46 protein-coding genes (1 of these 46 cut by a window edge) are annotated in these 50501 nt (G+C 68.4%); 22 read left to right on the top strand and 24 right to left on the bottom strand.

Annotation, left to right across the window (positions count from 1 at the left end):
* Positions 1–154: 154 nt before the first annotated feature.
* Both EV653_RS02400 and EV653_RS02395 read right to left on the bottom strand, forming a co-directional pair.
* On the bottom strand, positions 155–1381 hold the full coding sequence (locus EV653_RS02400) for a deoxyguanosinetriphosphate triphosphohydrolase (protein ID WP_134097511.1): 1227 nt from the start codon (positions 1379–1381) through the stop codon (positions 155–157).
* A gap of 42 nt (positions 1382–1423) precedes the next feature.
* Entirely contained in the window at positions 1424–2023 is a 600-nt protein-coding gene (locus tag EV653_RS02395) for a dihydrofolate reductase family protein (protein WP_134097509.1), read from the bottom strand.
* 72 nt (positions 2024–2095) lie between these two features.
* Here EV653_RS02395 and EV653_RS02390 point away from each other — a divergent pair, with 72 nt between their 5' ends.
* Together EV653_RS02390 and EV653_RS02385 are read left to right on the top strand one after the other, a co-directional pair.
* Positions 2096–2671 carry a winged helix-turn-helix domain-containing protein gene (locus EV653_RS02390; protein WP_238159514.1) on the top strand — a complete coding sequence of 192 codons (576 nt, stop codon included), beginning with the start codon at positions 2096–2098 and terminating at the stop codon, positions 2669–2671.
* The gene (locus tag EV653_RS02385) at positions 2668–3921 is read left to right on the top strand and encodes an MFS transporter (protein WP_134097507.1); all 1254 of its coding nucleotides are present in this window, start codon (positions 2668–2670) and stop codon (positions 3919–3921) included. Before EV653_RS02390 ends, EV653_RS02385 begins: the two co-directional genes overlap by 4 nt.
* Here EV653_RS02385 and EV653_RS02380 read toward each other — a convergent pair.
* Entirely contained in the window at positions 3861–4487 is a 627-nt protein-coding gene (locus EV653_RS02380; protein WP_134097505.1) for a TetR/AcrR family transcriptional regulator, read from the bottom strand. The genes EV653_RS02385 and EV653_RS02380 overlap by 61 nt on opposite strands.
* An 83-nt stretch (positions 4488–4570) precedes the next feature.
* Between EV653_RS02380 and EV653_RS02375 the strand changes: the two genes are divergently transcribed.
* On the top strand, positions 4571–5416 hold the full coding sequence (locus tag EV653_RS02375; RefSeq protein WP_134097503.1) for an alpha/beta hydrolase: 846 nt from the start codon (positions 4571–4573) through the stop codon (positions 5414–5416).
* On the opposite strand, the gene EV653_RS02370 is transcribed toward EV653_RS02375, so the two are convergent.
* The gene (locus EV653_RS02370; protein WP_134097501.1) at positions 5381–6907 is read right to left on the bottom strand and encodes a helix-turn-helix domain-containing protein; all 1527 of its coding nucleotides are present in this window, start codon (positions 6905–6907) and stop codon (positions 5381–5383) included. The two genes, EV653_RS02375 and EV653_RS02370, sit on opposite strands and share 36 nt — an antisense overlap.
* A gap of 174 nt (positions 6908–7081) precedes the next feature.
* Here EV653_RS02370 and EV653_RS02365 point away from each other — a divergent pair, with 174 nt between their 5' ends.
* Entirely contained in the window at positions 7082–8311 is a 1230-nt protein-coding gene (locus tag EV653_RS02365) for a hypothetical protein (RefSeq protein ID WP_134097499.1), read from the top strand.
* 39 nt (positions 8312–8350) lie between these two features.
* On the opposite strand, the gene EV653_RS02360 is transcribed toward EV653_RS02365, so the two are convergent.
* The 3 genes from EV653_RS02360 to ppdK all read right to left on the bottom strand — a co-directional run bounded on the left by EV653_RS02360 (position 8351) and on the right by ppdK (position 12221).
* Positions 8351–8629, bottom strand: a complete 279-nt coding sequence (locus EV653_RS02360; protein ID WP_134097497.1) for a YciI family protein — start codon at positions 8627–8629, stop codon at positions 8351–8353.
* A gap of 147 nt (positions 8630–8776) precedes the next feature.
* Positions 8777–9556 (bottom strand): class I SAM-dependent methyltransferase, encoded by a 780-nt coding sequence (locus tag EV653_RS02355; RefSeq protein WP_134097495.1) that lies wholly within the window; start codon positions 9554–9556, stop codon positions 8777–8779.
* On the bottom strand, positions 9549–12221 hold the full coding sequence (gene ppdK / locus EV653_RS02350; RefSeq protein ID WP_134097493.1) for a pyruvate, phosphate dikinase: 2673 nt from the start codon (positions 12219–12221) through the stop codon (positions 9549–9551). The genes EV653_RS02355 and ppdK overlap by 8 nt, the downstream gene beginning before the upstream one ends.
* Positions 12222–12541: 320 nt before the next feature.
* Here ppdK and EV653_RS02345 point away from each other — a divergent pair, with 320 nt between their 5' ends.
* Positions 12542–13393 carry a cobalamin-binding protein gene (locus EV653_RS02345; RefSeq protein ID WP_134097491.1) on the top strand — a complete coding sequence of 284 codons (852 nt, stop codon included), beginning with the start codon at positions 12542–12544 and terminating at the stop codon, positions 13391–13393.
* Here the strand turns inward: EV653_RS02345 and EV653_RS02340 are convergent.
* The 4 genes from EV653_RS02340 to EV653_RS02325 are packed head-to-tail and all read right to left on the bottom strand — an operon-like array spanning position 13390 to position 18830.
* Positions 13390–15348, bottom strand: coding sequence for a vWA domain-containing protein (locus EV653_RS02340; RefSeq protein WP_134097489.1), 1959 nt, complete (start codon positions 15346–15348; stop codon positions 13390–13392). The two genes, EV653_RS02345 and EV653_RS02340, sit on opposite strands and share 4 nt — an antisense overlap.
* Positions 15349–15350: 2 nt before the next feature.
* Positions 15351–16748, bottom strand: coding sequence for a sigma 54-interacting transcriptional regulator (locus EV653_RS02335; protein WP_134097487.1), 1398 nt, complete (start codon positions 16746–16748; stop codon positions 15351–15353).
* Between the two features lie 45 nt (positions 16749–16793).
* On the bottom strand, positions 16794–18083 hold the full coding sequence (locus tag EV653_RS02330; RefSeq protein ID WP_134097485.1) for a serine hydrolase domain-containing protein: 1290 nt from the start codon (positions 18081–18083) through the stop codon (positions 16794–16796).
* 9 nt (positions 18084–18092) lie between these two features.
* Complete coding sequence (locus EV653_RS02325) at positions 18093–18830, bottom strand: Clp protease N-terminal domain-containing protein (protein ID WP_134097483.1); 738 nt, start codon at positions 18828–18830, stop codon at positions 18093–18095.
* A 168-nt stretch (positions 18831–18998) separates the two neighbouring features.
* Between EV653_RS02325 and mug the strand changes: the two genes are divergently transcribed.
* Together mug and EV653_RS02315 are read left to right on the top strand one after the other, a co-directional pair.
* Positions 18999–19499 carry a G/U mismatch-specific DNA glycosylase gene (gene mug / locus EV653_RS02320; RefSeq protein ID WP_134097481.1) on the top strand — a complete coding sequence of 167 codons (501 nt, stop codon included), beginning with the start codon at positions 18999–19001 and terminating at the stop codon, positions 19497–19499.
* Positions 19500–19523: 24 nt separating this feature from the next.
* Complete coding sequence (locus tag EV653_RS02315; RefSeq protein WP_134097479.1) at positions 19524–22847, top strand: hypothetical protein; 3324 nt, start codon at positions 19524–19526, stop codon at positions 22845–22847.
* On the opposite strand, the gene ligD is transcribed toward EV653_RS02315, so the two are convergent.
* Positions 22848–23822, bottom strand: a complete 975-nt coding sequence (gene ligD / locus EV653_RS02310; protein WP_134097478.1) for a non-homologous end-joining DNA ligase — start codon at positions 23820–23822, stop codon at positions 22848–22850.
* Between the two features lie 52 nt (positions 23823–23874).
* Entirely contained in the window at positions 23875–24999 is a 1125-nt protein-coding gene (locus EV653_RS02305; protein WP_134097476.1) for a hypothetical protein, read from the bottom strand.
* A 112-nt stretch (positions 25000–25111) separates the two neighbouring features.
* Between EV653_RS02305 and EV653_RS02300 the strand changes: the two genes are divergently transcribed.
* Entirely contained in the window at positions 25112–25993 is an 882-nt protein-coding gene (locus tag EV653_RS02300) for an NAD-dependent epimerase/dehydratase family protein (RefSeq protein ID WP_134097474.1), read from the top strand.
* 72 nt (positions 25994–26065) lie between these two features.
* Entirely contained in the window at positions 26066–26863 is a 798-nt protein-coding gene (locus tag EV653_RS02295; protein ID WP_134097472.1) for a COG4705 family protein, read from the top strand.
* Here the strand turns inward: EV653_RS02295 and EV653_RS02290 are convergent.
* Together EV653_RS02290 and EV653_RS02285 are read right to left on the bottom strand one after the other, a co-directional pair.
* Positions 26836–27510 (bottom strand): maleate cis-trans isomerase family protein, encoded by a 675-nt coding sequence (locus tag EV653_RS02290; protein WP_134097470.1) that lies wholly within the window; start codon positions 27508–27510, stop codon positions 26836–26838. The genes EV653_RS02295 and EV653_RS02290 overlap by 28 nt on opposite strands.
* Positions 27511–27628: 118 nt before the next feature.
* Positions 27629–28183, bottom strand: a complete 555-nt coding sequence (locus EV653_RS02285; RefSeq protein WP_134097468.1) for a dihydrofolate reductase family protein — start codon at positions 28181–28183, stop codon at positions 27629–27631.
* Positions 28184–28300: 117 nt separating this feature from the next.
* On the opposite strand from EV653_RS02285, the gene EV653_RS02280 reads away from it, so the two are divergent.
* Entirely contained in the window at positions 28301–29224 is a 924-nt protein-coding gene (locus EV653_RS02280) for a LysR family transcriptional regulator (RefSeq protein ID WP_134097466.1), read from the top strand.
* Between the two features lie 18 nt (positions 29225–29242).
* On the opposite strand, the gene dusB is transcribed toward EV653_RS02280, so the two are convergent.
* Genes dusB through EV653_RS41535 form a run of 4 tightly spaced genes read right to left on the bottom strand, consistent with a single transcriptional unit; the run spans position 29243 to position 32815 of the window.
* Entirely contained in the window at positions 29243–30364 is a 1122-nt protein-coding gene (dusB, locus tag EV653_RS02275) for a tRNA dihydrouridine synthase DusB (protein ID WP_134097464.1), read from the bottom strand.
* Positions 30364–31053, bottom strand: a complete 690-nt coding sequence (locus EV653_RS02270; RefSeq protein WP_238159513.1) for a hypothetical protein — start codon at positions 31051–31053, stop codon at positions 30364–30366. Before EV653_RS02270 ends, dusB begins: the two co-directional genes overlap by 1 nt.
* Positions 31054–31055: 2 nt before the next feature.
* Positions 31056–32441, bottom strand: a complete 1386-nt coding sequence (locus EV653_RS02265) for a glycine--tRNA ligase (protein WP_134097462.1) — start codon at positions 32439–32441, stop codon at positions 31056–31058.
* 47 nt (positions 32442–32488) lie between these two features.
* Positions 32489–32815: an antibiotic biosynthesis monooxygenase family protein gene (locus EV653_RS41535; protein ID WP_202871458.1), complete on the bottom strand. Its 327-nt coding sequence runs from the start codon at positions 32813–32815 to the stop codon at positions 32489–32491.
* A gap of 76 nt (positions 32816–32891) precedes the next feature.
* Here EV653_RS41535 and EV653_RS02255 point away from each other — a divergent pair, with 76 nt between their 5' ends.
* From EV653_RS02255 to EV653_RS02245, 3 genes are read left to right on the top strand one after another with little or no spacing between them, the layout of a single operon-like run.
* Entirely contained in the window at positions 32892–35945 is a 3054-nt protein-coding gene (locus tag EV653_RS02255; RefSeq protein ID WP_134097458.1) for an ATP-binding protein, read from the top strand.
* Entirely contained in the window at positions 35902–36996 is a 1095-nt protein-coding gene (locus tag EV653_RS02250) for a class I SAM-dependent methyltransferase (RefSeq protein ID WP_134097457.1), read from the top strand. The genes EV653_RS02255 and EV653_RS02250 overlap by 44 nt, the downstream gene beginning before the upstream one ends.
* Positions 36997–37026: 30 nt before the next feature.
* Positions 37027–37338 carry a DUF6703 family protein gene (locus EV653_RS02245; protein WP_134097455.1) on the top strand — a complete coding sequence of 104 codons (312 nt, stop codon included), beginning with the start codon at positions 37027–37029 and terminating at the stop codon, positions 37336–37338.
* 9 nt (positions 37339–37347) lie between these two features.
* Here the strand turns inward: EV653_RS02245 and EV653_RS02240 are convergent, their stop codons facing one another.
* Positions 37348–37890 carry a TetR/AcrR family transcriptional regulator gene (locus EV653_RS02240; RefSeq protein WP_134097453.1) on the bottom strand — a complete coding sequence of 181 codons (543 nt, stop codon included), beginning with the start codon at positions 37888–37890 and terminating at the stop codon, positions 37348–37350.
* Between the two features lie 97 nt (positions 37891–37987).
* Between EV653_RS02240 and EV653_RS02235 the strand changes: the two genes are divergently transcribed.
* A complete protein-coding gene (locus EV653_RS02235; RefSeq protein WP_134097451.1) occupies positions 37988–39208 on the top strand; it encodes an FAD-dependent monooxygenase in 1221 nt (406 codons plus the stop codon).
* Here EV653_RS02235 and eboE read toward each other — a convergent pair.
* Together eboE and EV653_RS02225 are read right to left on the bottom strand one after the other, a co-directional pair.
* On the bottom strand, positions 39164–40306 hold the full coding sequence (gene eboE, locus EV653_RS02230; RefSeq protein WP_134097449.1) for a metabolite traffic protein EboE: 1143 nt from the start codon (positions 40304–40306) through the stop codon (positions 39164–39166). The two genes, EV653_RS02235 and eboE, sit on opposite strands and share 45 nt — an antisense overlap.
* A 104-nt stretch (positions 40307–40410) precedes the next feature.
* Positions 40411–41724, bottom strand: coding sequence for a YibE/F family protein (locus EV653_RS02225; RefSeq protein ID WP_134097447.1), 1314 nt, complete (start codon positions 41722–41724; stop codon positions 40411–40413).
* Between the two features lie 51 nt (positions 41725–41775).
* On the opposite strand from EV653_RS02225, the gene EV653_RS02220 reads away from it, so the two are divergent.
* The 7 genes from EV653_RS02220 to EV653_RS02190 all read left to right on the top strand — a co-directional run bounded on the left by EV653_RS02220 (position 41776) and on the right by EV653_RS02190 (position 47050).
* On the top strand, positions 41776–42714 hold the full coding sequence (locus EV653_RS02220; protein WP_134097445.1) for a metal ABC transporter substrate-binding protein: 939 nt from the start codon (positions 41776–41778) through the stop codon (positions 42712–42714).
* Positions 42711–43466, top strand: a complete 756-nt coding sequence (locus tag EV653_RS02215) for a metal ABC transporter ATP-binding protein (RefSeq protein WP_134097443.1) — start codon at positions 42711–42713, stop codon at positions 43464–43466. The genes EV653_RS02220 and EV653_RS02215 overlap by 4 nt, the downstream gene beginning before the upstream one ends.
* On the top strand, positions 43463–44467 hold the full coding sequence (locus EV653_RS02210; RefSeq protein ID WP_134097441.1) for a metal ABC transporter permease: 1005 nt from the start codon (positions 43463–43465) through the stop codon (positions 44465–44467). The genes EV653_RS02215 and EV653_RS02210 overlap by 4 nt, the downstream gene beginning before the upstream one ends.
* 54 nt (positions 44468–44521) lie before the next feature.
* Positions 44522–44914 carry a Fur family transcriptional regulator gene (locus EV653_RS02205; protein ID WP_238159512.1) on the top strand — a complete coding sequence of 131 codons (393 nt, stop codon included), beginning with the start codon at positions 44522–44524 and terminating at the stop codon, positions 44912–44914.
* 48 nt (positions 44915–44962) lie between these two features.
* A complete protein-coding gene (locus EV653_RS02200) occupies positions 44963–45439 on the top strand; it encodes a MerR family transcriptional regulator (RefSeq protein ID WP_134097437.1) in 477 nt (158 codons plus the stop codon).
* Between the two features lie 60 nt (positions 45440–45499).
* Entirely contained in the window at positions 45500–46474 is a 975-nt protein-coding gene (locus EV653_RS02195) for an aldo/keto reductase (protein ID WP_134097435.1), read from the top strand.
* A gap of 81 nt (positions 46475–46555) precedes the next feature.
* Positions 46556–47050, top strand: coding sequence for a GNAT family N-acetyltransferase (locus EV653_RS02190; protein ID WP_134097433.1), 495 nt, complete (start codon positions 46556–46558; stop codon positions 47048–47050).
* On the opposite strand, the gene EV653_RS02185 is transcribed toward EV653_RS02190, so the two are convergent.
* Positions 47036–47983 (bottom strand): sigma-70 family RNA polymerase sigma factor, encoded by a 948-nt coding sequence (locus EV653_RS02185; protein WP_134097431.1) that lies wholly within the window; start codon positions 47981–47983, stop codon positions 47036–47038. The two genes, EV653_RS02190 and EV653_RS02185, sit on opposite strands and share 15 nt — an antisense overlap.
* Before the next feature lie 139 nt (positions 47984–48122).
* Here EV653_RS02185 and EV653_RS02180 point away from each other — a divergent pair, with 139 nt between their 5' ends.
* A complete protein-coding gene (locus EV653_RS02180) occupies positions 48123–49496 on the top strand; it encodes an MFS transporter (protein WP_134097429.1) in 1374 nt (457 codons plus the stop codon).
* Here EV653_RS02180 and EV653_RS02175 read toward each other — a convergent pair.
* On the bottom strand, positions 49493–50501 hold the 3' portion of the coding sequence (locus EV653_RS02175) for an S-(hydroxymethyl)mycothiol dehydrogenase (protein WP_134097427.1). The gene runs 86 nt beyond the window's last position; 1009 of the gene's 1095 nt are visible here — the last part of the coding sequence; the start codon falls outside the window, past its right edge; the stop codon is at positions 49493–49495. The two genes, EV653_RS02180 and EV653_RS02175, sit on opposite strands and share 4 nt — an antisense overlap.

Raw genomic sequence — 50501 nt, 5'->3', positions numbered from 1 at the left:
GGGCGCAGGCGAGTGGGGCGCAGGCGAGTGGGGCGCAGGCGAGTGGGGCGCAGGCGAGTGGGGCGCAGGCGAGTGGGGCGCAGGCGAGTGGGGCGCAGGCGAGTGGGGCGCGGGCGGGCGCGGCGCGGTGACCGGACGGAAGCGAGCGGGGGTGTCAGGGGGTGAGTTGGGTGTGCCAGGCCAGAGCTGAGGGGTCGGTGAGGGACGCGACCTGGTCGACGACAACGCGCAGCCGGGCGTTGTCGTCGGTCGCGTCCGCGAAGTCGGACTGGAACGGCAGGTCCAGGTTGCGTGGGGCCGTCTTCCACAGCGCCTCGACCAGCTCGGTGAGCAGCTCGCGCTGAGTCGCGCGGCGAGCCTGGCGCTCGGGTGAGTTGAGGACGTGGAACATGCCCACCCCCTTGAGCAGACCGATCTCGGTGCGGATGCCGTCGGGGACGATCAGGTCGGCCTCGTAGCGGATCAGCCGCGAGCGACCGAACACGGCATGCGTGGCCTGCTCGGCCGCGGTGGCGAAGCGGCCGATGAGCTGGCTGGTGAGGTCCTTGAGGCCGCCGAGCGCACGCCGGCTGTCGTCGAAGGGCGAGCCGGGCCAGTAGTTCAGCGAGGTCAGCCGGGCCCAGCCCTCGTCCAGCTCCGCATCGGTTGCCTCCGGCAAGTACATCTGCCGGACGGTCTGCCAGTACGGCGCCCTGTCCGCGTCGACCGCGGCGAGGTCGAGATGGTGGGCGACGATCGCGTCCTCGACGTCGTGCACGGAGTACGCCACGTCGTCGGCGAAGTCCATCACCTGGGCCTCCAGGCAGCGCCGCTCCCCCACACCCGGACGCAGCCAGGTGAAGACGGCGAGATCGTCGTCGTACACGCCGAATTTCCGCTCGCCGGGGCGGCGCGGCCACGGGTACTTCGTCGCGGCGTCGAGCGTCGCGCGGCTCAGATTCAGACCGACACTGCGGCCTTCGGCGTCGAAGGTCTTCGACTCGAGCCTGGTAAGCAATCGCAGCGTCTGCGCGTTGCCCTCGAACCCACCGATGTCCGTCGCGACCTGGTCGAGCGCGCGCTCGCCGTTGTGGCCGAACGGAGGATGTCCGAGATCGTGTGACAGGCAGGCCGCGTCAACGATGTCCGGATCGCAGCCGAGCGTCGCCGCGAGCTCGCGCCCGATCTGGGCGACCTCGAGACTGTGGGTCAGCCGGTTGCGGACGAAGTCGTCGCTGCCGGCCGTCACGACCTGCGTCTTGGCGGCCAGCCGTCGCAACGCCGCGCTGTGCAGCACCCGCGCGCGATCACGCGCGAAGGCGGTCCGGCCCGGTCGCTTGACCGGCTCGGCAACCCAGCGCTCCGCGTCGTGCTCGTCGTACCCATCATGCTGCTTCCTCATTACTGCACACAGTAGCCGCGAGCACGGACAGTTTCGCGACGTTCAGATGGCCACGCAGTAACGCATCCAGAGCACGCCGTCCTTGAAGACCTCGGTGCCGACGTGGTGAAGGTTGAGTTGGCGGGTGTCGCACCACCGCTCGCCGGTGCCGACCAGGACGGGGTGGACGAGGAGCGCCAGCTCGTCGATCAGATCCAGTTCGAGGCAGGCTCGGAGGAGGGCGCCGGACGAATCCACGCGGACGGTCTGGACACCCCGTCGGCCCAGGACCGTAAGGATTTCGGCGAGGTCCACCTGGTCGTAGCCGGTGACGAGTTCGCGGGTCGTCGCGTCTGCGGGACGGGGAGGGGTCTGGTCGGCGTACAAGGCGAGCACGTCGGACCAGTAGCCGAGGTCGCGGAGTGCGTTCCAGCTGTGGACGCGGGCTCGGCTGTCGACGACGGCGAGCAGCGGGCCCTCCGGTCGCGGGCCACGCCGGGGAGCCGCCAGTACGGCGGACTCCTGGGCGAGGATCGTGTCCGCGCCGACGAGCGTCACGTCCTCCTGCCAGAGCGAGGCCAGCGCATAGAACCGGGCGAGGTCGACGTCGAACCCCGACGCCACCCCGTCCAGCGAAACCGCCAGCTGAGCCACCACGTGCATATCCCCAAACCTAGGGACAGCCACCGACAAACCCTGTTGCAGAGACCTCTCTGCAGAGATTACTCTGCAACTGTGCGACGAATCGATGCCCGGAGTCTGCGCGGACTCGCCCACCCGCTCCGGATGCGCCTTCTGGAGGCGATCGAGCTCGACGGGCCGGCGACGTCGAGCACGCTGGCGACGCGGCTCGGCGAGAACACCGGAACGATCAGCTGGCATCTGCGCTTGCTCGCCGAGCACGGGTACCTCGAGGAGGATCCCGCTCGCGGAACGAAGCGCGAGCGCTGGTGGCGCATCCCCGAGCGCACCGTCCTGGACCCGTCCGAGTTCCTCGACGATCCGGAGACCCGGCGCGCGCTCGACGTCTACCTCCGCGACCTGGTCGAGCGGTACTACAACCGCGTCCGCGCGTACGTCGACGAGGACTGGCCGGGCGAATGGCAACAGGCGGCCGCACTGTCGGACTGGCGCGACCTCCACCTCACGCCGGAGCAGCTGCACCACCTCAACGAGGAGATCGCCGCCGTCATCGACCGCTACACCGACGCCGAACCTACTGACGGCGCCGAACCTACTGACGGCGCCGAACCTACTGACGGCGCCGAGCGGGTGATCGTCCAGCTGCAGTCGTTCCCCCGCCGCTCATGAGCCTGCTCCGGACTCATCGCGATTTCCGTCTCTTCTGGACCGGCGAGACGATCAACCGCTTCGGTAGCGCGACCTCGTCGGTGGCGCTACCGCTGGTTGCGATTTCGATGCTCGATGCAACGACCTTCGAGGTCGGTCTGCTCACCGCGGCCGCCTGGGCGCCGTGGCTGCTCATCGGTCTACCGACCGGGGCCTGGATCGACCGCGTACGCCGCCGGCCCGTCATGCTCGCGTCATCGGCCGTCTCAGCCGCCCTGTTCGCCGCGGTTCCGTTGGCCGGCGATCTCCTGAGCATCCGACTGCTGCTCGTCGTTGCGATGCTCGCCGGTGCCGCATCGGTCGTCTTCCAGACGGCGTACACCGCCTATCTGCCGACGCTTCTGGACCCGAGTGATCACGCCGAAGGCAACGCGAAGCTGCACGGCAGCGCATCGGCCGCGCAGATCGCCGGGCTGGGGTGCGGCGGCCTGCTGGTCCAACTCGTTGGCGCGGCCAACACTCTCCTCGTCGACACGGCGAGCTTCCTGGTCGCGCTCGGCTGTCTCGCCGCGATCCGCTACCGGGAGCGCCGTACGACGAACCCTCGACGACCCGGCGCGATCCGAGCCGGTGTCAGGCTGGTCGCGCAGGACGTCTGGCTGCGTACGTTGACGATCTTCGGCGCCGTCTCGAACCTCGCGCTGATGGGTTATCAGGCGATCATCGTCGTCTTCCTCGTCCGCGAGGCCGGCCTCGGCGCGGGCACAGTCGGCACGTTGATCGCGGCGGCATCCAGCGGCGGAGCCGTCGGCGCGTTCGTCGGACGGCATACCATACGGTTTGGTATGGCGAGGGCGCTGCTGCTGTGCGAACTCGGCCTGCCGACGCTGGCGCTGCTGATCCCGTTGAGCGGTACGAGCCCGGTGTTCTACCTGATCGGCGCGTTCGGCGTCAGCCTGGGCGTGGTCGGCGGAAACGTCGTGAAGGCGACCTTCCTCCAGTCCTACTGCCCGCCCGACCTGTTCGGCCGCCTCACCGCGACGACAGCGTTCGTCAACTACGGCACGATCCCGCTCGGCGCACTCCTCGGCGGCGTACTCGGGCAAACCCTCGGCCTCACACCAGCCCTATGGATCACCACGGCGGGCGTGCCGCTGGCCGGGCTCATCCTGCTCGCGTCACCGATCCGTCGGCGCCGCGATCTCCCGACTCACCAGGGCAGCGGCGTACCAGGAACTGCGGCCGATTCGAGCCGGGTCCGCACTGCCTGACGGGCATGCTCGTACGTCGTGTCGTCGTTGTGCAGGATCGAGGCCAGGTTCGCGGCCTCGTAGTACGCGTTGAGGTCGAACGCGAGCTGCTTCGGGTCACCGACGAGCTCACCTCGTGAGATCGCCTCGCCGATCGTGGCCTCGATCAGGTCCATCCACTCGTAGTGCACCGCCGCGAGCATCTCCGTCACAGCGCCGTCGCGCGCGGAGAACTCGTGCGAGACCTTCTGGAAAAAGCAGCCACCCGGAAATACGCGGCTCTGTGAGTAGTCGAGCCAGTGCTTACTCAACGCCCACACACGTCCGAGACCGGGCTCGACCTCGAAGGCCGGGAGCACCACGTTGTCGGCATAAATCCGCCGCGCGGCCCGGATCGTCGACAGCTGCAGCTCTTCCTTCGAGCCGAAGTGCGCGAACAGGCCGCTCTTGCTGATCCCGAGCTCGGTCGCGAGCCGCCCGATCGACAGCCCCTCGAGCCCGTCGACCGAGGCGATGTCGACCGACCGGCGCAGCACGGCGCGGCGGGTCTGGTCACCCCGCACCAACCGTCCGTCGACCTTCTCCATGGCTCCAGATCCTAGTTGCCCTTGACGATGACCTCGTGCAAAAGTAATAGTACGACCGTTCGTACAGTTAGGGGAGGACGTTCATGCGGAAGCTGATCGGCACGGGACTGCAGGCCATCGGAGCGGTATCGCCACGACTTGGCGGCCGGCTCGCGTTCGGGCTCTGGCGCCGCCCGCTCGCCCGCGGCCGGGTCCGCGACAGCGAGCTGGACGTCCACACGGCTGCGCGGGTCGAGGACATGGACGGCGTACTCACCTACGCCTGGGGTGACGGCGCCCGGCCCGTGCTGCTCGTCCACGGCTGGCGGTCACGCGCTTCGCGGTACGCCGGGTTCATCTCGCGGCTGCTCGAGCTCGGGTACAGCCCGGTGTCGTACGACGCTCCCGGGCATGGCGACTCCCCCGGTCCGATCGTGTCGATCCTCGGGCACCAGCGAATCATTCGCGCGCTCGAGGAGCGGCACGGGCCGTTCGAGGCCGTGATCGCCCACTCGCTCGGCGTCCCCTTCGCGCTGTACGCAGTGAAAGAAGGGGTCGCCACGAAGCGGCTGGTGATGGTGAGCGGCGTGGCGGATTTCGGCTACCTGGCCGACTCGTTCTGCCGAGCGCTCGGACTAGGGCCGAAGGTCAACCAGCGGCTGCGGCGTCAGATCGAGCGCGGGTACTTCGACGGCGACCACACCATCTGGGACCGATTCTCGGTCGCGCCCGGTAAGACGCCGTTGCTGGTGGTCCACAACGACGAGGACGACGTCGTGGACCCCGAGCAGGCGCGCGTACTCCTGCTCAACTACGGCGAGCAGGCGCACTTCCATCCGACGACGGGCCTCGGCCACAGCCGGATCCTGCAGGACCCGGCTGTGATCGCCGAAGCGGTCGCCTTCCTGCAGGACTCAGATGTCTCTGAAGGTCTCGATCTGAGCGCCTAGCGAGTTGAGCCGGGTCGCGAGGTCCTCGTAGCCCCGGTTGATCACGTAGACGCTGCGCAGGACCGACGTACCCTTCGCGGCCATCATCGCGATCAGCGTGACGACGGCCGGGCGGAGCGCCGGCGGACACATCATCTCGGTGCCGGAGAAGTGCGTCGGGCCTTCGACCATGACGCGGTGCGGGTCGAGCAGCTTGACCCGGCCGCCGAGCTTGTTCAGATCGGTCAGATAGATCGCGCGGTTCTCGTAGACCCAGTCGTGGATCAGCGTCTGCCCGGTAGCGATGGCCGCGATCACCGCGAAGAACGGCAGGTTGTCGATGTTCAGCCCCGGGAACGGCATCGGGTGGATCTTGTCGATCGGCGCGTGCAGCTTCGACGGCCGGGTGGTGAGGTCGACCAGCCGGGTCCGGCCGTTCTCCGCCAGGTACTCCGTACTGCGGTCATAGTCGAGCCCCATCTCCTCGAGCAGCGCGAGCTCGATCTCGAGGAACTCCACCGGCGCCCGCCGGATGGTGATCTCGGACTTGGTCACGATCGCCGCGGTGAGCAGGCTCATCGCCTCGATCGGGTCCTCGGACGGCGCGTAGTCGACGTCCACGTCGATGTCGGCGCGGCCGTGGACGGTGAGCGTCGTCGTACCGATGCCGTCGATCTTCACGCCGAGCAGGTCGAGGTAGAAGCACAGGTCCTGGACCATGTAGTTCGGGCTCGCGTTGCGGATCACGGTGACGCCGTCGTACCGCGCGGCGGCCATGATCGCGTTCTCGGTCACGGTGTCGCCGCGCTCGGTCAGCACGATCGGCTTGCCCGGCGTGATCGCGCGGTTGACCAGTGCGTGGTACTGCCCGCCGGTCGCCTTCACCTCGAGGCCGAACGGGCGCAGCGCGGTCAGGTGCGGCTCGACGGTCCGCGTGCCGAGGTCGCAGCCACCGGCGTACGGCAGTTCGAACGCGTCCTCGCGGTGCAGCAGCGGGCCGAGGAACATGATGATGGAGCGGGTACGACGGGCCGCCTCGGCGTCCATCGAGCTCAGGTCGAGGTGGGCCGGCGGGACGATCTCCAGGTCGCCGGCGTCGTTCAGCCAGGTGGTGCGGACGCCGATCGAGTTCAGCACCTCGAGCAGACGGTTGACCTCTTCGATGCGCGCGACCTTGCGCAGCGTCGTCCGGCCCTTGTTCAGCAGGCTCGCGCAGAGCAGTGCGACCCCGGCGTTCTTGCTCGACTTGACGTCGATGGATCCGGAAAGTTGGCGGCCACCGGCCACACGGAGGTGGACCGGGCCTCCACCGAGAGAGACAATTTCGGAGTCGAGCGCCTCGCCGATCCGGGCGAGCATCTCGAGGGTGAGGTTCTGATGACCCTTCTCGATCCTGTTCACCGCACTCTGGCTGGTGTTCAGTACTTCCGCGAGCTGCGTCTGCGTCCAGCCGCGATGCTTACGGGCGTCCCGGATGAGGTTTCCGATCCGGCTCAGGTAGTCATCGGTCATGCGCCGGACCTTATCTCACATGTGAGATACCTCTGCATCGACCCGCCGGTGCCAGCGTAGCCAATGTCACCCGCAGCCCACGTCCGAGGGTCCCGAGGACCCGCGTGACCTGCTGAAACGCCCGCAGCCTACAGTTACCCCCAACTCCCGCCGCACCCCGGAGAGGATCAACAGATGCCGGACGACACCTCCGCCGCGGTGGTCAGCGAGTTCGAGGCGGAGTCGTGGCCGCTCGAGGCAGCCGCCGACAGCCTGCACCAGGTGATCGAAGGGTTCCACAACGGTGACACCCGGCCGCTGGTGATCGGCGACGGCGACCAGCCGGTGCTGGTCGTGCTGGCGATCGCCGACCTGGCCGACTTCCGCGCCCGGATCGCCGAGCTGCTCGGCAACCCAGTGGACGCGGGCTGGCTGCGGTATTACCTGCGCTCGAACTTCGACATGAGCTCGGAGCGGCTGGTCGAGCTGCTCGGAGTGGACACGGACCACGGGCTCTCGTCGCTGGCCAGCCAGGTGAACGTCGAGCAGGCCGCGACGCTGATGCCCGACCACGTACGCCGTACCGAGGCGGGCGGGAATCCGCTGATGCTGATCGGCGACGGGATGATGGCGACCGCCGCGCTGCTGTCGTTCCAGGCGTTCCAGGTGCTGCTCGCGATGGAAGGCGACGGCAAGGGCGACGACGACTCCTGTGTGCACGACGACGAGGAGAAGCCGACCACGCCGCTGGAGGTGCTGGCCGAGCGGATCGGGCCGGTGTCGACGCAGCTGGTCGCGCAGATCAACGCGGGTCGCGAGCCGGGCCTACCGAAGTACGAGCTGCACTTCGAGGACGACCTGATCGAGCATCTCCGCGACCTGGAAGCACGGGCGCAGCAGGCACCGGGCGCCGGGGCGCACGACGAGTTGAACCAGCTGCTGCATCAGTTCGACCAGATGCGCAGCGGGCTGGTCGAGGTCGACACGGACGAGACGGGCGAGGAGCTCGACGAAGCGCCGTACCTGGAGGCGACTGATCTCAAGGCCGCGCTGCCGGACATCCGCGACATCTTCCGCGAAGGCGCCGACGACCCGTACCTGATCGGGTTGGACGGACGGCCGTGCGCGGGGTTGATCTCCTACGACCTGTACGAGGAACTGCAGAAGGTGTCGGTCGAGCTGGACGGCACCGACGAGGCGCCGGTGCTGCCGTTGCCCGAACCCCGCTGGGAGAACGGGCCGCGGCTGCTGCCGTTCGAGATCGCGCTCGAGATGTGCGAAGCGGTCATCGAGGACATCACGAACGGCGAGGCGTCGATGCTGTTCATCGCCGACGAGGACAACGAACCCGAGCTGGTTCTCGCTCCGCTGGTCTGGCTCTGGGCGTACGTCGACCACCTGGATCTCGAAGGCGCCGAGGCCTGACTTCGTCGGGCGGGTCCAGACCTTCGCCCTCCTCGAGCATCAGCCGATCGGGAAGAGGGGCTCCCACTCGGAGAGGGTGGCGATCTCGTAGACGTCGGCCGGGGTGTAGGGATCCTTGGCGAGGATGTCGCGGAGCTCGGCCTCGTCGGCCACGTCGTAAATGAGCAGGGCGCCGGTCTGGTCGGGGAACGGGCCGGCGGTGACGAGCTTGCCGGCTTCCTTCAGCTCGGTCAGGTACTCACGGTGCGCCGGACGGACCGCGAGACGACGGTCGGTGTCGGCGAGATCGAAGCGCAGCTGCACGACATAAAGGGCCATGCCGAAACCCTACATCGATCAAGAAACCAAAGGGATTTGGTGCGGGAAAGGGAGTCACGAGCCGCCACAGCGGCTGGTTCAGGTCAGACCCGAAAGTCGACGAGTGATCTCCCTTCCCGCCCGGTTATTTCACCAGTCCGCGACCCGCTACGCAAGGGGTTGGTTAAGAGAAATTCCTACAGACAGTTGATTCATATAACGCTTCGTGATCGAGCCCCCGGCTGCCTCGATGAGAGCGCTGATACAGCCGTACAGTCCGTCACGCCGCTCGCTTGTCAAGGCCCGATGGCCGGAGTACGACGACAAAAGTTCGAGGTACTCCGCGGCCGAATAGTCCGCATCCCAGACGTATCTGCGGAACTCCACGGACCCGAATAGCCCGGAACGTTCGAACCCTTCCGGATCTTTCGGTACGTCGTTCGCGGCGGGCAATCCATTCGCGGCGGGGTCGTCGGTGAATCGGTCGTAGCACGACTGCACGTCGACGAAGAACTGCTCGCTCCCACCGGCGACGTGATACGTCGACACGACTGCCAGCGCACCACCCGGCCGCAGCAGGTCCACGCACCGCTGCACGCGCGTCGCAGGATCGAGCCAGTGGAACGCGGTCGCGGAGATGACCAGGTCGAAGGACTGCGCGGGCAGCTCCAAGGTGTCGAAGTCCGCGACGACCACATCGATCGTGGGGTGCTTCCGCCGGAGAACCTCCGCGAGCGCTGGGCTGAGTTCGACAGCGGTGACCGGCCAGGCTCGCTCCACCATCGCGGAGGTTGCCTGGCCGGTGCCGGGGCCGAGCTCGAGGACGCGCGGGTGGTCGCCGACGATGGCCGACAACTCGTCGAAGAGTTCAGGCGGATAGGTGGGTCGGACGCGGTCGTACAGGTCCGCGTCCTCGCCGAAGGTCTGCCGGAGACTCTGTCTACTCACCCGCCAATGCTGCCCGGCCGGCTTCCAGACGCGCCACCGGAATTCGGAACGGCGAGCAGGAGACGTAGTCGAGACCGACGTCGTGGAAGAAGTGGATGCTGTCCGGGTCGCCGCCGTGTTCGCCGCAGATGCCGAGCTTGAGGTCGGGCTTGGTCGCGCGCCCGCGATCCACGCCGGTCCGTACCAGCGCGCCGACGCCTTCGCGGTCGATCGACTCGAACGGCGACACCGCGAAGATCCCTTTCTCCAGGTACCGCGAGAAGAACGCGCTCTCGACGTCGTCGCGGCTGAAACCCCACGTGGTCTGGGTCAGGTCGTTGGTGCCGAACGAGAAGAAGTCGGCCGCCTCCGCGATCTGGTCCGCGATCACCGCGGCCCGCGGCAGCTCGATCATCGTGCCGATCGGGATCTCCCGATCCACGCCGACCTCGGCGAGGACGCGTTCGACCTCGTCGCGGGCCAGGTGCAGTTCCTGTACGGCGCCTACCAGCGGGATCATGACCTCCGGCCGCGGATCCTTACCCTTGGCCCGCAGTTCCTTCGCCGCCGACGCGATCGCCCGTACCTGCATCGCGAACAGACCGGGGACGACCAGCCCGAGCCGCACACCGCGCAGGCCGAGCATGGGGTTCTGCTCGTGCAACCGCTGGACTGCCGCGAGGAGGGCCGCGTCGCGACCGGGGTCCTCGCCGCGCTCGCGTGCAACGGCGACCTTCACCGCGAGCTCCTCCATCGAGGGCAGGAACTCGTGCAGCGGCGGGTCGATCAGCCGGATCGTCACCGGCAGGCCGTCCATCGCGCCCAGCAGCTCCAGGAAATCCCCGCGCTGCAAGGGCTCCAGCTCGGCCAGCGCCGCCTCGAGATCAGCGTCGGTGTCGGCGAGGATCAACCGCTCGACGGACTCGCGCCGCTCCCCCAGGAACATGTGCTCGGTCCGGCACAACCCGATCCCCTCGGCCCCGAACCGCCGCGCCCGCGCCGCGTCGTCCGCGGTGTCGGCATTGGTCCGTACGCCGAGCCGGCGTACCTCGTCCGCATGGGTCATCAGCCGGTGCACCGAGGCGACGAGTTCGTCGCCGGCGTCCGGGGCGAGCGTGCCCTCGAAGTACTGGACGACCGGTGAGGGGACGACCGGGACCTCGCCGCGGAAGACCTCGCCGGTCGTGCCGTCGATCGAGATCAGCTCGCCGGCCTCCAGTATCATGCCGTTGGCAGCTCCATTGAGAGTGATGGTGCCCTGGGCAACATTCACGTCGAGGTCCTCGGCGCCGCAGACGCAGGTCTTGCCCATACCCCGCGCGACCACGGCCGCGTGCGAGGTCTTGCCGCCGCGGCTGGTCAGGATGCCCTGCGCCGCGATCATGCCGTGCAGGTCGTCCGGGTTCGTCTCGCGGCGTACCAGGATCACCTTCTCGCCGCGGTCCGCGGCCTCGACCGCGGCGGCCGACGTGAACACGACCTTGCCCGACGCGGCGCCCGGCGACGCCCCGATCGCCTTGGTGATCAGGTCCTTCTCGGCATCCGCGTCGAATCGCGGGAACATCAGCTGGGCGAGCTGCGCGCCCTTGACGCGCTTGAGTGCCTCGTCGGTGTCGATCACGCCTTCGTCGACCAGGCTCGTCGCGATCCGGAACGCCGCCGCCGCGGTCCGCTTGCCGACGCGGGTCTGCAGCATCCACAGCTTGCCGCGCTCGATCGTGAACTCGATGTCGCACAGATCCCGGTAGTGCCCCTCGAGCGTGGCCATGATCTCCATCAAGTCGTCGTACGACGTCTTGTCGATCTGCTCGAGGTCCGCGAGCGGGACGGTGTTGCGGATGCCCGCGACGACGTCCTCGCCCTGGGCGTTCTGCAGGTAGTCGCCGTACACGCCGGGCTGTCCGGTCGAGGGATCGCGGGTGAACGCGACGCCGGTGCCGGAGTCCATGCCGAGGTTGCCGAAGACCATCGAGCAGATGTTGACCGCCGTGCCGAGGTCGGTCGGGATCCGCTCCTGGCGGCGGTAGAGGATCGCGCGGTCCGAGTTCCACGAGCGGAAGACTGCCTCGGTCGCCAGGTCCATCTGGGTCCGCGGGTCCTGCGGGAACTCGCGACCGGTGTGGTCGTGGACGGCCCGCTTGAACGTCTCGACCAGAGCCTTCAGGTCGTCGGCGTCCAGGTCGAGGTCGTTGCTGGTGCCCTTGTCCTGCTTGGCTTTGTCGATCGCGTCCTCGAAGACGTCGCCCTCCATGCCGAGCACGGTCTTGCCGAACATCTGGATCAGTCGGCGGTACGCGTCCCAAGCGAAGCGCGGGTTGCCCGACTGGTGCGCCAGGCCGTTCACCGAGTCGTCGTTCAGACCGACGTTGAGGACGGTCTCCATCATGCCGGGCATCGACACGGCGGCACCGGAGCGCACCGAGACGAGCAGCGGGTCGTCGGCCTGGCCGAGCTTCTTGCCCATCCTCTGCTGCAGCAGATCGACGTGCTTGTCGATCTCGTCGGCGAGCTCGGCCGGCACCGCGCCGGTCTCCAGGTACACGCGGCAGGCGTCGGCGGTGATGGTGAAGCCGGGTGGCACCGGCAGGCCGAGGTTGGTCATCTCGGCCAGGTTCGCCCCCTTCCCGCCGAGCAGCTGTTTCATGTCCTTATTGCCTTCGGCAAAGTCGTAGACGAGTTTCGGCACGGTCACTCCCTGGGTTGCAGGCGGGTGTTTTCAGGCGCGGGAAGATGGCCCGCTGGCCCGTCGACTCCGGCGGCGGGGGCGTGCTTTCAGGGTAAGCCTAAAAACCAGTCCAGTTGAACACTGGTCTCACGATGCCGACGTGACCCTCCCCACAGGTCGAAGGCCGGAAAACCCTTCCCTGGTTGACAACGCGAGACAATCGGTCTGTCTCAGAATGAATCACAGGCAGGACGCTTCAAGCCTGTTCGGTCGGGGTACAGGGCCATCTTCTAGCCTGTTCGGTCGGGGTACAGAGGTCGTCGCCAGCTAGAGTCTGCCGGGTGCGCATCGTCTCCCTGCTTCCCTCCGCGACCGAGATCTGCTTCGCGCTCGGCGGCGGTGATGACGTCGTCGGGGTGACATTCGAGTGTGACTATCCGGCGGGGGCGCGTGGTCGCCGGATCGTGTCGACGACGGCGCTGCCCGCTGGTTTGACGCCTGGGGAGATCGACGCCGTCGTACGACGGAAGGTGGCGGCCGGGGAGGATCTGTACCACCTGGACGCCGGCGCTCTACGGGAACTAGAGCCCGATGTGGTGATCACGCAGGACCTGTGCGCGGTGTGTGCGATCGACGTGGACGACGTATCGGAAGCACTCAACTATTTAGGCTGCCGGGCCGAGGTGGTCACCACCGATCCACACACCCTCGCCGAGGTGCTCACCTCAATCAAGACGATCGCCAAGGCAACCGAGCGGAACCCGAACCCGCTCGTAGAAGACCTACGAACGCGTCTCAATCGGTTTCCTGCAGTTCCGGGCCCGCGGGTCGCGCTACTCGAGTGGACGGATCCGCCGTTTGCTCCGGGGCATTGGTTGCCGGAGATGATGACGTTGGCGGGTGGAACGAATGTGCTGGGGAACGCCGGCCAACGGTCGGTCGCGATCACCTGGGAGCAGGTGGCGACCGCGGAGCCTGAGGTGATCGTCTCGGCACCGTGTGGGTTTGATCTGGAGGGCGCTACGAAGCTGACCGCGGAGTTGCTGCCACGGCTGCCCGCGGATGTTCCGGTGTGGGCAGTCGACGCGAACGGCTACTACGCGCGCCCGGGTCCCCGCCTGGTAGACGGCATCGACGTACTGGCTGCCATCCTCCAGGGCGGGACCCCGGATCACGCGATCAGGTTGCGTTAGAGCTTGCGGCGGGTTCTCAGGTAGTCGCCTACTACGGCGGCGCCTAGGCCGTCGGGATCGGGGGCCAGGACTCGGCCGCCGCTGCGGCGGGCCAGAAGGTCGACGAAGGCGTTGAGGCGCGGGTCGTCGCCTAGGCGGAAGACTGTCAGGGAGGCGCCCAGTTTGGCCAGGCGGTCGACCTCGAAGATCGTCTTGCGGAGCGTGGCCGGCTCCGGTGGGTACGAGAACTCGGCCGTGCCGTCGGGCTCGAGATGCGCGGTCGGCTCGCCGTCGGTCACCATCAGGACGACCGGCTGGGCGTCGGGGTGGCGACGAAGGTGACGTCCGGCGAGGAGCAGTGCGTGGTGCGCGTTGGTGCCCTGCTCCCAAGTGCCTTCCATCCCGATCAGCTGCGGCAGCTCCACCACCCCGGCATACCGGCCGAAGGTGATGAGTTGGAGTGCGTCGTTGCGGTAGCGGGTCGAGATGAGTTGGTGCAGCGCGAGCGCCGTACGCTTCATCGGCAGCCAGCGGCCCTCCTGGACCATCGACCACGACGTGTCGACGAGCAATGCGACCGCGGCGCGAGCGCGATGCTCGGTCTCCGCGATTTCCACATCCGACACGTCGAGCTTCACGCCACCGCCGCCGGTGTGCGCGGTCCGCAGTACGGCGTTGCGCACCGTCCGCGGCACGTCCCACGGCTGGGTGTCGCCGAACTCCCACTGTCGCGTCGACCCGCTCAGCTCACCGGCCGCGCCGGCGTTGGCGGCATCCCGTTCACCGGACCCACGGGCAGCCCGCAGTACGTCGGCCAACGCCGTCTGACCAAGCTGACGCAGGGCCTTCGGAGACAGCCGCAGCGAACCGTCCGGCGCCCGCTCGATCAGACCCTGATCGCGCAGCTGCCGCTCCAGCTCGCTCAGCCGGCGCGCGTCGACCGTTGCCTCGTCGCCCAATTGACGGGTGAGGGCGTCGAGGTCGATGTCCTCGAGCCGCGCACCCGGATACGACTGCGCCAGCTGCTCGGCCAGCGCATCCAGCTCGGCGAGATCGGACATGGCCCGCGCGCCCTCGGCCAGACCGAGCGGATCTTCACCGCTCAGCTGCTCCGAGCCGTACCAGTCCTCGCCCGGCCGCAGCGACTGCAGCTGAGCATCCAGCTGGGCCAGCTGCTGCGCGAGTTGCGGACTGCCGAAGGCCTGCTGCGACAGCTCCATCAGCTCGGCGCGTTGCTCGGCGGTCATCGAGTTCATCATCCGCTGCGCCGCGGCTGCCCGCTGCGCGAGTACGTCGATGAGCTCCTCGACGTTCTGCGGGTTCTCCGGGAAGAACTCGCCGTGCTTGGCCATGAACTCCTCGAACAGCTCCGGAACCTCGGGCCGTCCCTGTGCGTGCGCCGCCAGCAGCGCATTGAGGTCGGTCAGCATCTCGTTGATCGCCTCGACGTCCTCGGGCGTGGTCTGCTGCAGCGCCTCCTTCATGCCCTCGAACCGCGACCCGAGGAGCTCGCGCCCGAGTAGTTCGCGGATCTCCTCGTACTTCGCCCGCGCGTCCGACGACTGCCAGTCGTAATTCGCCAGCTCGCGGACGGCGGCCGCCGTACCGGACGGGAGGGCGTCGAGCTGAGCCTCCCGGAAGCGGGCGTCGTCGGACGGGTTCGGGAACAGCTCGTGCCGCTCCGCGTCGAGCGCTTCGTTCAGCAACCGCTGGACGTCGCGCAGCGTGCCGTCGAGGTTGTGCCGCCGCTCGATCTCGCGGCGGCGCTCCCACAGGCGGCGGCTCAGGTCGTCCAGACCCTGCGTGTTCCGGGTGCCGCGCCGGAGCAACTCCTCCAGCGCGGACCGCGGCGACGACCCGTTCATCACGTCGCGGCCGATCTTGTCCAGCGCGTCCCGCAGATCCGCGGGCGCCTTGAGCGGGTCAGGCCCGTCATGCCACGGACCGTACGACCAGCCTTCCGGTATCGACGACATGATCAGGCTCCGTAGACCGTGGTGTCGTCGTCGGCGTCCTTGGCTACTCGTTTCGACAGGTAGAGCATCTCCAGGGCGAGCTCGACGGCGGCGGCGATCCGTCCGGACGAGTCGTCCGGCTCGACACCGGCCCGGGCCGCGACGTCGTGCAGGACGGGCAGCTCGGGCAACGCGGCCAGCACGTCCCGGCCGGGCACCCGCTCGCCGGTCGTCACAAGGTTGCCGTCGGCAACAGCATGGGCGAGCGGAGTCAGGTCGAGACCGGCGAAACGCTCGCGTGCCGTGTCGGCCACCGACCGGCGCAGCAGGTACTCGAGCAGTTCGATCTCGCGCCCTTCCTCACCAGGCTCGAACTCGAGCTTGCCCCGCAGTACTGCGGGCACCGCCTCGAGGTCCACCGGCCGGGCGACAGCCGGCGTCTCGCCGGTGATCGCGCTCCGGCGCAACGCCGCGGCGGCGATCGTCTCGGCCGCGGCGACCGCGAACCGGGCGGACACACCCGACCGCTGGTCGATCGCGGTCGACTCGCGCAGGTGCCGGACGAACCGCGCCAGCACCTCGAGCAGGGGCTCGCCCACCTCGGCGGTGAACTCGGCCTCCTGCCGAATCACGTCGACCTCAGCGTCGATGTCGAGCGGGTAGTGGGTCCGGACCTCGGCGCCGAACCGGTCCTTCAGCGGCGTGATGATGCGGCCGCGGTTGGTGTAGTCCTCCGGGTTGGCCGTCGCCACCAGCAACACGTCGAGCGGTAGCCGCAGCGTGTACCCGCGGACCTGGATGTCGCGCTCCTCCATCACGTTCAGCAACGCGACCTGAATGCGCTCGGCGAGGTCGGGCAGCTCGTTGATCGCGACGATGCCGCGGTGCGAGCGCGGGACCAGACCGAAGTGGATGGTTTCGGGGTCGCCGAGACTGCGTCCCTCGGCAACCTTCACCGGGTCCACGTCGCCGATCAGGTCACCGACGGAGGTGTCGGGCGTGGCCAGCTTCTCGGCGTACCGCAGGTCGCGGTGCAGCCAAGCGACCGGCAGGTCGTCGCCGAGCTCGGCGGCGCGGCGGCGCGAGGCGGGTGTGATCGGGTCGAGCGGGTGCTCGGGCAGCTCCGCGCCCTCGATCACCGGGGTCCACTCGTCCAGCAGCCCGACCAGCGTGCGCAGCAGCCGGGTCTTGCCCTGGCCACGCTCACCGAGCAGTACGACGTCGTGCCCGGCGAGCAGCGCGCGCTCGAGCTGCGGGATCACCGTGCGGGTGAATCCGACGATGCCGGGCCACGGATCACGTCCGGCCCGGAGCTGTTTCAGCAGGTTGTCACGGATTTCGGCCTTGATCGACCGGGGTAGATAGCCGGCGGCCCGGAGGTCACCAGCCTTACGGGGAAGTTCAGCAGGTGCACTAGTCACGCTGAAGACGTTAGCTCGGTCACCCCAGAATGCACCTCGTTTATCTCAGCGCCTGGGCGTAACCCGACCTGAGGTGAACAGGTGGGTGGGCGTGAAGGTCAGCGGCACCCACGGATGCTCCGGAGAGTAACGAGTGACGAAATGGTCCCCGTCGAGCGGCTCCGTCGGCAGTACGTCGTACTCGTGCACCGGCTCCTCGGCGAACGCCAGCCGATCCCCCGTCGCCTGCTCGGTCAGCACCAGCCGGTCCGCACGCCGTACGACGTCCAGCCGCACGCTCGCGCGCTCGTACCGCCCGACATTGCGGTCGTCAACCGCACCGTCAACCGGACCGTCGACCGGTTGCGGTGCGGCCGGGTGGCTGACTCCGACGTAGTGCTGGAACACCTCGGATGCGAGCGGCTCGAACAGCCTGGTCCCGTTGCCGGAGTTGGTCAGCAGGCACATGATCAACCGGGCCTCCGGATCGACCCGGAGGAAGGCCGTCTGCGAGATCGTCGAGCCGTCGTGCCCGAAGATCCGGCGACCGTCCCAGTCGTAGATCCGCCAGGTCAGACCGAGGTCGATGAAGCCGCCGATCCCGCCCGCGAACGGCACCTGCGGCTCCTGCATGCCGGCGTACTTCTCGTCGTCCAGATGCATCCGGGCAAACTCGAGTAGGTTGTCGGCGCTCGCCGCGATCAGCCCGGCCGGGCCGATGCTCCGCGGCAGCTGCCACGTCTTGACCGGCGAGCCGTCCTCGGCCGTGTGACCGCGGGCGGCCCGGTACAGGATCGCCTCCTCGGGCAGGGTGACGGTGTGCGTCAGGCCGAGCGGCTCGACCAGGCGCGTCCGCAACGACTCGTCCCACGTCCGGCCGTCGAGCACCTCGATCAGCCGGCCGAGGACGACGAATCCCGCATTGCAGTACGAGTACGCAGTACCCGGCTCGAACAGCTGCTCCACGTCGGCGAGCAGAGCGACGTACCGCTCCAGGCAGTCGTCGCCGCGGCCGGTGTCGGTGAACAGATCGCCGTCGACACCGCTGGTGTGGGTCAGCAGGTGACGGACCGTGATCCGCGGATCAATAGGGGCCTCAGGCAACAGCTTGACCACCGGGTCGTCGAGCTGCAGGCGGCCCTCGGCGGCGAGCTGGACGATCATCGTCCCGGTCCACGGCTTGCTGACCGACCCGATCTGGAAGAGCGAGTCGGCGGTGGTCTCCACCCCGGTCGCGGTATTGAGCAGGCCGTACGGCGTGATCGTGGTCGCGCCGTCCTGCCAGATGCCGAGCACCGCGCCGGGCACCTCGGCCGCTACCGCCAACTCGTTCAACCGCGCAGACCAGTCAGGCATGCGCCCAACCTACTTCGTGAAAGCGTCCAGCGCCGCGCGAATATCGGCCCAGGCCGCCGACTCGTCCAGGCCCTGCTCGAGCAGGATCTTCGTGGCGATGCCGGCCTGGTCACGGTAGAAGGCCAGCAGGAGATGCTCGGTGCCGACGTAGTTGTGGCCGAGGGTCAGGGCTTCTCCGACCGCGCCCTGCAGGACGTGGGCCGCACGCCGGGTGTACGGCGGATTCTCGGCGTCGAGGTCCTTCGATTCGGTCGACGGCTCGGTCGCCGGCTCGGTCGACGGCTCGGCCGGGCTCGCGGCGTCGACGGCCTGGAGCACCGACTCCTCGGTGATGCCGTGCTTGACAAGCACCTTGGCCGCGATCGCGCCGGGCTCCTTGTACATCCCGAGCAGGAGGTGCTCGGTGCCGACGAAGTTGTGGTTGCGGGCGCGGGCGATCTCCGCGGCGGCCTGCACCACCGAACGCGCCCGCTGGGTGTACCGCTCGAACGCCGGCCGCGCGGTCCAGGAGTCCGCGAACCGCTTGTGCGCGGCCTGCTTGCTGACACCGAGCACCGCGCTGATCTCGACCCACGACTTCCCCGCGCCGCGAGCCCGGTCGACGAAGAACCCGAGCGCGGCGTCGCCGGAGGTGGTCAGTTCGCTGATCGTCGCGGCCGCGGTGGCGAGCTGCGCGAGCTCGTCGTCGCTGCCGGCGTCGGTCTTGATCATGGTGATGAGCTGCTGCAGATCAGGTCCAGGAGTCATGCGTCAACCTTAGGTTGACAGAATTGCTGCGTCAACCCTGGGTTGACGGCATGAACGTGAGGTCTAACGACAGGAGGTAGTAGGCCGCGGCTGTCGGTTGCACGGTCGAGCCGGGCGCGCGATCGGCCTCGCAGGCCACTACCTCCTGTCGTTAGCTACGGTTCCCTCATGCAAGCTCTGCCCGATGTGATCGGACCCGGCCTGCGGGTGCTGTTCTGTGGGATCAATCCGGGGTTGATGTCGGCGGCGACCGGGCACCACTTCGCGCGGCCCGGCAATCGGTTCTGGCCGGCGCTGCAGCTGAGCGGCTTCACCCCGCGCCAGCTCAAGCCGGCCGAGCAGAGCGAGCTGCTGGAGTACGGGCTCGGCATCACCAATGTCGTCGACAAGCCGAGCGCACGGGCCGACGAGCTCACCCGCGCGGAGCTCGTCGCGGGCGGCGAGAATCTGGTGGCGAAGGTGCTCGAGCTCCAGCCCGAGTGGCTCGCCGTCCTCGGCGTCACCGCCTACCGCGACGCCTTCGCCGACCGTACGGCGGCCATCGGCAAGCAGGACCGCACGATCGGCACCACCCGCGTCTGGGTCCTCCCGAACCCGAGTGGCCTGAACGCGCACTACACGTTGCCGAAGCTGGCCGAGGCGTTCGCGGAGCTCCGACGGGTCAGTTGACCGGTGGTTCGGCAGGATGGGGGCATGCGAGCTTCCGACCTGCTGCGAGCGATCGACCAGCTTTCGTACGGCGAGCGGCTTCGGCACGTTGCGCTCGAAGGCCGCCGGTTGCGCGGGACAACCGAGCTCGCCGAGCTGCTGCGTGAACTCGCGGGAGGTACGCCGTACGAGCGGACTCTCGGCGTGACGATCGCGCAGGTCACAGGTGAGGTCGGCTACGTGACGCGACTGCTCGACGACCCGACCCCGGCGGTGCAGCATCGAGCCCTCGCGGCGGTTGGCAGGGGCGTACCGGTCTCGGACGACGATCTGCGGATCCTGTACGACGACGCGCCCGCCGTACTGCGCACCAAGCTCCTGCACGTGATCCGCAAGACCGGCCGATCCGCGCTCGCCGCACGGTTGATCGACGACCACCGCGAACGCTGGGGCGACCGTGCCGCCGCGAGCCTGCTCTCCAGCACGGACGGCGAGACCGTCGAGCGTCTGTTGCCCGAGCTTGCCTACATCCTCGGTCCCGGCGAGTGGGAGCGGCTCGGAGCGCGGCACCCGAAGGTCGTCCTCGCGCACGCGCACAGCACGCTGCCGTCCGGTCCAGATCGGGACGAGTGGTGGCAAGGCGCGGCGTACGGCGTGATCGGGGCGCTCGAGCACGATCCGGCGCAGGTCGCGGCGCTGCTGACAACCGCGCTGGTCCCCGATCAGTTGCCTTCGGCATTCACCTCGGTGCTCGGCCGACTGATGGACGCCGACCCTGCGGCTGTATTGCGGATCCTGCTCACACCGGAGCGGGCGTGGTCGTTGCCCAATGCCCTCACCCCGGCGGCACGCCGACGGCTGTATCGCTACTCGGACGACGAGCTGATCGCGCTCGGGCGACTCTCGTGGCCGACCCTGCCCGGCCTGCTCGATGACCTGCCGCCGGCCCGCCGCGCCGCCGTGTTCGAGGGCAGCACCAGCACCGTCGACCTCGGCCAGATCGTGCTGTCCACCGAGCTGCTCGCCCTGCTCCCCCGCCAGTTGCGCTTCGAGCAAGCCCGACGGATGCTCACCGTGCCAGCGGTTGCTGAGGGCAATCATTTGCGCTGGCAGATCACCGCGTTCCTGCCGTACGACGAGGCATTCGCCCTGCTCGAGCCGGAGATCACGCAGCCGGACGCCGATGACCGAGCCTTGGTGTACCAAGCGGTCGTCGCGTCGGCAGGGCACTCGCGGCAACCAGCCGCCGTCGAGGCCGCGGCGGCTTGGGTGACACGCGCCCGGAACGATCGCGACACCGTTCGCCAGAGCGTCCTGCGGGCTCTCAGCAAACTTCCGCCGTCGATGATGAGCGGCGCGCTGACCACCTCGCTCGAGAGCCTGCTGACGAGCGCGTTGGAGGCACGGGACACCAGTTGGGGCACCCAACGAGCGTTGAGTACGCTCGCGACCACCGCCGCCCAGGAAGGTGCCCGACGCAACGATCCGGCGCTGCTGGAGTGGGGCCTGCAGGCCCACGGGCGGCTGACCGAGAACCAGGGCTCGATCCCGTTGTACGGGCTGATCGAAGGGCTGCCGCGCGGGCAGGAGACGGCCGTCTACGACGTACTGCGGAAGTACGTCGACGACGGGGTGGCGCGGAAGGAGTTCCGGCTGCCGTTCGCGATCTCGCGAGCATTCGACGACCGTGGCTGGTCGAACGAGCACCTCCAGGCCACGCTCGAACAGGCGGTCTGGTCGAACCAGGAACACACCGTCGGCGAGGCGACCGAGCTGTGGTTGTGGCCGTCGTCGACGCGCGGCGAGCGGGTCGAGCAGATCATCCGGCGCGACGTCGGGATGGCCCGCTGGGATCCGGTCTGGCAGGCGGTGACCGAAGTACGGACCGATCTGCTGGACGTCGTGCTCGCGCACCCCGACCGGATCCGGCGGTTCGAGCGGAACCGTCCGGCCTGGAATGTGTCGGACCGCGCGATCCGCCGCTGGCTGCCGCGCCAGCAGGCGCAGTACGCCGGACTCGTGGCGGGCGCGGCCGATGACGAACGGATGCCGGACTGGGCTCGTGCGAACGCGGTCTCGATGCTGGGCCATGTGCCAGGTGCCGGGCGCGCTGCGCTCGAGCCGTTCCTGACGTACGAATCCGTGTTGCTGCAGGAGGCTGCGCTTGGTGCGTTGGCCTGGACGGATGCGCCCCAGGAGGCGTTGCCGGTGTTGCTCGCGCATGCGGGCGACGATCGCGCTCGGGTTGCTCTCTATGCGGCCAGCCGCGCGGCAATGTTCGTGCGGCCGAGCCGGTTGCCGGGGTTGTTGCATCCGGTGCTGGTTGGCGAGGGCGTGAAGATCACCTCCCGCAAGGAGGCTGCACGGTTGCTCGGCAAGCTCCGCGCTCCTGGGGCGAGTGCCGTCCTCGCGGACGCTTGGGCCTCGGCGCACCGAGACGTCAAGGCGGCGATCGCTAGTGCGGCATCGCAGTACCTGCTGCACGAGCCGGCGAGCTGGGCCTTGCTGCAGCAGGCGGTTCACGACAGCGCGGCGACGGCGACGGTTCTGACGCAGCGTCCGGCGTACGGGATGGCGGCGAAGTACCGCGCCCGGTACGCCGATCTACTGGTGGCCGTGACGAACCGGTCCGAGCAGGAGGTGGTAGGGAGCGCGGTGCGGGCGTTGCCGCGGTGGGCTCGATGGAATCCCGCGATCGCACCGATCTGCGTGGACTTCATCGCCGACCTGTCCACGCCGACGATCTGGAACGACGCGACGACGGCGCTGGTCGCCATCGCTCCCGAGTTGGCTGTGGACGAGATTGTCAGAGCTGTCCGTCTACTGGTCCGGCTTGAGGCCGACCCTCGGCTGCCTGACGCGCTGGCTGACCGCGATCACCCGGCCAGGCAGCGGCTCGATGTGCTGGTCAAGCGCCTGTCGCAGGCGTTCTTCCGGAAGTCGGCCGACGCGCGGCGGATCTTCAAGACGATCGCGGCGGAGCTCGACGGCCCAGACCTACTCAGCATGCGGTTGATGCTTCTCGTCGACTCGCTGGACTGGCAGACCCCCGATACCGACCTCCACGCTTTGATTGACGCGGTCGAAGGAAGGCCGTTGGCGGCTCAGGCGGCGGCATTCCGTCTCGGTGCCCGGCTCGACACGCTTCCGACGCACTGGACGCCGGAGTTGGTCGAGCAGCCGGCGCGGACCATGCTCCGCGGTGAGACGCCGATGTCAGGTCTCGTTGCCCGGTCGCTGATCGGCGCGGCCGGACGCCGGACCGGGTGGGCGCCGGTGTGGCGGGAGTTGCTGGTCGAGCTGCGCAACCACCCGCATCCCGACGTACGGCAGGAAGCGCTCGAGCTGACGACGGCGGCCGAGGTGTAGCTACTCGTCCGACTTTTCTTCAGCCTCGCGGGCGCGTTTGCGGCGTTTGCCTTCGTGCATGGCGACGACTCGGGCGACCGGTATCGCGCGGCCTTCCGCCAGGAGGTCCTCGGGGAGATCCTGCGGCGCCGGGAGCTGGTCGGCCCACGGGTCGGCGTCGCCCAGCAGCTGGATTGCGTTCCGGACGGTGAAGTCGCGCGGGGTCACGCTCTCCAGGTCGTCCCAGCCGACCGGATACGACACCGTCGTACCGGGCCGGACCCGCGGGCTGTACGCGGCAACCACCGTCGCGCCACCGGAACGCGTCGAGTCGACGAACACCTTCCCGTGCCGGTCCTCCTTGATGTACGCCGTTGTCGCGATCGACGGATCGATCTTCTCGGCCCGCGCCGCGATCGCCCTGGTCGCGGCCGCGGCGTCCTCGATCGACACCGTGTCGACGATCGGCACGATCACGTGCGCGCCCTTCGCGCCGCTCGTCTTGACCGCGCCGGACAGGCCGGAGTCCGTCAGCGCCTGGCGTACGAGCAGCGCCGCCTGCACCGCCATCGCGAACGTCTCGCCCTCCGGCGGGTCGAGGTCCAGGACGAGATGCGTGACGCGGTCCCAGCGGTCGGCGCGCATCAGCGTCGGGTGGTACTCGACCGCGCGCTGGTTGGCGAACCAGAGCAGCGTCCGCCGGTCGTTGCACAACGCGTAGGACACCTCGCGTTTCGACGCCTCGGCCCAGACCTTCACGGTCTTCACCCAGTCGGGCGTGTACTTCGGGACGTTTTTCTGCATGAACTTGGGCTGCCCCGGCCGGATCCGGATCACCGACAACGGCCGCTCCCGCAACTCCGGGAGGATCCGCTCGTGCACCGCGTCCAGGTAATCGACCAGATCCCGCTTGGTCGCCTCCGCCCCGTCGAACAACGGCTGATCCAGGTTGGTCAGGTCAACGCCGTCCCGCGTCTCATCCGGCTTGCTCGCCATCCCCAGAGCTTAGAAGGCCCAACGTCCCCCGAGAACCCCACTCACCAGCGGGTTAGTGCGGGGTGAGGATGGTGTGGAGGGCTTGGAGGACTAGTTCGGGTTCGCCGGGTTGGAGGGTTTGGGGGTTGAGGGCGATGGCGTCGTCGGGGAGGCCGAAGGTTCCGACTGCGATTCGGGGGTTGCTGTCCCACAGTTGCTTGATCACCTCGTCGCGGGTTCCGGGGAGGCGGAGTACGGCGCGGCTGTGGGGTTGGCCGGCCTCGCTCGGGTACCCGCGCTCGACGACCACACCGGGGATTTCCCGCAGGCCCTCGATCCACTGGTCAACAATCCGCTCGTAGGAAGCCAAGAGTTCCTCCTCGTCCTGTTGAAGGGTCCACTCGACCGCGGCGAGCAGCCCGAGGAGCTCCTCCTTCCCGACTTTCATGCCGCGGCCGATCTCGTGGTTGGGCGACGAGTGCGCACGGATCCGGTCGATCAACCACCTCTTCCCCAGCACGAGCCCACTCGCTTGCGGCCCACGCAGACCCTTCCCGCCGCTCACGATGACCGCATCAGCGCCGATATCCCGCGTGAACCGCCACAACGACGAGACGGGCGGAATCTGAGCAGCAGCATCCACCAACACCGGCACCCCGCGAGCCGTGGCAGCACGGGCACTGCCCGGACTCACCTCGGAGTCGGCGCGGGCCTCCGATTCTCGGACGACTCGGACCACCTCCTCGATCGGGAGAGCGTCAGCCGCGTAGTGGGCGCCGGCCATCCAGAGCACGCAGGCCGGCCGGCGTATGAGAGCTGCCCGCAGTTCCTCGACGGACGGGCCGATCTCGTGCACGGTGGCGCCGAGGAAGCGAGCCGAGTAGTCGTAACCGTTGCGTTGACTCGCGAACATGACGATCTCGGCCGGCATCGGGAACGCCTGCGAATCAGCAGTGATGCACGACGCGATCGAGAGCGTGATGGCGGCCGCCGCACCCGAGGTCACGTAGGCGGCCTCGTTGTGGGTCAGCTCTGCGAGGCGTCCATCGACGCGAAGGTGTAGCTCGGGCAGGTCGACGAAACGCGTGGCGGCGTCGGCCATCGCCTGGACGACTGGCGGCGGCATCAGCGAGCCGCCGAGAACCGTGACGGTGGCGTTGGCGTTGATGACCGGGCGGACGCCGAGAGGAGTGCTCATGCGATGAACTTTGACATGGCGGCACAGACCGCCGACGGTGACCGGTCAGGTCGAGGCATCGTGCGTGATTCGTTCAAGCCGTGGGGCGGGATACCGGTCTAGCGTCGCGGCCATGATTCTTGTCACCGGTGGGCTCGGCATGATCGGCGCCCACACCGCCCGCGCCCTGCTCGACCTCGGGCACGAGGTCGTCGTCACGTCACACCGGCGTACCGATGCCCCGTCGTTCCTCGACGGCAAAGTCGTCGTCGAGCAGCTCGACGTCACCGACCGGGACGCGTTCCTCGCGCTCGGGGAGCGCTACGACATCAGCGACATCGTGCACCTGGCCGGCTCGATCCCGTCCGACGACCCGATCGCGTACTTCCGCCACGACACCGCGGCGTTGTTCAACGCGCTGGATGCGGCACGGGCGTGGGACGTACGGCGGTTCGCCGTTGCCAGCAGCATTGGGGTGTACATCGGGCAGGACAAAAGCCCTTGGCACGAAGGGATGGCGCTCCCGACCGCCGACCTCCCGCATCTGATCATCGCCTTCAAGAAGGCCGTCGAACCCCTGACGACGCACAGCCTCGCCGGAACCGGAGTCCAGCCGATCGTGCTCCGGATCGGCTCGACCTGGGGTCCGCTGATGGACCCGGAGTCGATCTTCAGCCCGATCCCGCCGTACGTGAGCGCCGTACTCCGGGGCGAAACGCCCACTCCCCTGCCAGCCGACGCAGGCGGCGACTGGTGCTACGCGCCGGACATGGGCCGCGCGATCGCCTCCCTGGTCAGCGCGGGCACGCTCAACCACACCGCCTACAACGTCTCCAGCGGAAAGCCCTTCGTGTACGGCGAAGCGGCCGGCCAGCTGGCCGTCGAGCCCGGCGGCGAGACCAGCCCGCACCTCGACATCACGCGCCTGACCGAGGAGACCGGCTTCACCCCCAGCTTCACGTTCCCCGAAGCCGTCGCCGACTACATCACCTGGCGCACCACCAACGCCCGCTGAGAGGCCCGCCGTCCTGGAGGGTGCGGCGGCAATCAGGTGTCTCTCAGCTTGTCGGCCGTAGCCTTCGGGACCATGCAAACTCGCGTGTTCACTGCCCCGAAGGTCCCGGCGGTCTTCCTCATGTTCTGGGTGGTCAAGCTGCTGACCACCGGGATCGGCGAGACCGCCTCCGACTACCTCGGCACCATCAGCATCCCGCTGGCCGCTGTCATTGGCGTCGGCGGCTTCGGCACCGCCCTCTACCTGCAACTGAAGTCCAGCACCTACCACCCGGTCCGCTACTGGATCACCGTCCTCGGCGTCGCGCTCTTCGGCACGATGATCGCCGACGGACCACATGTCGCGCTCGGTACGCCGTACTGGTTCGACTCGATCGTCTACCTCGCGCTGCTGTGCGGCCTACTGACGTGGTGGCAGCGCAGTGAGGGCACGATCTCGGTGCACTCGATCACCACCGCCCGGCGCGAGCGGTTCTACTGGGGTGTCGTTCTGCTGACCTTCGGCCTCGGCACCGCCGTCGGCGACGCCACCGCCATCGACTTCGGCCTCGGCTTCACCTGGTCGATCCTGCTCTTCGCGGTACTCATCGTCGTACCCCTCGGTCTGTGGAAGCTCGGGCTCAACGTCACCGTCGCGTTCTGGTCGTCGTACGTGCTGACCCGCCCGCTCGGCGCCTCGGTTGCCGACTGGCTCGGCAAAGACACCCACGACGGCGGCGTCGGCTGGGGCATCGGCCCGGTCACCCTGATCGGCCTGCTGCTCTTCGCGGTGCTCGTCGCCTACCTGGCCCTGACCCACAGCGACGTCGACCACGCAGCCACCCACGCCCGCGAGTCGACACCTCAACCTCGCGCGAACAGCCTCCCGTAACCGCCAACGCGGAGCTTCGACCCGGTCGCGGCGAGGATCGACCAGAGCAGTACTTGGTTTGCCTCGAGCACCAACTTCCCGGTACGGCGTTCGAGCTCGTCGATCGTCGATGCCGCGCGAAAGCCGTTGCCGGCGATGAACACCGCCTCGGTCGAGGCGTCGACGTTTGCGCTGACATAGTCGATCACTTGCTCCGGACGCACCCGGTCCGGCCGCTCGGACAACGACGTCGCGGTCAAGGCGACCACGTCAAATCCTTGTTCGCGGAAGTACGTCGCGCCGAGGTCTCCCAGCTCCGCATCGAACCACGGTGGATGGATCAGGGCGACCCGGCGTACGCCGAAGGCCTTCAACGCCTGCGTGGCGGCGAGTCCACTTGTCACCACCGGGACTCCGGCCAACTGACGGAGGTGTCTGATCATGGCGACTTCTGCCACGGGGCCGATCGCGTATCCGGCCGTGGTTGAGGCGTAGGCGGTGACGTCGACCGATGCCTCACGGAGTGAGGCGACGGCCGAGTGCATCGCCGATGGTGAGGCCAGCATGCGAAGGTGCTCGGCCGCGGAACCAGGCTTCGGAACGGCCACGGTGGCGTCAGCTGGTCTGGTTATGCGTGCGACGACCACGTCGAGAGTTTCCGACGTCATTTCGGGGATCTCGACTTCGGGTCCTGGCGCCGTATGTGGCGTCAGCACTCCGACCGTGAGCCCCGCGATCACCGCGTCGCCTGATTGCCTCCGCTGGTGCTGCATCCTGTTCGCCCCCTCAGTTGCGCTGAGGTTGGTAGACCTGCACGACAACTCCGTTGGAGAACGGCTTCGACTCGACGAGGTCCAGGTGCCGCGACTCCGGAAGCTGGTCGAACAGCGTCTGCCCGCGGCCCAGGACCAGCGGCTGGACCAGGAGGCGGTACTCGTCGATCAGATCCGCGGCGGCCAGAGCGCCGGCCAATCGGTGACCGCCCCAGACGACCACGTCCGCGCCGGGCTCGGCCTTGATGCCGGCGATCTCGGTCGCGAGATCGCCGCGCGCGACCCGGGTCTCGGGCCAGGTGGCCTCGGCGTCGCTGAGGGTCTTCGAGAACACGACCTTCGGTATGTCGTTCATCGGCGCCGCGTACGCGTCATCGGAGTGAGGCCAGAACGACGCCATCTCCTGGTACGAGACGCGACCCATGAGGTGGGCACCGGCCTTGCTGATCCGGTCCAGCTTCCACTGCTTCAGCTCAGCGGATTCGGGGATGGCGACTCCTGGATGCTCGCGGTCGCTGCCGACGTACCCGTCCAGGGACATTGACATGTACAGCACGACATTTCGCATGGCTGCCTCTCGTCTCGCTTCCATTGTTCCCGCCTCTGTTCCTGCCTCGACAGTCGCAGCCGCCGGAGCGGGCATCAAGGCCGGTTTCGGGCATCGACCGTGTAGCGTGGCTACGCGATGGCCGATATCGAGCTGCGTGAACTCCGGCTGTTCCTCGCGCTGGCCGAGGAGCTGCACTTCGGCCGCGCCGCTGAACGACTCGGACTGACGACGTCGCGAGCCAGCCAGACGCTGCGCGCCTTGGAGCGCAAGCTCGGCGGACTACGGTTGTTCGACCGCACGAGCCGCGTGGTCACGCTGACGACGGCCGGCCACGCTCTCTACGACGAACTCGGCCCCGTCGTGACCGGCTTGGACAACACGCTGACGCGCGCCCGGACGCGGGCAGCCGGTCTCGGGGTGGTCCGCCTGGGTGTCCTCAACGCCGCATCCGGGACGACCGTCCTGAACGAGGCGGTCAAGGTGTTCGAGGCGGCCCACGAAGGCGCCGCCGTGCGATTGGTCGCAACCCCGCTGAACGACCGGCTCGGGCCGCTCCGCAGACGCGAGGTCGACCTGTCGGTGACCCGACTGCCGCTCGCCCAATCCGACATCGTGATCGGACCTCTGCTCTCCGAGGACGACGCCCGGGTGGTCATGGTGGCCATCGACCATCCACTCGCCGGTAGGGACCAGGTCTCGGTCGAAGACTTCGCGGACTACCCGGTGCGGAGGCCGGCCGACGTACCCGAGCTGGCTGAGGCCAGCTGTCCGAGCCACACCCCCAGCGGTCGCCCGATCGTCCCCTTCGATGCCGAGGTCAACGACATCTCCGAGCTGCTCCTACTCATCGCTCGAGGGCGCCTGATCCACCCGACCGTGGCCCCGTTCGCAGAGCACTTCCGTCACCCGGGCATCGCGATCGTGCCGGTTCGGGACCTGCCACCCTCGTCGTCCGCGCTGGCCTGGCTGGCGGGCTCCGAACACACCGCCAGGGACGCCTTCGTAGCCGTGGTCGAACAGGTCGTTGCAGCACACCGGCGGCCTGACCCGCGCAGGTAGTCCAACCGCCCGGCTGCGTCAGCCGCCGGAGACGCCGATTTCGGCGTCGGCCAGGTCAGTGCTCAAGCCGTCGGTGTCGTCCAGCCAGCCGTGTGGGAGGACGATGTGGTCGCGGGGACTGCCCTGGCGACCGCGAGGCGCGCCCAGCTCGGCGACCGGGAACGGGACCGTCGGGTCCAGCTGCGACAGCAGCTCGTCCAGGTGGGCGAGCGTGTCGACCATGCCCAGAGCGGCGCGCAGTTCACCGCCGGCCGGGAAGCCCTTGAGGTACCAGGGGACGTGCTTGCGGAAGTCGCGCAGGCCGCGCTGCTCTCCCATCAGGTCGGCGAGGAGTTCGCCGTGGCGGCGCATGACGGTGGCTACTTCGCCGAGAGTCGGCAGGTTGAGCGCCTCGCCGCCGCCGAACGCGACAGCGAGATCGCGGAACAACCACGGACGTCCCAGACATCCGCGCCCGACGATCACCCCAGCGCACCCGGTCTCGGCCACCATCCGCAGCGCGTCGCCGGCCTCCCAGATGTCGCCGTTCCCCAGCACGGGAATCGACACATGCTCGACCAGCTCGGCGATCGTCGACCAGTCCGCCTGGCCGGAGTACGCCTGCGCCGCGGTTCGCCCGTGCAGCCCGATCGCGGCAGCTCCGGACTCCTCCGCGATCCGACCGGCATCCAGGTACGTCTGGTGGGACGAGTCGATCCCGATCCGCGTCTTCATCGTCACGGGTACGCCGTACGGCGTTGCCGCGTGCACCGCGGAGCGGAGAATCGCGCCGAGCAGATTCCGCTTCCACGGCAGCGCAGCGCCGCCGCCCTTGCGCGTCACCTTCGGGACGGGGCATCCGAAGTTCAGGTCGATGTGCGCGACCCCGTAGGAGTCACAAAGGATCTGCACCGCCCGACCGATGAAGACAGGGTCCACGCCGTACAGCTGCACCGACCGCACCGTCTCGCGGGCGTCGAAGGTGAGCATGTCGAGCGACTTCTGATCGCCCTCGACGATGCCGCGCGAGGTGATCATCTCGCAGACGTACAGGCCGGCGCCCTGCTCCGCGCAGAGTCGTCGGTACGCCGCGTTGGTGATGCCGGCCATCGGCGCCAGCACCACGGGCGTCTCGATCGTGAGATTGCCGAGCTTCAACATCAGGCCTTCGCCACCAGCACCTGTCCGTTGCCGGAAACCTGTGCTTTATAAGGCTGTACGGCGTTCGCGGTCGTCGTCACGTCGCACGCGATCCCCGCGTCGCCGGTCTTGACCACGGCGACATCATCCATCGTGCAGGTCACCTTCGCCGCGTCGGTGACCGACCGCTGCACGGCGTCGACAACCTTGGCGCGAACGATCGCGACCGAGGGAGAGGTGAACTTGTACGACGCGGAGTACTGCTTCGCGTCGACCGTCAACGTGCCGGTGTACGACTTCCCGGCGTACGTCACGGTGCAGGTGAGCTCGTGCTGGCCGGCGGTCTCGACCTTGTCGATGCCGGGGCATTTCACCGTCGTGGTGGCTGCCTTGCCGGCCGCGATCTGCGCCTGCTTGGAGATCGCGAAGGAGATCCGCTCGGCCAGCGGCGCATCCCCGGCCGGCTCGCCGGTCACCTTCGGCGTCGGCCACGGCTTCGACGGCGTCGGTAGCGGGGTCAGCGCCGGCGTGGAAGCGGTCGGGATCGGGGCACTCGACGACGGCGCGCTCGAGGATGACGAGCTGGACGCGGACGGCGAGGTCCCGGCCGAAGGCTGGTCGTCCGAGCAAGCAGACAACAAGAAGACAGCCAGCGCCGACAATCCGAAGACGGCCAGCCCGAAGCGAACCCGGTCCCGCGACAGCTTCATCGTCAGCAACCCACCAGGTGCTGGGCGAGATAGCCGGTGACCTCGGTCAACGCGACCCGCTCCTGCTTCATCGAGTCGCGCTCCCGGATCGTCACGGCCTGGTCCTCGAGCGTGTCGAAGTCGACGGTGATGCAGTACGGCGTACCGATCTCGTCCTGCCGGCGGTACCGGCGGCCGATCGCGCCGGCGTCGTCGAAGTCGACGTTCCAGCTCTTGCGCAGTTCGGCGGCCAGGTCGCGGGCCTTCGGCGACAGGTCGGCATTGCGGGACAGCGGCAGCACGGCGGCCTTCACCGGCGCGAGTCGCGGGTCGAAACGCAGTACCGTGCGCTTGTCGACACCGCCCTTCGCGTTCGGGGCCTCGTCCTCGGTGTAGGCGTCGAGCAGGAACGCGAGCACGTTGCGGGTCAGGCCGGCCGCGGGCTCGATCACGTACGGCGTCCAGCGCTCGCCCTTCTCCTGGTCGAAATACGACAGGTCAACGCCGGAGTGCTTGGAGTGCGTGGACAGGTCGAAGTCGGTGCGGTTCGCGATGCCCTCGAGCTCGTCGAACTCCTTGCCGCCGAAGTTGAACCGGTACTCGATGTCGACGGTGCGCTTGGAGTAGTGGCTCAGCTTCTCCTTCGGGTGCTCGTAGAACCGCATGTTGTCCGGGTTCAGGCCGAGGCCGATGTACCAGTCCCAGCGGGCCTTCAGCCAGTACTCGTGCCAGTCCTCGTCGGTGCCGGGCTCGACGAAGAACTCCATCTCCATCTGCTCGAACTCGCGGGTCCGGAAGATGAAGTTGCCGGGCGTGATCTCGTTGCGGAAGCTCTTGCCGACCTGGGCGATGCCGAACGGCGGCTTCTTCCGGGCGGTGCCCATCACGTTCGCGAAGTTGATGAAGATGCCCTGCGCGGTCTCCGGGCGGAGGTAGTGCAGGCCCTCCTCGGACTCGACCGGACCGAGGTAGGTCTTGAGCAGGCCGTTGAACATCCGCGGCTCGGTGAACGTGCCCTTGTTACCGCAGTTCGGGCAGGAGATCTCGGCCAGCTTGACCTCGTCGACGTCCTTGTTCTTCCGGCGGGCGAAGTCCTCGCGGAGGTGGTCGTCGCGGAACCGCTTGTGGCAGGACTGGCACTCGGTCAGCGGGTCGACGAACTCGGCCAGATGGCCGGACGCCTCCCAGACCTGGGTCGGCAGGATCACCGAGGAGTCCAGCCCGACGATGTCGTCCCGACCGGTCACCATCGTCCGCCACCACTGGGTCCGGACGTTGTTCTTCAGCTCGACACCGAGGGGTCCGTAGTCCCAGGCCGACTTGGTTCCGCCGTAGATCTCGCCGCAGGGATACACGAAGCCTCTCCGCTTGCTGAGGCTGACGACGGCATCGACGGTTTCCACGGGCACTTTTCGACTCCAGAACGGGCACAGACGAATCTACGGAAGAGACCAGGCTATCGGTCCTGGGTGGCCGTCATCGAATCCGTGCCAGCGAGGCGCTGGGTCGGCAAATCTTCGTACGCCGTCGGCTCGTCGATCGCCTCCGACAGCAGCGGCACCGCGGCCACCTTCACGTCGTACGGCGACAGCGCCCGCCGGTAACTGCCGACGTTGACGAACTCCAGGTCAAGCGCCAGCAACTCAGGGTCATCGACATTCCGCCCGACGCGGGCCGAAACGAAGCCCTTCTGCTGCGACAAGACGTCGATCGCAACCTGAACCCGCTCGGCGAACCGGGCCTGTTCGGCCTCGCCCACCCGGAACCTGATCACCACGAACACCCGAGTCACCTTACGTGACGCGCACGGACGCCGATCAGCACTTCCCCCTGGGCGCCGGCCGCCGCACAGTGTCGGTATGCCCGAGCGTGTCGTCGGCCGGCGACTGGAGCTCGGCACGCTCGCCGGCCTGCTGGACGAGGTCGAGCGCGGCCGAGGCCAGGGCGCGCTCGTGATCGGCGACGCCGGCATCGGCAAGTCGACCACGGTGGCCGCCTTCGCGGACACTGCCCGCGAGCGTGGGTACGTCGTCGCGTGGGGCCGCTGCCCGGAGACGGAGACCTTGCCGTACTGGCCGTGGCGGCAGGCGTTCCGCGCGCTCGGCCTCTCGACCGTGCTGCCCGAGGACCCCGGCACCGGCCGGACCAGCGTCTTCGCGGCTGTGGCCGATCAGCTCGCGGCGGCGACCGCACAGCACCCAGCGGTGATCATCCTGGAGGACCTCCACCTCGCGGACGGACCGGCGCTCGCACTCCTGCCCTTCTTCATCGGTCTGCTCCCAGAGCTCCGCTGTCTGCTCGTCATCACCAGCCGGGACAATGCAGTGGACGTCGCGGAGCCGGCCGCCGAGGCGCTGCGCGCCCTGCCACCGTCGTGGGTGCGGATACCGCTGGGCGGGCTGGACCGCGAGGCAACCGGACAACTGGTCACACAGGTGCTTGGTGAGGACACGGACACCGCGTACGCCGATGTGGTGCACGACCGGACCGGCGGAAACCCCTTCTTCGTCCAGGAGCTGGCCCGCTGGCACGCCGCCCGCGGTACGACGTCAACCGAGACCCCGACCGGCGTACGTCAGGTGCTGGAGCGTCGGCTCGCCCGCTTGAGCCAGCCTGCGTACGACGTACTCGCGACCGCGGCCGTTCTCGGGGAGGACGTGGACCTGGAGGTTCTTGCTGCACTGGACAGGACGACAACGGCCGAGGTCCTCGTAGTACTCGCTGACGCGGTAGCGGCACGGCTTGCCGAGGTGGATGGGGCCCGTATGCGCTTCGCACACTCGCTCGTTCGCGAAGTGGTGTACTCCGGCCTCGGCGTGCATCGCAGGTCCGTGCTGCACCTCCGGGCGGCCGAGCTGCTCGCGGGGCTGCGAGACGCTGATCCCGGACAGGTAGCTGCGCACTACCGCGACGCGATCGGTCAGCCGGATGCGGCCGGGCGGTCGCGTGAGTTCGCGCTGCGCGCAGCTCGGGCTGCGCAGCGGCAGTCCGGATACGAGCAGGCGGTGCGGTTCTATCGGTGGGCCGATCTCGACGATCGGCAGGTGCGACTGGAGCTGGGCGAGGCACAGGTCCTGGCCGGTGAGCTGGCCGCCGGACGGGACACGTTACGCGCCGTCGCCCAGGAAGCGGCGGCAGATGGCGATGCACCGACGGTCGCGCAGGCAGTGCTGGCGATGGGTGGCGGTGTCGGCGGGTTCGAGGTCGACCTCAGCGACACCGAGCAGACGGACCTGCTGGCAAGCGTCGTACCGCAGCTGCCGGACGACGCACTGAAGGCTGCCGCTGTCGCACGCGTCGCGCTGGGACGGATACCCACCGATCGCGGCGACGGTCCACGGCAGCTGGCCGACGAGGCGGTGCGACTGGCCCGGGCGACCGGCGATGCGCGGGCCGAAGCCGCAGCGCTTGCGGTGTGGTGCGACGTGTTCGCCGGGCCGGACCACGTTGCAGAGCGGGTCGCTGCGGCCAAGCGGATGCTGGCGCTCGCCACCGGCGACCTGGCGCTGCTGCTCCTGGCGCGGCGATTGCTCGTAGTGGCTCTGCTCGAACAGGGCCGGTTCACGGAGGCCGACGTACAGATTGCCGCGTTCGCTCGTGCTGTCCTGCCGCTCCGGCTTCCGCTGTACAGCTGGCTGGTGCCGATCTGGAACGGCATGCGCGCACTGATGTCCGGACGGCTCGAGGAGGCCGAGTCCTGCATCGCTGAGGCCACTCGGCTCGGCGAAGAAGCGGATAGCGTCAACGCACCGCTGATGGTGTTCGCGCTGGGCGCGGCGCTTGCCAACACGACCGGCGTGGTCGCGGAGCTGCAGTCGTACGTCGAGACCGTGACGCTGCCGTTCATCGGCAACCCGATGATCGACGGGCCGTCCGCGTACTACCTGGCACGGTCCGGAGCGGTCGACAAGGCCCGCGGCATCGTGCGGCGCCGTGTTCGCGACGGACTGGACGCGATCCCCAAGGACGCCGAGTGGCTGGAGTCCGTTGCCTTCCTCGGCGCGGCAGCCGGAGTACTCGGCGACGACGAGTGCGCACGGCTCACCTTCGACGCGCTGACGCCGTACGCCGGTTTGTGGGTGATCGACGGAGTCGGAGGCGCCTGCCTGGGCAGTGTGTCCCTGTTCCTCGGCCGGTTGGCTGCGCAACTGGGACGGCCTGAGGCACGGGCGCTGCTGGATGCCGCACTCGAAGCGCATCGGACGGCCGGTGCCGAGACCCTCGTCATGGAGACCGAGAAGGCCCTGGCGGAGCTGGGCGCAGTCCACACCGCCCCAGGTACTGGCGTACTCCGGCGTCTCGGCGCGACGTGGGAAGTGACGTGGCGCGGTGTCACCGTGCACGTTCCGGACTCCAAAGGCGTGCGCGACCTCGCCCTACTACTCGCGCGGCCGCGGACGCCGGTGAGCGTGCTCGACCTGTCAGGTCCGGGTCGGGTCCATGGGGCCGACCTCGGACCCGTGCTCGATGAGCAAGCGCGGACCGCCTACCGCGAACGGCTGCGGGAGCTGGCTGGCGACCTCGCCGAAGCCGAGGACCGCAACGACCTGGCAAGGGCGGAGAAGCTCAGGGTCGAGCAGGACTTCCTGACACAGGAGCTGGCCGGTGCGCTCGGGCTCGGTGGACGAGCCAGATCGGCAGGCGATCCGGTCGAGCGCAGCCGCAAGGCCGTCTCGATGCGCATCGGCGCCGCGGTGAAGGTGATCGACGGCGTCCATCCGGCTCTGGGACGACACCTGCGGGCCTCGATCCACACCGGCCGCCAGTGTGTCTACGAGCCGGAAGACGACATCACCTGGCATTGCCAGTCGACAGCTGGCGCCTCACTGGGTGAAAGCAGTTCCACTCAGTCGAAACAGGAGGGGCAACATGACCACGACAGACGTCAACAAGGCAGACCCGCAGGCCGCTGAGGCCCTGCTCGGACGGATGTTCGGCGCCGCGCTCGGTGCGGCCGAGCTGTTCACGATCTACCTCGGCGACCGGCACGGCATCTACCAGGCGATCGGTGCGAACGGTCCGATCACGGCAAGCGAGCTCGCGGAGCGGACCGGTCTCGACCACCGCTATCTGGTCGAATGGCTGCAGTCACAGGCGATCAGCGGTTTGCTGACGATCGACGGCACCGACGTCTGGACAGACCGGTTCGAGCTGGCGCCCGGCGTACGCGAGGCGTTGCTCGAGCCGAGTAGTCCGTTCTACGCAGGCGGACTGGCCGCGATCGTGCCCGCGACCGGCAGGGCGTTTCCCCAACTGGTGGAGGCGTTCCGCACCGGTGCCGGCGTGCCCTACACGGCATACGGCGAGGAGGCGGTCCAGGCTCAGGAGGCACTGAACCGGCCGGCGTACGTCAACTCGCTGGCGACCGAGTGGGTCCCGGCTGTGCCAGGACTGCACGACGTACTGTCCGCAGGTGCGCGGGTTGCCGACCTGGGGACCGGAGCGGGCTGGTCGGCGATCGAACTGGCCAAGGCGTACCCGGCGGTGCAGGTGGACGGGTACGACAACGACGAGGACTCGATCAGCCGGGCCCGTCGCAACGCGGCCGAGCAGGGCGTTGCCCACCGGGTCGACTTCGAGGTCCGCGACATCACCGCGGTCGCGGCCGGCGGACCGCAGTACGACGTCGTGACGTTCTTCGAGTGTCTGCACGACCTCGCGCACCCGGTGGAGGCGCTGACTGCAGCCCGGACCGCGCTGGCGCCGGGCGGCTCGGTGATCGTCATGGACGAGCGGGCCGACGAGGTGCTGACCGCGCCTGGCGACGAGGTGCAGCGGTTCCTGGCCGCGGCCAGCACCATCTGGTGTACGCCGCAGGGTCTGGTCGACGAGGACTCCGACGTGGTCGGCGCGATCATGCGACCGGACCAGCTTCGGCACCTGGCCGGACACGCCGGGTACGGCACTGTCGACGTACTGCCGATCGAGCACCCGTTCTGGCGCTTCTACCGACTCAACCCGTAGCAACTACCCACAGCCTGGAACAATGGTGCAATGAGTTCCCCCAGCGGCAGTCAGCCGGTCAGCTCGATGCGACAGCGACTGACCAAGATCAGCTACCCGTACGTCGCGAGGCTGCACGCCGCGCCGAAGCTGACGCTGCCCGGGATCACCTTGGTGCTCGCACTGGCCGGAGTGTTCGCTCCGGTGGTGATCGGAGTGCCGGCCTTGGTCCTGCTGGCGCTGCTGCTGGGATGGCTGGCGTTCCTGTCGTGGCCGGCGGTAAAGGGCGGGCCGAAGTTCCTGCGGCTGTTCTCGATCCTGCTGATTCTGTTGTTCGCGGTGTCGCGGATCGCCAACGGCTGACTCAGGACACTAAGGCCGGCCGAGGCTGTCGTACGCAGCCTCGACCGAGGCCTCCCGCAGCTCCTCCACCGGCACGTGGTCGAGCATCACCGCACAGTCGGACAGACCACCCAGCGCAACCATGCAACGCACCACGTCGGACAGCGACGGCTCGGTGCCGATCAGGAGCGTCGCCAGCGTCCCGCGCCACTCGATGAACCGGTCCGCCAGGTTGAGCTCGTGCAGCACGGACAGGTCGCGGATCGCGAGCTGGATCAGCTTGCGGTGGCGATAAGCCAGGTCGAAGTACGAGCCGAGGAGCTCGCGCGGTGCGACCGGCGCGGCGGCCTGTTGCGCGGCGGCGTACGCCTCGAAGTCGGTGATCATCGGCTCGACCAGGCTGTTCAGCAGGTCCTCACGGGATGCGAAGTGGTAGTACAGCGCCGGCTTGGTGACCCCGAGCCGGTCGGCGATGTCGCGCAGACTGGTCTGCTGCAGCCCCCGCTCCGCGAACAGCTCCAGCGCGGCCTGCTGGATCCGCGCGCGGGTGTCCCCGGTCCGTTGTCTCGGCATACCCGGAAGATTAACTGACCTTCCGGTAAGTAAGCCATTGACACGGCCGGAGGTATTGCTTACCTTCCGTTAAGTAAGCAAACGTCAGGGGGCTGCGATGAAGGTTCTGATCTCGGGTGCGAGCGTGGCCGGTCCGGTCCTCGCACACTGGTTGCACCGCTACGGTTTCGAGCCGACGATCGTCGAGCGCACGCCCGAGCTGCGGCACGGACTCGGCGGTCACGCCGTCGACCTGTTCAGCTCGGCCGCCGAGGTGACCCGCTGGATGGGCTGCTGGGACGCGATCGACGCGGCCCGCACCCGCATCGACTCGATGACGATGGAGCGGTTCGGCCGGCGCCCGGTCGAGGTCGACCTCAGCCGGATGTACGCCGGGATCTCGAGCAGCCACGTCGAGATCCTCCGCGGCGAGCTGACGAGGATCCTGTACGACGCCTCGCGCGACACCGCGGAGTACATCTTCGGCGACTCGATCGCGAGCCTGTCCGACGACGGCAGCGGTGTGGACGTCACGTTCGACTCGGGCACACAGCGCCGCTTCGACCTCGTCATCGGCGCCGACGGCCTGCACTCGAACGTACGCCGGCTCGCGTTCGGCCCCGAGGAACCGCTGCGCCGCTGGCTCGGCGGCTACCTCGCCGTGTTCTCGATGCCGGACATCTTCGACGTCGGCAACCACACGCTCGCGCATCTGTCCGTCGACAAGCTCGTCGGCATCTACGGTGTGCACCAGACCGGCCAGACGCGCAGCGGGTTCCTGTTCCGGACGCCGCACGAGCTGCGGTACGACTACCGCGACAAGGACGAGCAGAAGGCCTTGCTGGTGAAGGAATTCAGCAACTACGGCTGGAGGGTGCCGCAGCTGCTGGAGCACCTGGAGAGTGCCGAGGACTTCTACTTCGACTCGATCGCACAGATCACTTTGGACACCTGGAGCAAAGGGCGAATCGGACTGGTCGGCGATGCGGGCTACTGCCCGGGACCGGCAGTCGGCGGTGGGACAAGTCTGGCCGTCATGACGGCGTACGTCTTGGCGCGCGAGTTGGCTGCAGCTCGGAGCGATCTGGCGTCCGGGCTCAAGAGCTACGAGCGGATCATCCGCCCGCTGGTCGATCAGAGCCGACGGATCGGTCCGAAGCTGATGGGCACGATCATCCCGGGCAGCCCACTGGCACTGCGGCTGATGCCGTTCGCCGCTGCAACGCTGGCGAAGCTACCGACAGCAATGCAGCGCTTCATCTGGTCGCAGAACGCAGTGGGCAAGACGCTCAGCTCAGTGAACCTCGTCCAGCCCCAGGTCAGTCAGTCGGTCGCGTAGCCAGGTCAGCTCCTTGGTGATCCGTCTGACCAAGGACTGTCGACCACGCGGCCACACGTACACCTCCGACTCCAGGTGCTGCGTCAGTGGATGGCCACCACCGACGAGTCTGGTCAAGCATTCGTCCAGTACGCCGGTGGTCACGCTCAACCCGTCCGGTGGCGCAGTGTGGGCCGGCAGGTGCGTGTGCATCCGCCAGGCCGCGTGGCCTGACAGCTCGTAGGCCTGCGCCACGTCGTCCACTCCTGGCCCGCCCCACTCGCGCACCTGCCTCAGGTACTTCGGTGTGCCGAGCTGGGTGAGCACGTACCGAGCGGCCGCATCAGACGGGTCCACCAGCGTCGGCGCGACCGACAACCACCCTTTGACCACGTCGACTCCAGCCCGCCACAGCATCTGGAACACATCGGCCGGTTCCTCGAACTGCACGGCCAGATGGCACGCATCCAACCCCAGTCCGATGCGCGAAGTACCGCCGTACGGACTGGAGTAGCGGTCCAGCCACGCAGTGGCCTGACCGACCATCTCGAGGACGCAGCCCGGCTCGGTCTCGACGGCGAGCCGGATCGTCCGGCCGGTCCGGGTCTCGGTACGCGCGAGATGCTGCTCGACGCGGTCGAAGGCCTCACGCGCGGCGCGGTTGCGCGCCTTCGACCACGGCACGCGCCAGGCGAGCGGGACGGTCGAGATCGATCCGTACGACGCGTCCGCGGGCAGCAGTTCGGCCAGGACATCAACCAGGTCGAGCGTGTAGCGGAGCCGCTCGGGGTCGGTCCAGTCGGGGCAGTACAGCTTGCTGCCGACAACCTTCTCTGTGAACTGCGAGTGCGGGGTGCCGTTCAGCGTGACGACCTCGAGGCGATTGCGGTGCAGCGATCGGCGAAGCTTGCTGAGCGAGGCCGGGGAGTTCGCCAGCCGGTCAGCCAGCCGGTGCGGGAACCACAGTCCGACCCCGAGCACAGGTACGTCGAGTGCCGCGCGCACTGGGCCGGCGCAGTCGTCGAGACCAGCGATCAGCTCGTCGAGCTCACCAGCCGGATGCACGGTCGCGCAGTACCCCAGATGGACGATCGAACCATCCCGATGACGGAATCTCATCAGCGCTCCTCACCCCGTTAGGCCACCAAAAGTAATTGCGGGCGGACTCTCCGTGACCTACCAGCACTCTAGGAGCCTGAGGGCGTGGGCGGAAGGGCTGATTTTCAGTTGGTGATGTGTTCCGGTTCCGCAACCAGTTCGCGGGAGCGGTCGGCGACCGCCATGGCGGCGAGGGCGGTGGTGAGCGGTACGGCGGCGATGATGCCGAGGCTGCCGACGAGACCGCGGACGACCTCCATCGCGACCGACTCCTGGGACAGGACGGCCCGGCCGGGAAGGTCCTGGATCGCGAAGACGAGGAGCACCGGCAACGCGGCACCGGCGTACGCGAGGACGAGGGTGTTGACCACCGAGGCGACGTGGGTGCGACCGATGCGCAGCCCGGCGGCGACGAGCTCGCGGCGGTTGGCGGTCGGGTTCGCCGCGGACAGCTCCCAGACGGCGGCCGCCTGCGTGACGGTGACGTCGTCCAGCACACCGAGCGCGCCGATCACCATGCCCGCGACCAGCAGGCCGGTGAGGTCGATGTCAGGCACCAAGGACTTGGCACCTGACGCACCCTCGGACGCCAACCCGCTCAACTGGCAGAACTTCGTGAAGAACCAACCGAGCAAGACCGTCAGCCCTAGGGCAGCCACCGTCCCCGACAATGCGATCGAACTCTCGGCATTGATCCCGTGGGTCAGGAACAACGCGATCGCCATGATCACCGTGCCGCCGACGACGGCGACCAGCAGCGCGTTCTCGCCGTGGAGGATCGCCGGGAGGATGAACTGCGTCAGCATGACCGCCGTCACCGCCAGCGCGATCAGCGCCGCGAACCCCCGCCAGCGCGACAGGGCGACAACCGCAACCGCGAAGATCCCGGCCAGCCACAGCAACGAGTTGGTCCGGTCGTGGTCGACGTAGGTGTACCGGCCGGCGACGGTCGGCGCATCCTGCACTCCGAGCATGATCGTCTGTCCGACCTTGACCGGGATCGACGTCTGATTGGCCGGCGGAACCTCGACCGGGATCACCTTGCCCTTGTCGGGGCCACTGGTGAGCTTGACCGTTGCCTGGTCGCACTGGGATTTCACGCCCGGGCACGGCTTGATCGCCGTGACCTCGCCGCGGGCGGTCTGCGTCTGGTACGACGCGACCTTCACGTCACCGCTGGGCCACATGACGATCATGCCGACGACCGCGGCGATGAGGAGCGGGATCAGCACCGCCGCCACCACGATCCGGACCCGGCGGGCCACGATCGCATCGTCGTTCACCACCGACGTGTCGACCACATGGTCGCCGTGGCCGTGCCCGTGGCCATGCCCGTGACCATGCCCGTGACCATGGCCGTGGCCCCCGGGAATTTCCAGCTTCCGGCGCCGGTTGCTCCGGTGGTCGGCGCGCCGGCGCCCGACGTTGCGGCTGGCCATCGTGTGCTCCCTGTTTTGACAACCAGTTCCAATTAAATGAAAATGATTGTCATGAGATCTGGTCTTCGAGCTATTGTCGCCGGTGCCGTCGTCACGGCGACACTCGCCCTGGCCGGATGCGGCGGCTCGTCGGCCACTGGCGCCGGCGACGGCAAGCTCGACGTCGTGACCTCGTTCTATCCGCTTGAGTTCATCGCCCGCTCCGTGGGGGGCGACGCCGTCAACGTGACGACCCTGACCGCGCCGGGCGTCGAGCCGCACGACCTCGAGCTCACCCCGAAGCAGGTCGGATCGATCGCGACGGCCAAGCTCGTCGTCTACGAGAAGGACCTGCAGCCGGCCGTCGACGAGGCCGTCGACCAGAACGCCAAGGACGCCGGATTCGACATCTCCCCGGCCGCCCAGCTCGAAGCCACCGGCGCCGACTTCGAGGAGCACGGCGTGATCCCGGCCGCACACAAGGAGAATGCGCTCGACCCGCACTTCTGGCTCGACCCGGTGCGGTACGGCGAGGTCGTGAAGGCGATCGAGGAGAAGCTCGTCAGCCTCGACAGCGCCAACGCCACGGGGTATCACGAGCGCGCCAAGGCTCTGCTGGGCCAGATCGGCAAGCTCGACACGGAGTACAAGACCGGTCTGGCCGACTGCAAGCTGAACACGTTCGTGACGAGTCACGAGGCGTTCGCCTACCTGGCGAAGCGATACGGTCTGACGATGGTGGGGATCGCCGGGTTCACGCCGGACGCGGAGCCGACGCCGAGCCGGATCAAGGAGGTCCAGGACATCGTGAAGGCGCAGGGCGTGTCGACGATCTTCTACGAGGAGCTTGTCAGTCCGAAGGTGGCCGACACGATCGCGAACGACGTCGGCGTGAAGACCGCCGTGCTGAGCCCGATCGAGGGCCTGTCGGATGCCAACTCCAAGGAAACGTACCTGACCCTCATGCAGCAGAACCTGCAGGAACTGCGGACGGCGAACGGCTGCAAATGACACCAGAAGACTCCCCCCAGGCCGTCCAGGTCTCCGATCTCTCGGTCGACCTGGGCGGCCGGCTCGTGCTCCGGGGCATCGATCTGCGGATCCGGCAGGGCGAGGTGGTCGCCGTGCTCGGGACCAACGGGTCGGGCAAGTCCACGCTGATCAAGACCATCGTCGGTCTGCTCCCCGCGGCCCGCGGCGAGGTCCGCTTGTTCGGTACTCCGGTCCCCCGCTTCCGCCAGTGGCGCCGCGTCGGGTATGTCCCGCAGCGCATCACCGCGGCCGGCGGCGTACCAGCGACTGTGTTTGAGGTGGTCTCGTCCGGTCTGCTCTCCAAGCGGCGGCTGTTCAGCCCGCTCGGCGCGGCCGGCAAGCAGGCGATCGAGCAGGCGCTCGAGGTCGTCGACATGGCCGACCGGCGCACGGACGCGGTTGCCGAGCTGTCCGGTGGGCAGCAGCAGCGCGTTCTGATCGCGCGGGCGCTGGTGTCCGATCCGGAGCTGCTCATCCTCGACGAGCCGACCGCCGGCGTGGATCTGGCCAGCCAGCAGATCTTCGCCGACGCGGTCCGGGACCGGGTCGCGAGCGGTACGACGGTGGTGATGGTCAGCCACGATCTCGGCCCGATGGACGCGCTGATCGACCGCTCGGTGGTGATGCGCCGCGGCCGCATCGTGTACGACGGGCCGCCGCACGCCTCGCAGACCCACGCCCACGTCCACCATTCACACAGCGACGACGGACCGGGGTGGACGCCTTCATGAGCCTGTTCGAGCTCGAGTTCATGCAGCGGGCGCTGATCGCCGGCCTGCTGACCGGACTGTCCGCGCCGGCCATCGGCACCTACCTGGTGCAGCGGCGGCTGTCGCTCTTGGGTGACGGCATCGGTCACATCGCGATCACCGGCGTGGCGCTGGGTCTGCTCACCGGCAGTGCACCGGTCCTGACCGCGGTGCTGGTGTCGATCGCCGGTGCGACAGCTATCGAGCTGATCCGGGCACGCGGCAAGGCGACCGGCGACGTAGCGCTCGCCCTGATGTTCTACGGCGGTATCGCGGGCGGCGTGCTCCTCATCGGGCTAGCCGGCCAAGGTGCAGCCACTCTGAACACCTATCTGTTCGGGTCACTCACCACGGTGTCCCAGAGCGACCTGTACGTCGTCGTCGGCCTGGCCGTGGCCGTGCTGGTGGTGGCTATCGGTCTGGGACCGCAGCTGTTCGCCGTGTGCCAGGACGAGGAGTTCGCCCGTACGACGGGGCTCCGCGTGCAGCTGCTCAACCTGGTGATCGCTGTGATGGCCGCAGTGACCGTGACCGTGGCGATGCGGACCGTGGGCCTGCTGCTGGTCAGTGCGCTGATGGTGGTCCCTGTGGCGACAGCGCAGCAGGTGACGCGCTCGTTCCGCAGTACGTTCGTCACGGCGTGCATCATCGGCGTGCTGGCGTGTCTGGCCGGCATCGTCACGTCGTACAACGCGAATGTGGCTCCGGGCGCGACCATCGTCGTGCTGGCGCTGGCCGGGTTCGTGGTGGCGGCCACCGTGGGGACGCTGCTCCGGCGGCGGTCCGGCCGGGCCCGTCCACTCGCGGACGAGGAGCCCGAGGTCGGCGTGCCGGCGCCTGAGCCGCATGTGGTGAGCCCCGGGCACCCGCATGCGCACAACCCCGTGTGCGGGCACAAGAAGGTCGAGCACGGTGACCATGTGGACTACGTGCACGACGGCCACCTGCACGCGGCGCACGGGGATCACTGGGATGAGCACTGACACTTGCTGACTTCTGAGAGAATTGGGCGTGGTGACGATATGACAGGAGGAACGGTGGCTATCGGAACACGCTCGACCCGTCAGCGCGCGGCGGTCGCTCAAGCGCTCGACAAGCTCGACGAATTCCGGACCGCCCAGGAGATCCACCAGGACCTCCGGACCGCCGGTGAGAACGTCGGCCTGACCACCGTCTACCGGACCCTGCAGGCGCTCGCGGACTCCAGCGAGGTCGACGTACTGCGCAACGCCGACGGCGAAACGGCATACCGGCGCTGTTCCAAGGGCCATCACCACCACCTGGTCTGCCGCAACTGCGGGCGCACCGTCGAGGTCGAGGGACCGGCCGTGGAGCGCTGGGCCGACAAGGTCGCGGCCGAGCACGGGTACGCCGACATCAGCCACACCCTGGAGATCTTCGGCACCTGCGCCGACTGCCAGCAGACCTGATCCCGAGGGTTTGCCTTTGAGTGCGCTCTAAGGCGTACGGTCAGGGACATGAACGCGACCGAGCTGCTCACGGACCGTCGCGCCGCCATCGCGGCGCACCAGCCGGAGCTGGAGCCTGTCGACCCGGACCTGCTCTGCCTGCTCGAGCTCCCGGACGATCTGCCGGAGCAGCTGTCGATCGCCGAGGCCGCAGAGCTCACCGGCCTCACCGCCCACACCCTGCGGTACTACGAGCGGATCGGGCTGCTCGACGTACGCCGGGATGCGGCCGGCTATCGCAGCTACGACCGTCGGGCCATGGCGCGGATCGTGTTCATCAGTAGGCTGCGTGCCTCCGGCATGCCGATCGGCACTCTCAGCCACTACCTGGCGCTGGTGCTCGAGGGCGATCACACCGCACCCCAGCGGCTCGCTCTGATGCAGGAACACCGCGCCAAGATCCACCGGCAGCTGCGTGAGCTGCAGCTCGCCCTCGCGGTGACCGACTACAAGATCGACGTGTACGGCGGCACCGCCACTCCGTAACTTTTCCTCGCTCACCCCGGGGATCCCGGGCGGAGCCATGCCTTTTTCAGGGAGATTCTGATGAAACTGGGTACTCAAGGCGCCGAGGTCAGCCGGCTCGGACTCGGCTGTATGGGAATGAGCTTCGCGTACGGCGCGGCCGACGACAACGAGTCCGTCGCGACCCTGCACCGCGCGCTGGATCTCGGCATCACGTTCCTCGACACCGCTGACATGTACGGCTTCGGCGCCAACGAGGAGCTGATCGGCGCGGCGATCGCCGACCGCCGGGACGAGGTCTTCCTGGCGACGAAGTTCGGGATCACCGGCGATCCGCGCGACCCGTCGAAGCGCGGTATCAGCGGGTCGCCGGAGTACGTCCGGTCCGCGATCGACGCGTCGCTGCAGCGCCTGCGCGTCGACCACGTGGACCTGTACTACCAGCACCGGATGGATCCGGACGTACCGGTCGAGGAGACGGTCGGGGCGATGGCTTCGCTGGTCGAGGCCGGCAAGGTCCGCTACCTCGGGTTGTCGGAGGCGTCGGCGGAGACGATCCGGCGCGCGAACGCCGTCCATCCGATCACCGCGGTGCAGAGCGAGTGGTCGCTGTTCAGCCGCGACATCGAGGAGTCGGTGCTGCCGACGTGCCGCGAGCTCGGCATCGGGATCGTGCCGTACTCGCCACTCGGGCGCGGCATGCTGACCGGCGCGCTGCCGTCGGAGCTTCCGGCCGACGACTTCCGCCGTACCCTGCCGCGCTTCTCCGGCGACAACCTCGACGCGAACCTGGCGCTGGTCGACGAGATCCGCTCGGTCGCCGCCCGGTACGACGCCACGCCGGGCCAGGTCGCGCTCGCCTGGGTGCTTGCGCAGGGCAACGATGTGGCCCCGATCCCGGGGACGAAGCGGCGCAAGTACCTCGAGGAGAACGCCGCGGCGCTGCAGCTTTCGCTGACCGCGGAAGATCTGGCCGGCCTGTCGAAGTTGACCCCGGTCGGCACTCGCTACGCGGACATGAGCTGGGTGGCCGGGCAGACGGCGCCGCAGGACTGATAAACTGATCGCAGTAAGCCTTCCGTACCGGACTCTTCCGGCGGGAGGCTTTTCTGCGTTCTGATCCAGTTGAGGAGACCCATGTCTGATCTCGTGGTACGTCGTGTCGACGCGTCCGACCGGCCCGTGATGGAGCGGCTGTGGCTGCTGTTCCGCCACGATATGTCCGAGTTCCAGGGGCAGTTGCCGCGGCCCGACGGCAGCTACCGCACCGAGTGGTTGGAGAAGGTCCTGACCGGGGATCCGGAGTGGGCCGGATACCTGATCTCTGTCGGTGAGAACCCGGTCGGCTTCTGCTTCATGCGTGCGCTGCAGCAGCCGGTGCACGTGTTGAACGCGTTCTTCATGGTCCGTCCGGTCCGCCGCAGCGGCCTGGGCCTGCGGGCGGTGCAGGAGGTGCTGTCGAACCACCCGGGGCCGTGCGACGTCGCGTTCCAGGGAAACAATGAGAAAGCGGTCCGGTTCTGGCAGCGCGTCGCGACCGAGGTGTCCGGAGACGTGTGGACGCAGGAGGCCCGGCCGATCGCAGGCAAACCCGAGGCCACGCCGGACCTGTGGATCTCATTCAAGGTGTGAAGGCAGCCCGAAGTACTCGAAGAGACCCTGGTCGAAGAACGTGATGTTGTGCGTGATCCCCGCCTTGGCGACCGTGAAGACCTGGAGGGTGTGAGGGTGGTAGCGCCCGTCGTCGGTGCGCACGTACGCGCCGACGGCGGGCTGGCCGTTCGCCGTCGTCGGCACCATCCGCCAGGCTGGGCCGCGCATCGCGTACACCCGCTCGATGAACGCGCCGTACGCCTCGCGTCCGACGAACCACAGCGGCGCCGGCGGCATCTCGAGGACGACGCGCTCGGCGAGCAGCCGGCTCAGTTCTTGTACGTCGGCCGCTTCGAAAGCACGGACGTAGTCGTCGACGACCGCCCGGATCTCGCGGTCCGTGGGCTCGTCGACGTCGTCCTCGGTGACATCGACCTCGGCCAGGCGCGCACGGGCACGCTGGAGTGCGCTGTTGACCGAGGCAGGCGTCGTCTCCAACGCCTCCGCCACATCTGCCGCGGACCAGTCCAGGACATCCCGCAGTACCAGGACTGCCCGCTGCCGGGCGGGCAGATACTGCATCGCGGCTACCAGCGCGAGCCGCAGACTCCCCTTGGCTGCCACGGCCGCGGCAGGATCGTCATCGGTGGGGAACGGCTGCAACCAGGGCACATCGAGAGCCAGCTCGATCGGTGCCTGGGCATCTGTCGTCGCCGCTACCAGACCTGATGGGAGAGCACGCCGTGCTCGTCCCTTGAGCGCCGTCAGGCAGGCGTTGGTCGCGATCCGGTAGAGCCAGGTCCGCAGCGAAGCACGCCCGGCGTCGTACGTGTCGATCGCGCGCCAGGCCCGGAGAAAGGTCTCCTGCACGAGATCTTCCGCGTCGTGCACCGATCCGAGCATGCGGTAGCAGTGCGCCAGCAATTCCCGCCGGTACGGCGCCACCTGCTGGTCGAAGTCGTCACGGTCCACGGCGCGAGCCTCCCACTTGTCGAGGTCTGTGGGAGTACATACCGCGCCGGTCGGCGGATTTCATCGCTGCGCCGCCGATGAATCGGCGAGGTGCGCCAGGTACATACCCACGTCCTGACTCACCGAGGGAGAAGACCTGATGGCCGCTGTGATGATCAACCGCCCCGCCGACGTCGGCATCCGGCGCGGACCGATGCTCGCTGTGCTGCTGCTCGGCCAGTTCATGGCACTGCTGGACACGTCCGTCGTGAATGTCGCGATGCCCACCATCGGCGCCGGCTTCCACGCATCGGGCGCCTGGCTGCAACTGGTCGTCGGCGGCTACATGGTCGCGTACGCGATGACCCTGATCACCGGTGCCCGGCTCGGCGACCTCTACGGCCGCCGCCGGATGTACCTGATCGGCGTGGTGCTGTTCACGCTCGCGTCACTCGCCTGCGGCCTGGCGCCGTCGATCCTGCCGCTGGTGCTGTTCCGCTTCGCCCAAGGAATGGCAGCGGCAGTGATGGTGCCGCAGATCATCAGCGTGATCCAGACCCACTTCGCCGGTCCCGCCCGCGCCAAGGCACTGTCGGCGTACGGTGCGACACTGTCGGCCGGCCAGGTGGCCGGGCTGGTCGTCGGCGGCCTGCTCCTCGCGGCAAACCTGTTCGGGTCCCAGTGGCGCCCGATCTTCCTGATCAACGTCCCGGTCGGCATTCTGCTCGCGGTCCTGGTGCCTCGGCTGGTCCCGGCCGACCAGCCGACGGCTGCGCGTCGTCTGGACCTCACCGGGCTGGCGATGTCGACCTGCGCAGTACTCCTGCTGGTGCTTCCGATGGTGATCGGGCACGAGCTCGGCTGGCCGCGGTGGACGTTCGTCTGCTTCGCCCTAGGGATCGTCCTCGCGGTCGTCTTCGTCCGGTTCGAGCGGCGCGTCGCCGATCCGCTGCTCAACCTCGACGTACTCCGTGCTCGCGGTCTCGGGGCAGGCATCGCGACACTCGCGTGCACGCTGCTGGCCCTTGCCGGGTTCATGTTCAGCTTCACCCTGCATCTGCAGAACGGTCTCCATGAGTCGGCCCTGCGTTCCGCTCTCACCTGGCTCCCGTTCGCCGTCACCTTCGGCCTGGTCGGCTTCTTCTGGCGTTCGCTCCCGAGCCGGCTGCATTACCTGGTCGTTCCCGCCGGCCTCGCTCTGTGCATGCTCGGGTACATCGGCATCGGACTCACCCAGGCCGGCGCCGGTTCGCTCGTGTGGCCCGCGCTGGTGCTCGCCGGCGCAGGCATGGGCCTGTCCGCCAGCCCGCTCGTCACGCAGTCCCTGGTCCACGTCCCGCTGAGCAGAGCGGCCGATGCGAGCGGCGTGCTCACCACCACCATCCAACTGAGCCAGGTTGGCGGCGTCGCGATCTTCGGAACCCTCTACCTGTCAGGAGGCTCCCTCAGCACAACAAGCTGGTTCGTCGCCCTCACGGCGGCGATCGGCATCGTCGCGGGCAGCTTCCTCGCCCGCAACGTCCGCCAGGCTTAGAAGACGACCACCGAACGCAGTACGTCGCCGTGGTGCATCTTCGTGAAGGCCGCCTCGACATCATCCAAACCGATCGTCTCGGAGACGAAGCGGTCCAGCGGGAGACGGCCCTGGAGGTGGAGGTCGATGAGCATCGGGAAGTCGCGGCTCGGCAGGCAGTCGCCGTACCAGCTGGACTTGAGCGAGCCGCCGCGGCCGAAGAAGTCGAGCAGCGGCATCTCGAGGGTCATGTCGGGAGTGGGTACGCCGACGAGCACGACCGTGCCGGCCAGGTCCCGGGCGTAGAAGGCCTGCTTCCACGTCTCGGGGCGGCCGACCGCGTCGATCACGACGTCGGCGCCGAACCCGCCGGTCAGCTCCTGCACTGCCTCGACGACTCCGTCGTGGTCGAGGTCCTTGGAGTTGATCGCATGGGTCGCGCCGAGCTCCTGCGCCACGGTCAGCTTGCGGTCATCGATGTCGATGGCAATGATCTTCGCGGCTCCGGCCAGGCGGGCTCCGACCACGGCCGCCGTACCGACGCCGCCCGAGCCGATCACCGCCACCGTGTCGCCGCGGCCGACGTTGCCGGTGTTGATCGCGGCGCCGAGACCGGCCATCACACCGCAGCCGAGCAGGCCGGCGACCTCGGGCTTCGCGGCCGGGTCGACCTTCGTGCACTGGCCAGCCGCGACCAGGGTCTTGTCCGCGAACGCGCCGATCCCGAGCGCGGGGCTCAGCTCGGTCCCGTCCTTCAGGGTCATCTTCTGCTTGGCGTTGTGGGTGTTGAAGCAGTACCACGGCCGGCCACGCAGGCAGGCGCGGCAGTTCCCGCAGACAGCCCGCCAGTTCAGTACGACGAAGTCGCCCGGCGCGATGTCCGTGACGCCGTCGCCGACCGACTCCACGATGCCGGCCGCCTCGTGCCCGAGCAGGAACGGGAAGTCGTCGTTGATCCCGCCCTCCCGGTAGTGCAGGTCGGTGTGGCAGACCCCGCAGGCCTGGACCTTCACCACCGCCTCACCC

This window comes from Kribbella pratensis (assembly GCF_004365355.1).
Taxonomy (GTDB): domain Bacteria; phylum Actinomycetota; class Actinomycetes; order Propionibacteriales; family Kribbellaceae; genus Kribbella.
Note: the sequence above shows the minus strand (reverse complement) of the source record. Positions and strands in the feature narration are given on the sequence as shown.

Excerpts from the sequence above, each read along its gene's own strand:
- EV653_RS02295 (WP_134097472.1), top strand. The coding sequence starts at position 26,066 with ATGCAAACTCGCGTGTTCACTGCCCCGAAGGTCCCGGCGGTCTTCCTC.
- EV653_RS02215 (WP_134097443.1), top strand. The coding sequence starts at position 42,711 with ATGACACCAGAAGACTCCCCCCAGGCCGTCCAGGTCTCCGATCTCTCG.
- EV653_RS02365 (WP_134097499.1), top strand. The coding sequence starts at position 7,082 with ATGCCGGACGACACCTCCGCCGCGGTGGTCAGCGAGTTCGAGGCGGAG.
- EV653_RS02395 (WP_134097509.1), bottom strand. The coding sequence starts at position 2,023 with ATGCACGTGGTGGCTCAGCTGGCGGTTTCGCTGGACGGGGTGGCGTCG.
- EV653_RS02370 (WP_134097501.1), bottom strand. The coding sequence starts at position 6,907 with ATGACCGATGACTACCTGAGCCGGATCGGAAACCTCATCCGGGACGCC.
- EV653_RS02180 (WP_134097429.1), top strand. The coding sequence starts at position 48,123 with ATGGCCGCTGTGATGATCAACCGCCCCGCCGACGTCGGCATCCGGCGC.
- EV653_RS02330 (WP_134097485.1), bottom strand. The coding sequence starts at position 18,083 with ATGCCTGACTGGTCTGCGCGGTTGAACGAGTTGGCGGTAGCGGCCGAG.
- EV653_RS02200 (WP_134097437.1), top strand. The coding sequence starts at position 44,963 with ATGAACGCGACCGAGCTGCTCACGGACCGTCGCGCCGCCATCGCGGCG.
- EV653_RS02290 (WP_134097470.1), bottom strand. The coding sequence starts at position 27,510 with ATGACGTCGGAAACTCTCGACGTGGTCGTCGCACGCATAACCAGACCA.
- EV653_RS02280 (WP_134097466.1), top strand. The coding sequence starts at position 28,301 with ATGGCCGATATCGAGCTGCGTGAACTCCGGCTGTTCCTCGCGCTGGCC.
- EV653_RS02220 (WP_134097445.1), top strand. The coding sequence starts at position 41,776 with ATGAGATCTGGTCTTCGAGCTATTGTCGCCGGTGCCGTCGTCACGGCG.
- EV653_RS02285 (WP_134097468.1), bottom strand. The coding sequence starts at position 28,183 with ATGCGAAATGTCGTGCTGTACATGTCAATGTCCCTGGACGGGTACGTC.
- EV653_RS02195 (WP_134097435.1), top strand. The coding sequence starts at position 45,500 with ATGAAACTGGGTACTCAAGGCGCCGAGGTCAGCCGGCTCGGACTCGGC.
- EV653_RS02305 (WP_134097476.1), bottom strand. The coding sequence starts at position 24,999 with ATGAGCACTCCTCTCGGCGTCCGCCCGGTCATCAACGCCAACGCCACC.
- eboE (WP_134097449.1), bottom strand. The coding sequence starts at position 40,306 with ATGAGATTCCGTCATCGGGATGGTTCGATCGTCCATCTGGGGTACTGC.
- EV653_RS02255 (WP_134097458.1), top strand. The coding sequence starts at position 32,892 with ATGCCCGAGCGTGTCGTCGGCCGGCGACTGGAGCTCGGCACGCTCGCC.
- EV653_RS02340 (WP_134097489.1), bottom strand. The coding sequence starts at position 15,348 with ATGTCGTCGATACCGGAAGGCTGGTCGTACGGTCCGTGGCATGACGGG.
- EV653_RS02240 (WP_134097453.1), bottom strand. The coding sequence starts at position 37,890 with ATGCCGAGACAACGGACCGGGGACACCCGCGCGCGGATCCAGCAGGCC.
- EV653_RS02245 (WP_134097455.1), top strand. The coding sequence starts at position 37,027 with ATGAGTTCCCCCAGCGGCAGTCAGCCGGTCAGCTCGATGCGACAGCGA.
- EV653_RS02385 (WP_134097507.1), top strand. The coding sequence starts at position 2,668 with ATGAGCCTGCTCCGGACTCATCGCGATTTCCGTCTCTTCTGGACCGGC.
- EV653_RS02360 (WP_134097497.1), bottom strand. The coding sequence starts at position 8,629 with ATGGCCCTTTATGTCGTGCAGCTGCGCTTCGATCTCGCCGACACCGAC.
- EV653_RS02225 (WP_134097447.1), bottom strand. The coding sequence starts at position 41,724 with ATGGCCAGCCGCAACGTCGGGCGCCGGCGCGCCGACCACCGGAGCAAC.
- EV653_RS02400 (WP_134097511.1), bottom strand. The coding sequence starts at position 1,381 with ATGAGGAAGCAGCATGATGGGTACGACGAGCACGACGCGGAGCGCTGG.
- EV653_RS02235 (WP_134097451.1), top strand. The coding sequence starts at position 37,988 with ATGAAGGTTCTGATCTCGGGTGCGAGCGTGGCCGGTCCGGTCCTCGCA.
- EV653_RS02315 (WP_134097479.1), top strand. The coding sequence starts at position 19,524 with ATGCGAGCTTCCGACCTGCTGCGAGCGATCGACCAGCTTTCGTACGGC.
- EV653_RS02250 (WP_134097457.1), top strand. The coding sequence starts at position 35,902 with ATGACCACGACAGACGTCAACAAGGCAGACCCGCAGGCCGCTGAGGCC.
- mug (WP_134097481.1), top strand. The coding sequence starts at position 18,999 with ATGCAAGCTCTGCCCGATGTGATCGGACCCGGCCTGCGGGTGCTGTTC.
- EV653_RS02380 (WP_134097505.1), bottom strand. The coding sequence starts at position 4,487 with ATGGAGAAGGTCGACGGACGGTTGGTGCGGGGTGACCAGACCCGCCGC.
- dusB (WP_134097464.1), bottom strand. The coding sequence starts at position 30,364 with ATGTTGAAGCTCGGCAATCTCACGATCGAGACGCCCGTGGTGCTGGCG.
- ligD (WP_134097478.1), bottom strand. The coding sequence starts at position 23,822 with ATGGCGAGCAAGCCGGATGAGACGCGGGACGGCGTTGACCTGACCAAC.
- EV653_RS02210 (WP_134097441.1), top strand. The coding sequence starts at position 43,463 with ATGAGCCTGTTCGAGCTCGAGTTCATGCAGCGGGCGCTGATCGCCGGC.
- EV653_RS02270 (WP_238159513.1), bottom strand. The coding sequence starts at position 31,053 with ATGAAGCTGTCGCGGGACCGGGTTCGCTTCGGGCTGGCCGTCTTCGGA.
- EV653_RS02190 (WP_134097433.1), top strand. The coding sequence starts at position 46,556 with ATGTCTGATCTCGTGGTACGTCGTGTCGACGCGTCCGACCGGCCCGTG.
- EV653_RS02300 (WP_134097474.1), top strand. The coding sequence starts at position 25,112 with ATGATTCTTGTCACCGGTGGGCTCGGCATGATCGGCGCCCACACCGCC.
- EV653_RS02375 (WP_134097503.1), top strand. The coding sequence starts at position 4,571 with ATGCGGAAGCTGATCGGCACGGGACTGCAGGCCATCGGAGCGGTATCG.
- EV653_RS02325 (WP_134097483.1), bottom strand. The coding sequence starts at position 18,830 with ATGACTCCTGGACCTGATCTGCAGCAGCTCATCACCATGATCAAGACC.